We start from the raw sequence: 45,076 nt of genomic DNA, 5'->3' as shown, positions 1-45,076 counted from the left end.
GCGGGTGTAGTTTAATGGTAAAACCTCAGCCTTCCAAGCTGATGACGAGAGTTCGATTCTCTTCACCCGCTCCAACTATCGACATATACGCGAGAATCGACTCGCACACATAACCCGCATGGTGCACATCATGCAACGAGCAGGAAGTCTTCGGACTTCCTGCTTTTTGTTTACCACGATAACGCATACGTCGCTTGAATTCGGGAAAAGGTAGATAGATTCAAGAGGAGGGATGCGCCGTGATTCAAGTTCGCTTACAATCGTTCACCGTATATGAAAGTGCGCTCATGCGTACGACATCGACATTGATTCATACGGAGGAAAGCCTCATTTTAGTTGACCCGAACTGGCTGCCGGAAGAAGTCGCCATGATTCGCCGAGACATCGAGCTGACTCGCGACGGGAAAAAGCTATACGTCATCTATACGCACCATCATTACGACCATTTGATTGGTGCCTATGCATTTCCGGATGCAACCGTCATCGCCTCACGGGCGTTCGTCGAGACGAACTCGGACGAACAGCTTCAAGAAATCCAATCGTTTTATGAACAAAACTATATCGACCGACCGATTCAAAAGCCAAACGTCGACCTCATCATCGCCGAAGACGGTACGCTCGAGCTCGGTGCGACGCCAATCACGTTCTATTTGACGCCAGGTCACGACTCGACGCATCTGTCGCTCGTCGTCGAACCGCTGAAACTTCTCATCTGTGGAGACTACGGATCGAATATCGAGCCGCCGTTTATCGAACACGACGCCGAAGCGTACGTCAATTCGTTGCAGACGTTACAGACCGCCGTGTACGAGCATGAAATCCGCTGGCTCGTCCCGGGCCATGGCGACGTCTGCGACGACCGAAGCAAGATGATTGAACGACTGAGCGCTGCCGAGGAATATATTTTAGCGTTGCCCGAAGAGCGCGTATGGTCCCCACTTTGGCCAAGACACGCCTTCTTCGATCGTGTCCACGAACGGAACCGTAAACATGTCGAACAAAAGATGCAAGAACGCGAAGCCCGCCGACAAGATTATTAACAAAAAAATCGCAACGTCTCCCCAAGACGTTGCGATCCCCCCTATGTAGAACTATTTCTTTGTGACGCGTTCTGAACGGACCGTGAACATACGGTCAATCCCAAAAACCGTCGCGCCTGCGAGTGCAAGCATCCCTATCATGGCTGTTGAAAACATTGACCATACCCCCATTGTTCACAAATTCGTCATAATCACCCCGTGGTTTTATTATAGAAGAAACTTTTCTAAAAAGAAAGCGTTTTCTTCAAACTTTCTTCACATTTTCTCTGAATTCGTCCATTCTACGCTTTTGTGCAGACCGATGCAAATATGTGTAGGTTTTGTGGAATGTGGGAATACACTCTATAAGAATAAAAGAGACAGAAAGCTGTTCGTTGAGGAGGAAGAGGCATGATCAAGTATGGCACGTTGGTGCGAGTCGAAGGGAAATATGCCGTGTTACGTTGGAATAACGGCTCGAGCTTTATCCCTAGACGATTCTTGCCATCAGAAGCACGAGTTGGCGATACCATCATCCGAGACAATCACCACTATTATCTCGAAGAAGACATGACACCGAATTTTGACGCATTGATTAAACAACATTATAAAAAGTAACAAAAGCAGACCGGCCCGTCCCAGTCTGCTTTTGTCTGTTCAGTTCGTCTGGTCGTGCAACCAATCGAAGTCGACGGGACCGACTTGTTTCGCCGTCACGACACCGTCCGGGCCAATCACATACGTCGTCGGGAGCGCGACGACGCGATACGTCTTCTCGACAGTACCCGCTTCATCCAACAGGACCGGGAAACTGACGGGCACTTCTTTTAGAAACGCTTCAACGTCGGCTTGGCCGCGTCGTTCGTTTTTTGTGACGTTGATTCCGAGGACCGGGATCCCGGTCTCTTCACCGAACGTAATGAGTTCCGGCAGTTCCTCACGACACGGCGGGCACCACGTCGCCCAAAAGTTTAAGACGACCTGCTCGCCGACATAGTCAGAGAGCGAGACGGTTGCCCCGTCGACCGTGCCGAGCGTAAAGTCAGGCGCGCGTTGGCCAATCTCGAGCCCCCCTAGAACAGACGTGTCACCGTTGATGCTCATCGGTTCGGGCTGTTGACTCGCCTGATATTCGCCATACCCTTTATACGCCAGGCCGCCTATTAGCGCCAGCATAATCAGTCCTATGAATAGTTTATGAATTCTCATCATTTACCCCTTGTCGTCTTTGCGATGCATTCTCTACACTTAACTTATCATATCCATACAAAAGGAGCACACCACATGATATCTCTCCAAAATAAAAACGTACGCGTCACGCTGAAAGCACACGGCGCCGAGATGACGAGCTGGCAAGTAGACGGGACCGAACTTCTCTGGCAAGGCGACCCGACCTACTGGGGACGCCAAGCCCCAATCCTCTTCCCGTTCGTCGGCCGCTTGCTTGACGACTGCTACCGCTACGACGGATCGACTTACACGATGAGTCAACACGGGTTCGCGCGCGATGCACACTTCGATTTGATTGATTCATCTGATACGCACGCCCTCTTTGAACTACGAGACTCTGCCGAGACGCGGAACCATTATCCGTTCACCTTCACGCTTCAAATCGCATACCGTTTGATTGGTCAAGAGCTCTCCATCACCTATCGCGTTCATAACCCCGGCGACGTCATTCTCCCGTTTAGCATCGGCGGTCATCCCGCGTTCAACACCCCGTTCGCGGGTGGAACGTTCGAAGATTATACGATCGATTTCGGGACGTCGCGGACGCTCGACCGTCTCCTGCTCGAAGGGCCGTATTTGACCGGGGCATATCAACCGCTCGGGGATCGGCGCTACATTCCCCTCACCCACCAATTGTTCGACCAGGACGCCTTGATTTTCGAGAATGTCGATTATGCGGCACTACGTCACGAGCCTTCAGGCAGCGCCATCGTCATGGAATGCCCGGCGTTCACCCATTTCGGCATTTGGTCGCCACCGAAGTCAGATGCGCCATTCGTCTGCCTTGAGCCTTGGTTCGGGCACGCTGACTATACCGGTCACCGGAAAGACATCCGTCAGAAAGAGGACATGCAGCTCTTGCCTCCACGTGAGACGTTCGTGGGCACTTACACGCTCTATCTCGAGACATGAAAACAGGCTGACCGCGACGGGTCAGCCTGTTAGTTAATAACGGCTCTCTTGCTCCGCCTCATACTCTGAAGGCGGTTTTTTCATGACGATAGCCAAGACGATATAGATGAGGATCCCCGGTCCGCCGAACAGCGCCAGCGCAACGAAGATGATACGCATGAGTGTCACATCGACACCGAGATATTTCCCTAAGCCGGAACAGACCCCGGCAATCATTTGATCAGACGGGTCTTTATATAGTTTACGTTCCATCAAATCACATTCCTCCCTTTATCGTTGTGGCCGACGAAGCGTCGTCCGTCCTGCCGTCGCAGCCTCGCCGCGACTATCAAAGTCAAGCGCCTCATTGATTGGGGTACTGCCGGACATGATTTCAATTCGGCGGCCATACAAACCGCGATTGTCGAGCGAGGCAGCAATCACCGTGGCGACATCCGTCTCAGAAATCGTCGCACCGTTCGGGTCGTTCAAGTCTTCAGACGCTTCAATCGAGCCTTTACCGGCTCCATCGACAATGGTCACTGGGCAAATGATCGTATAGTTTAAACCGCTATGTTCGATATACTCATCGGCTGCGTTGTTGGCTGACAAAAAGTTAAACAGTTCTTTCGGGGCGGCGTCCGGTTGATCGGCACCGTATGCGCTGAGCAAGACGACGTGACGGACACGCTCTTTCTTCGCTGCGTCGATCGCTTTCATGGCGACATTTCGATCGAGCAGTTCGATTTCCTTACTCGACCCGTCGGCACCAGCCGTCGCGGCGATGATGACCGCGTCTTGTCCGGACGTCGCTTCGTGAATCTTCTTGTCGAGTTCTTTCTCGACATCGACAGTCAGCACGCGCGCACCCATCTTCTCGTACTCTGCTTGCAGTTCAGGATAACGAATTAAAGCGGTCACTTGGTGAGTTTTCGCCAAACTTTTCAAGACGCGTCTTCCGATCTTGCCGGTTGCTCCAATGACTAAGACTTTCATTCAAATTTCCCTCCTCAAAAGAGTAGTTCATTTGATTAAAATTCCTCTTTCGCCATGGAATCAAACCCGTTTCGCAAAATTATCTGACAGTTCCCCATAACGTTAAGTCGAGCGCGTCCCGAATCGCTTGTACACTCTCCTCGTTCGGCTGATAGTAGTAGACGTTATTGATATAGGCGTCCTGCCCTTCGACTTGCATCTTGTTGACGTCCGGTCGGAGGAGCATCGTCAAGCCGACGGATGCCATCTGGAGCGGGTTCATCTCGAGTCCCATCTCGTCTTTCATAAAGCGGTACGTCGCAGGAATCTTCGTCCATCCCGATGGACTCGCCAGCTTGTCGGCCACGGCCGTCATCACTTCCGTTTGGCGACTCGACCTCGCCCCGTCCGTATCGGATTTCCGGTGGCGTGCATAGGCGAGAGCCATGTCGCCATCCATCGAGTAGGAGACGCCTTCCGTGTACTCATACGTTTGGTTAAATCCTTTCTCGCTGAACGAATGGGTCGCCGTCACATTGACGCCACCGACCGTGTCAATCAACTCCATGAACGTCTCGAACGTGATGACGATTTGCCCGTCGACGGACGCCTCGGTCAACCCTTCGACCGCTCCGACCGTACACGTCGCGCCACCATAGGCGAAGGCATGGGTAATCTTATCCCCTTCACGGTCCGGTTCACACGGGATTGCCGTATACGTATCGCGTGGAATCGAGACGTTTTGCACCGTCCGCGAACGGGGGACGAATTCAATCAGTTGAAGCGAATCCGTCCGAGAACCCGAGAGCGATTCACCGACCCGGGCGTCGCTGCCCATGACGAGGAACGTGAACGGATTCGTCGCCATATAGCCGACAATTACCGTAACGAGCAATAAGAGAAGAGCCGCCTTCCCTTTCCAACCGCGGCGCTTCCGCTTTTCTTTCGGCGGCTGTTCACGCGGCGGCGGTGTGTCCCGTCTCGGTTCACGGCGTTTCGCTTCAGCCGAGTGCGCTTTTTGGTCCCGCGCTTCCCGTTTGCGTTTCGAGCCTTTCCCGAGCGGCAACCGCCATTTCGGTTTCGGCGTCCGCACCGTCTTCTTTCGATCACGCCCTTGTTGATTTTTGCCTTGCTGGCTCTGATTCGGCGAGTGTCGTTCGTCTTGGGTCAAGAACGGATGCTCTGACTCCTCGGTTCGGTTTTCCGACTCTACGGGCGAATCTTCGCCTTGGTCATGACTGTCATTATCTTTATGTTGTCGCTCAGCTTCAGCCTGTTCAAGCTCAAGCTCTCGCTTCCGTCGTTCGACGCGAGACAAACGTTGCTCTTCATTCATAGTGGATACCTCTACCTTTAGATTTTCTTCTATTATTGCGGACAAATCCGCTTCTGACAACGGGTGTCGGAAAAATCCGTCTTAAGCATGAGGCCGGAGGATTGTTTCAAATGAAAACCGGGAAAGGAATATTAATTGGTGTCTGCCCATTTCAGGCAGACGGTTCGACGTCCTCTTGAAAGGAGGGAGAGCAAATGCGCATCGGGAAGCTTCGAATGTTGTTAGAGCAGTACGGTGAGGCCACGTTGCGAGACATCATCGTTGAGATGTATCGCCATACCCCAAAGCACGTGATTGAAGAGAAAGATGTTGACTTCATGCTCAGTCAATTCACACGCTATAAAGAGCAAAAGTCATCTGATGAGCGTCATTCGCTCTCACAAACCATTATTCTCGCCGACCGTTTTGTCGAGCTCGCTTACGATCATTTATATGTGCTGCCGAATCAAGTCATGACCGAGCGTGATCAAAAGAACTGGTACATTCACGCGAAGAAAATCATTCGGGATTTGACATACTATGCCGAAGAAGACGCCGATGCCCGGACGATGTACGAAGAAATGTTCTTCCTCCTCTCGTCTTCCGCGGGTGAAGAGCCACTGTTCACGACGAGCGACCCGTTCCGTCTCCTGAAACTCTCCCAAACCGACATGTTGACCCAACTCATTTACTACTACCGCCTCGATGCACCGAATGCCGAAGTGTGGATTGATCGATCGCTTTACACCGCACTCCACGTTGCGAAAGACGTCGATTCGTCCCGCGTCGATTTGCTGTCGACGTTACTCGCCCATCCGTTCACCTCTACAGAGTGGTCGACGTTTCACCACCGCGTCGTCACCCTTTGCGACCGTATGTTGGCGAAAGCGGCTGACGACGAACACGCACTTGAAGACTATCAAGCCCTGAAAATGCTCGAGCTCGAGCTGCTCGTCGAGCGCGGTCACTTGTCGGAAGCAGAGCAAAAACTATTCGCCGAATATATCCCCTTCTTTTCACATCGTTCCGAACCGTTCAAAGTGTATATCGACTTGCTTGAAAGTCGCGGTCATCTCGATGAGACGAAGCGATTGCGGCGACTCGCCAAAGAGAAACGAATCCCGTTTTAGGGGTTCTTTTTTCATGCAACAAAAAAGGGGTCCGTCGACGTGAATCGACGGACCCGAATAACATGATATGAACGAGGGGTGTTCATCTGAAAAGGAGGAACGAAGTTGGTGCAGAACCTCTTTCCTACGTCTTTAGTATAAAAGAAAAATGGAAACGCTTACGCTCCACATATTGCATTTTTGTGAACGTTTTCACGTTATTCGATCGCGTTGATGATCCCGAGCCCGATGACGGACAGTAAGACGATCAAGATGAAGATAAACACCATCTCATTCGGCGAGCGAAACCCCTCGTATAGTTCGACGTCGTTCTCGATAATGACGTTCTCATGAACGACGACCGGTTCTGTTTCCGCAGATGACGCGAGTGGCGCGAACACCAAGCTAACTATGACGAAACAAGCAAATACATATCTCATTGCACACCTCTTCACGGATTCATATCCATAGTATAGCACGCCTCATAGCGAGAACGATGTAGATGGTTCTAAAGACAAATCTCACAGTTTCTTATGTTACCCATCATTTTACAATCGTGACGCTTGAAACAAAAAGTCAATTCATCCCCCATTCGGTCCTTTTGACTCATATCGATGTAGTGAAAATGACTCACCTACGTGTCTTCCTACGTTCAATTATTCATTATTTTTACATTATTACTTTTAGATGGTAGCGCTTACAATTTAAGTGTACTATACATCGAACAAGAAAGTAGGAGAGCACTTGAATTCGGAAATCATGTATTGTGAGTGGCCTAACTTATCGGCAAGGACTCGGTTTAGCGTCAAGGCGATGTACGCTCCCGGTCACGGTCCCGACTTTTTCAGCACCCCACCCCAGCATCACGTCTACGTCGCGTTAGACGGGAATACGCCGATTGCGGCACTAGCGACCGAGCGCCTCGATGACGGCACAGACCGTGTGATCCGCATCCGCCACGAAGCGTATCGAAATCGGTACGTCTTTCAAGGGTTGTTGAGTCGCCTCCTTAATCAACTGAGTAAAGAAACCACGCACGAGACGATGGTCTTATTGCAAGTCGTCCAAGACGAAGATCAAGATAAGCTAAACTTGTTCACTTCACATGGATTCGAGGCTTATCATACATCATTTAACTACGTTCTCCCGCTCATCCCATATGAAAAAGCCTCGTTCAGCGATTGGAAATTGTCAGTCGTTGACCCGAGTAACTATGCGACGTGGTTACGTCATCGAAACGAGCACGCGCTCGTCCTGTCAGATGTCTTTCCGTTGACAGAAGAGCGGTTGCGACGTTTTCTCGCACGAAACCACTATTGCTACACGCTACATCGAGCGGGCAAAGCCGTCGGAATCTTCCGAGCCCATTACAACCAAGACTATGTCAAGATTCATGAGATTCATCTCTTTGGGTCGGACGAGGTCGCACAAGATGCCATTCCGTTCCTGCAACGGGTATTTTGTCACCAGTTAAAACCTTCGATGCGTCTCCGTTTGACCGTCACATCGCTTCAACCCGAGTTACACTATGCCATCCTCAAACAGGAGATGGCGTCCAGGCAGTCGGCCTTTTATACGATGACGAACATCCTCCCTGCGCGTGCGACTCGATAAAATAAAAAAATGCCGGCCTCCGTTCTTTTCAATCGAAAAGAAACGGTTGACGGGCATTTTTCATTCCGCGGCAGTCGTCGATTCCATGGCCAACGGCGGCATCTCTTCAAACAAAGCGGTCCTCTGGCCGACGTCACGAGGGTCGAGCGCCTCGATGCGGTCGAATTGAATCTCCCGCTCGGCGACACTGAACCAATACGTGATGTGCGGCTCATCCGTGAAACGGAGGGCGTAGTTCGATCCGTTCAAATGAAAATCCACTTCCGTCGAAAGAATTTCAGCCGGACCAATCTTTTTATGAGTCGTCAGTCGTTCGAGCACGACCTGTTCTTCATTAATGCGGTAATCGACGAATGTTGCAAGTGAGAGTCCAAACATAAATGATACTAGCGCGAATGCACTAATCAAGCCAAGGGTGATTTTCCCGTTCATTTCGCCGTCCCTCCCTCTTTTAGTATATCGGATTATCCGAAAACGTTGTGAAGTGACAATTTGTTCAACTTTCGGCACACTAGACGGAGAAGGAGGAATAACTATGCAAATTGACCACACCGGGATTGCCGTCCGTGATTTAGACGAGGCGATCACGTTTTACACGACCGTCCTCCAAGGCGAGCTCGTTGACCGCTATACGAATACGGCCGTCGGCGTCGAGACGGAGATTGCCGTGATTCACGTCGGAGAAGATGTGATCGAGTTATTGTTGCCAACGAGTCCGACGAGTCCGATTGCCCGCTTTATGAAGGCACGGGGGAAAGGCGTTCACCATATCGCTTATCGAGTCGACGACTTGGAGCAATCGATCGACGCGCTCAAACGAGACGGCATCACGTTTCTAGAGGACACGTTACGGACGACAGCAAAAGGTCGGCGCCTCATTTATATGGACCCGCGCCATTCAGGCGGTATCATCGTCGAACTATGCGACTATCCAAAAATCAAGCAGTGAGGGATTCCCTCACTGCTTGATGATTGTTTGTTCTATGATGGCCTGATTCTTCGCCTTTAAACGCTCGTTATGGGAAGACACCATCGCCGCTTTCGTCGCTTCGGGATCAATGAACGTCTTCGCGCTGTTCACGGCGTTCGCCGCGTCTTGGAATGCTCCGGCGATCAAATGAACCTTTCCGTCATGCGTCAAAATATCTCCTGCCGCATACAGCCCTGGTACAGACGATTCGCTCCGCGCGTTGCCTGACACGTAGAAGCCATCCTTCATGTCGACATGAAGCTCGCTGTCCCCTAACAACGTCGCATCCTGTTCATAGCCGTGGTTGATCACGACTTCGTCCACTTCCACGTGTTCTTTATCCCCAGTGACGCAGTTCAGGAGCTCCACCGCATGAATCATCTGCCCGTCCCGTGAGATCAAGTCGTTGATGCGAGTCGACAGACGACAGTCGACGCGCCCGCAGCGCAACTTCTCCACTTGCGACTCATGTCCTTTCAACGCCTCTTTCCGATAAGTCAAAATGACGCGTTCAGCGATCGGCTCCAGCTCATTCGCCCAATCGATGGCGCTGTTCCCACCCCCAGAGATGAGAACGGTCTTTCCTTTGAAACGCATGAGCGATTTCACTGTGTAATGAAGGTTTGACACTTCGAAGCGCTCTGCCCCACTGATTTCAATCTTTTGTGGCTGGAGAATCCCGCTTCCGGTTGCGACGATGACCGTCTTCGAGACGTGACGGCCATGCGTGCCGTCTAGAATGAAGTGACCGTCATGGTCTTTCGTCATCGCCTCTACTTTTTCTCCTAAGACGACGGTCGGATCGAACGTGAGCCCTTGCTCGACGAGCTGGTCAATCAACTTCGCCCCAGTCGTCGGTGTCACACCCCCGACATCCCAAATCATCTTTTCCGGATAGACATGAATCTTGCCCCCGAGGTGTGGTTGAAATTCAATCAGTTTCGTCTTCATCCCACGAAGGCCACTGTAAAACGCGGCGTATAGTCCCGCTGGCCCACCACCGATAATCGTCACATCGAATACGTCTTGTCCCTTCATCCCACTCAACCATCCTTCCACCTGTCCACGCTGTCATTGATTATCATTCTCATTCACTATACCGCGTATCGTACGGAAGCACAATCCGTTTTCTCTCTAAATGAAGATTGACATAAACTGAAGCGCTTGCTATAGTGAGTACGACATTGAGAATCATTATCACATTTGACGCCCCCGAGAGGAGAATTTGCATGTCACGCATACATACAACAGACATCGAGGTCGGTTACGGCGACAAGACAATCGTCAAACAGCTCAGTTTAACGATTCCAGACCGTCAAATCACGACGATTATCGGACCGAACGGTTGCGGTAAGTCGACGTTGTTGAAGGCGATGACGCGAATCCTCTCTCCTTCGAACGGGTCGGTCCATTTAGACGGCGCCGATATCGCCAAGTGCAAGACGAAAGAGATCGCCAAAAAGATGGCAATCTTGCCGCAGACCCCCGAAGGTGCAAGCGGGTTGACGGTCGGTGAACTCGTCGCGTATGGCCGCTTCCCGTACCAGTCCGGATTCGGCCGATTGACGAAACGCGACCACGAAGTCATCGATTGGGCGCTCGACGTCACCGGTACGCTCGACTATAAAGACCGGAGCGTCGACGCCTTATCTGGCGGCCAACGCCAGCGGGTATGGATTGCGATGGCGCTCGCGCAGGAGACGGATTTGATTTTCTTGGACGAACCGACGACGTATCTCGACTTGGCCCATCAACTTGAAGTGCTCGAACTGCTCGAGACGTTGAACCGCGAGCAAGGCCGTACGATTGTCATGGTCCTCCACGATTTGAATCAAGCCGCTCGGTTCGCTGACCATATCGTGGCGATGAAAGATGGCGAAGTGCTCGCGACGGGTTCTGCCGAGGAAGTCATCTGTCCGCTCGTCTTACGCCAAGTGTTCCACATCGATGCCATCATCGGTCGCGACCCACGTACGGAGAAGCCGATGTGCCTGACGTACCATTTAATCAAAGAAGAAGCTCCTGTCGAGACTGCGGCACCACGTCCCGACTTGCTTCACGCTTGATTCCCTGCCTGTCCTCAGGCAGGGTCTTTTTGATCGGGTAGCGAACAAGTCGAAGAGAGCATATCCAACCCGCCCTTACGGTTTTTGGACAAACAGCCACGGGTATGAGTGAGAAGAGAGTGAAGGAGGAGTTGCTATGGATTGGCTCGACGGAATATTCGTCGTCACCTCGATAGCCTGGCTTTATGAGCTATGGCGTTACCGCAATCGTGACGACACGAAGGATGGACGGAGCGAACATATGAGTTTTTACGTCGTCTCGGCCGTCATGGTGATCGTGTTCGCAAGTTCGCTCGGTTACTCGATCTTGACGGATGCCCGTCAAATCGTCCCTTTGCGCTTGATCGGACTTGCATGTTACATAGCTGGTGTCGGCCTCCGGTATTGGGGGATCACCCATTTACGACATCAGTTCACGCGCCATGTCGTCGTCCGGCCCACGGATGAGATTGTCAGCACAGGCCCGTACCGGTTTTTGCGGCATCCGCTCTATACAGGACTATTGTTCATCACGTTCGGGTTCGCGCTTACCTTCAGTTTCGTCTGGTTCGCAGTACTCGGAACGATTGCGATGGGAGCAGCGCTATTATGGCGCATTCATATCGAAGAGAAGATGTTGACCGCACATTTCGGCGATGCTTACGCCGTATGGTCGAAGTCCCGGAAACGTCTGCTTCCGTTCATCTATTAAAAAGACGCGGCCTCGCCATAGCGAGAGCCGCGTCTTCTGTTCATACTGAAAATTTCCCGAGCAATCGGACAACCATGAAACCGGCCAAAAACGAGACGATGCTTAATCCCCACATAACAGTCGTCTCCGGAAGACCTGGGAAGACGACGGCGAGCGATCCGATGACGAGCCCGAGAATAACGGAGAACGTCATACCCGGGTAGTTCGCGAGCAGATGACGGATGACTTTACTGCTGACGATGAAGCCGACGGCGACACCGAGCCCGACAATTCCGATGACGATCACGTTCAAGTTCGACAAGGCGCTGATGACCGTCGGATAGACCCCAATCAACAACAAGACGAACGAACCACTAATACCAGGCAAGAGCATCGCCATACTGCCAAGCCAGCCCGAGAAGAAGAGGAGCAGCGCCGTCCCCATCGTTACGTCAGTGATGACCGCCGTATCCGCCGGTTTGATGACAGCCATACTCGCGACGAGAATCGTTCCGACAATCATCGCGACGATATGCACCGGTCGCATCTTCGCCCGTGACTTGAATTCAAACAACAAGAGCGGGATAATCCCTAAAATCAACCCGATGAAGAAGAACTGGGTCGGGGCATGATAGTTCAACAATAAAAACTCGATGACGCGGCTCAACCCTAAAATCGCGCCACCCATCCCAATGGCGAGCGGAATTAAGAAACCGATATGTTTTTTCCAGTGCCGGCTAAACACCCCGCTAATCGCCTCAATCAACCGGTCGTAAATTCCTAAAATGACCGCAATCGTCCCGCCGCTGACGCCAGGAATCAAATCACTCGTCCCCATCGCCATGCCACGTAATATATTTCTCCATTCCATAAAGTATAGGCTCCTTTATCCGCAAGTTCGTTTCAAGCATTTAGTATAGCGGACGGCGTCGACAAATGCATCGGTTTCAAGACTGAAAAAACGGACTTTCGTCCGTCTTCATAAATCGAGCACCATATAATCGAACCGTCCGCCTGAAATCTCAATCTCTTTTTGTTTATAAAAACCGAGTCGTTCATAAAGGCGCGCTGCCGCAGGATTGGTCTGGTCGACGTTCAACGTGACGACCGGGATGTGTTTTGAACGGGCGTGCTGAGTGACGGAGTTGATCAGCTTTGTCCCGATTCCACGTCCCCCGAACTGTGAATCGACCGCGACCGAGTCGATGTAAAACACGTCGCCTTCTGTCTCGACGTCGAGTTCCCCTGTTTCGCCAGCTTCCATCAGCCACTGTCGAATCGGTTCGTCTAATTTCCGTGCATCCATTCCTGCATACGCGATGATAATGCCCGCGATGGTCCCTTCACTCTCCGCGACCCAAATATTTTCATAGCTCAGACGGTTCGCGGGTCGGCCAATCCACATCGCGAGCCGCTCGAGTACTTGTTCTTTCTGCTTCGTTCCGGTCAACGAATAGGCGATGTCATGGATGGCCGCATAGACGAGCGGGGCCACGTTCGTCGCATCTGCCGGTTTAGCTTGTCGAATGTTCATATTATCTCCTCCACATACCACTTTATCATACAGTGAAAAAGAGTGGGTTTGTCAACGAGCGAACTGTGGGATGATACAAACAGAAGGGAGGAAGATCTATGAAAGCAATCATCACAGGAATGAACGGGACGGTCGCACCTGTCGTCGCCACGACACTCGAACGACACGGGATTGAACCGATTGCGTGGGACCGTTCAAAAGTCTCCATCGAAAAAGAATCAGATATGCGCGCCTTTATCGAATCGGTCCAGCCTGACTATTTTCTTCACATCGGGATGGGACCCGTCGAATCAGCGGCGAATCTCGCCCGACTGTGCGGGGAATACGATATCCCATTTTTGTTCACGAGCACCGTCTCCGTCTTCTCGGACAACGTGACAGGACCCATCACACCTGACACCCGGCCCGACGCCGAAGATGAATACGGATCGTATAAACGGGCGTGCGAGCAAGCGATCGCCCGAGCCAACCCTGGTGCTCAAATCGTTCGGCTCGGATGGCAAATCGGGGACCGCCCCGGCTCGAACAACATGATGGATTTTTTCGAGAAGGAAATGGAACAAAAAGGCGTCATCGTCGCCAGTACGCACTGGTATCCGTCTTGCTCGTTTTTACAAGATACGGCCGACGCGCTGTTCGACATCCTGACGAAACGAGGTCCCGGCATGTATCAATTGAACGGGAACACGAGCCACTCGCTCTATGATATCGCCTCCGCTCTCGCTGAACGACATGACAGGCCATGGCGCATCGAACGCGCGGATGAACCGAAGCGTGATAATCGCATGGTCGACACCAATTGCCGCATCGCACCAATTACAAATCGCTTGGCGCTTCACACAAAATGAACCACCCATCCCGGGTGGTTCATTTTCATGCGCGTCGTTCGATGTCGGTCAAGACGAGCCTGCTCTTCGGAAGGCTCGGCAAGTCGACAAGGCTGTAACTGAAGTCTTGCGGCGGGACGTCATAGCGATAGCGGTTCAAGAATACGTCAACCGTCTCTTTCATAATGGCGATGGTGACGTGCTCTCCGGCACAGCGATGTCCGAAATCGACGTCTCTCCCACCTTGTGGGATGAACGTGAACGGACTCTCTGTCCAATCGACGAACCGTTCTGGATTGAATTGGCCCGGTTCGTCCCAATGCGCTGGATCGTGATTCGTCCCGTACAAGTCGAGTAAGACGAGCGTCCCTGCTTCGAATCTGTACCCTTCCCACTCGAAATCGTGCTTGACCCGGGCTGCCGTCACCGGGAAGAACGGATAAAAGCGGCGAACTTCCTGAACGAACGCCGTCGCGTCGACTGTCCCGTTTGCCAGTTTCGTTCGCGCTTCATCAAATTGATGCAAGGCGAGCACCGTGAAGAGGACATAGATCGACACTGCGACGGTCGGTCGCAAAATATTGATCACTTCGACAGCCACGACGTCTGCCGGTAACAGTTCACCGGATTCGTCACGATGCCAAGCGAACTCATACAAAGCTGTCTTCTCGTTCGGCAACAAGCGCTTCGTCCGTACCTCCTCGACCATCGAGCTGATCCATGCCTCAGCCGAAGCTCGTGCTTTACGGCCAAGGATGTGCTTCGGTCCGAGTGCTGTGCCCGATTCGAACAAGAGACGCATCTCGTCGGTACGCTTGTCAACCTCTGACTCAGCGAATGGTACACCGGCCCATTCGCAGACGGCGCGCATGAGCACGCGTTGTGCCGTCTCATAAAGGACGGTCTCCCCATCGGCTTGATCGAGTTCCTTTTCCCATTCACGCCCGACGAGTCGCGTCAGGCGATCAACATTTTCTGGAAACATGAGCGACATGAACATCCGTTTCCGATGCGTATGGGCAGGACCGTCTAACGTCTGTACGCCGGTCTCACCGAACAGCGTCTTCAAGAGCCGTTTCGGGGCCGCATCTTGCCGGACGAAGCGGTCGGCATCGTAAAATAGAGCCGCTCCTTCCTCTCCGCCGAGACAAATCGCACGTTCCCCTAACAGCCGCGTCTCAAAGATATTCGATTGAAAGCTCGTCCGTCGATTCGGGACAAACTGATATCCCTCCCTTAAAAAATCGAGGCTGTGATCGAGACCTTGTTCTTTCGGTATCGGTTTCGTCATCTCCTTCATCCTTTCTTCGCTAGACTATAGAGGATGTTCCCTCCTCTGTCACGAACAAACCTAACACAGAAAGGAGTGGGGATATGCTTTCGTTCTTCTTGACGTTTCGCCGCATGTTCCGAGGAATTTGGCGCGGGCTGAAAGAGCCTGAATTCCAGGTGTTGTTCAGTCTCGCCTTCCTCACCATTTTGTCCGGCACGTTATTTTACGCCCGCTACGAAGAGTTACGATGGCTTGATTCGCTCTACTTCAGCGTCATCACGCTGACGACGATTGGCTATGGTGATTTCGTCCCGTCGACAGACCTCGGGAAAGCGTTCACGATTGGTTACGTCATTACGGGTACCGGCATCATGGTCGGGTTCGTCACCCAAGTGTTCAACCATTTACAACAAGCCCGACTCGAAGAAGTGAAAAAGAAAAGAACGCCACCTCCGGAATAAGCGAGGTGGCGTTTTGGCGTCATGACGCCTTTCGATTACGGTTCTCGAGCGCGAGTTGCTGGTTGAAACGCTTCGTCTCAGCGATGACGACCCCTGACAAGAACAAGAGGCCAATCAAGTTCGGAATGGCCATCAAGCCGTTGAACACGTCCGAGAGCGCCCATACCAAGTTCAAGTTCGTCGTCATCGCGCCAAGTCCTGCGACGAGGACGAAGGCGATGCGATACGGAATAATCGACTTTTGTCCAAACAAGTAGTGAATCGAGCGTTCCCCATAATACGACCACCCGAGTACGGTCGAATACGCAAACATAACGAGCCCAATCGTGACGACGTAACGGCCGAACGGCCCGAGGAACTGTTCAAACGTGGCCGCCGTCAAATCGACGCCTTCAAGCCCTGAACCGATCTGTCCGCCCATGACGAGGGTGATCCCCGTGATTGAACAGACGATGAGCGTGTCGAGGAAGACTTGCGTCATCGAGACGAGCGCTTGTCTACCCGGCATATCTGTTTTCGCAGCGGCTGCCGCGATCGGAGCCGAACCGAGACCGGCTTCGTTCGAGAACACGCCGCGGGCGACACCGTAACGGATCGCCGCACCGATGGCCCCACCACCGATCGCTTCGGCGCTGAACGTGCTGCTGAAGATGAGCGCAATCGCATCCGGGATGAGCGTGTAGTTCATGACCATGATGATGAGCCCACTACCGAGATAGAAGATGATCATGATCGGAACGAAATAACTGACGACGCGTCCAATCGATTTGACGCCGCCAAGGATGACGGCACCCGTGAACACCATCACCAAAATACCGGATACATAGAGCGGAACGTCAAACGTCGACTTGAGCGCGAGCGCAACCGAGTTCGTCTGGACCCCGTTCCCAATCCCAAACGCGGCAAGCGAGGCGAACGCCGCGAACAACACGGCGAGCCAGCGCTGCTTTAAACCGCGCTCCAAATAATACATCGGCCCACCAGCCATCTGTCCCCGCTCATCCGTCACTCGATATTTGACGGCGAGTACGGCTTCGGCATACTTTGTTGCCATCCCAAAGAACCCGGACAGCCACATCCAGACAATTGCGCCCGGTCCCCCGAGCACGACAGCCGTGGCGACACCGACGATATTCCCCGTACCGACGGTCGCCGCGAGGGCAGTCATGAGTGCTTGGAAGTGACTAATGTCCCCTCGTGACGTCTTGTCTTGGTTTTTCGAGAAGGCGAGCTTTAATGCGTAAGGCAGTTTTGTGATTTGAAGGCCACCTAACCGTACTGTCAAATAAACGCCTGTCCCCACAAGCAAAATCAACAGCGGTGGTCCCCACACAAAGTCTGAAATCGTACCGATCAGTTCACTGAACGATTGACTCATGCTGAAATCCCCTTTCCCCTTATGTAATTGTACTTCTCTATTTTTTCAGAATACTTGGAACATTGTCAAAAGTATTGTACTAAAACAAAAGTCCGTTCGTGAATCTGTACCTAAAACAGCGAGACGTCGATTAGACATCTCGCTGTGAAGGTGGCTTCTCTCGTTGTAATGGCGCGCTCCAGTCAAACTCGTCCGGCACATAGTCGAGTCCGCCTGAATGGAACGGTTGGCAACGTAACAAACGTCGCGCGGTCAAATAGCCGCCCTTGACCGCCCCGTGCTTTTCAATCGCTTCAATCCCATAATGAGAGCATGTCGGATAAAATCGGCACGTCGGTGGTTTCAATGGAGAGATGACACGCTGATACCCTTTTATGCCACGCACAAGAATTCGTTTCATAAAAATCGCCTCGCTCGAATAGATTAATGCCATCATAGCTCGTCGAATGAATTCTGTCACTTTCACTGTCCGATGTTGGACGTGAAGAAGCGGTTACATTATTTCCTTTCTTTTACAATTCGAGCATAGAAGGGGATATTCGGCTGAACATTTGTTATGATAAGCACCATGTACAAGACCGAATCTAACAGAAGAGGTGACGAAATATGAAATTATTAATGGTAGGAGCCGGTTCGATGAGCGAGGCGCTCGTCCGCGGTTGGATTGACGCCGGTCTTTCGCCGGAGACAATCACGATGACGAATCGAAGTGACCGGGATCGATTGGACCAACTGCACAACGAACTCGGCGTCCGAATCGTGGACGAAGAAGACGTGAACGCATACGATATCGTCGTACTCGCGATGCAACCAGATGGCGTGCTCCCATATGTACGTTCGAAGACGTGGACGAAGCCGCTCCTCATCTCTGTCGCGGCTCATATCGAGCCGGCAGAACTCGAGGCCGCTTCAGGACTTCCAGCTGTCTGTGCGATGCCGAACACCCCAGTCGCCTTCCGTGACGGGATGACGGGCCTTTGGTTCGGACCAGAGACAGACGAGTCTGTTCGCGCGACAGCGACCGCACTATTTGAACGCGTCGGCCGAACCGCCGTGACGGACGCGAAAACGATGTCCGCCTTCATGGCTGCCGCCGGCTGCAGCCCAGCGTTCTTCTATGAAATCGTCGGATCGATGACACCGGTCTTGACCGATGCCGGATTTGACGAGGCGACAGCCCGACAAATCGTCGCCCAAGCGATGAAAGGATCGGCCGAACTCCTGTTGCACGAGACGCGTCCGACTGACGCCTTAATCTCGGACGTGGCCGCGCCAGGAGGCCCGACCGACCGCGGTGTCGGCGTCTTGCGCGATCGTGACTTATCCGACGTCATGTCCGCTGCGCTCCGCGAAAGCGCGAAAGAAGACGTCGAACAACACCAATCATGACAAAAGGTCCGAAACGGTTGTATCACCGTTTCGGACCTTTTCTTATGAGAGCATATGTAAGATGGAAACGATGAGTGCCACGACCAATATACCCGGTAGGAGGTTGGCGACCCGGATGCGCGTGATACCCGCCAAGTTCAAGCCGATGGCCACAATCATGACCCCTCCAGTGGCCGTCATCTCAAGAATAAAGCTATCCATGAGCGATTCGGGCACAACTTTCATAATTTGAATCGCCAACAAGGCGATCGCACCTTGATACAGCAAGACCGGGACGGCCGAAAACATGACCCCGATCCCGAGCGAGGAAGCGAGGACGAGCGCGGTAAACCCGTCAATCAACCCTTTCGTATACAACACGTCGTGGTCGCCACGTAAGCCGCTGTCGAGCGCCCCGATGACAGCCATCGCCCCAATGACAAAAATGAGCGTCGCTGTAATGAAACCTTCGGCAATGCTCGACTTACTCTTTCCACCGATGCGCCGTTCCAATTGGTAGCCGACCTCATTCAATTTCTCGTCGAGTTTCCACCATTCCCCTAGCGCCGCCCCGGCGACAAGACTACCGATCACAATCAAGAAATTCTCGCTTTTTAGACCCATCTGCACACCGAGCACGACGACCGCAAGCCCGATCGCCGCCGTGACCGTCTCTTTCATCCGCTCGGGGATTCGATGGAACAAAAGGCCGAGCAACGTCCCGACGACGATGAGCGCCGCGTTGACGATGGTCCCTAACAACACCATCTCGTATCCCCCGTTTCTATATGTATTGAAAGCAATATACCAATCCGTTCCATTGGATGTCAATTGAAAAAAGAACAAAAAAAGAGCCACTTCTCGCAAGAAGTGGCTTCGCGGAAACCCATGTTCCGGTGGGTTTCGCATCGGGTTTGGCACCCAAGTGATTCTGACTGGGCTCGAACCAGCGACCTCTACCCTGTCAAGGTAGCGCTCTCCCAGCTGAGCTACAGAATCAGGTCGTGTCCTCTCTTAAGGACACTATTAATATATCAAGAAACTAATGCCTTGGCAACCGTTTTTTAAAAGTTTTTTTTAATTTTTTTAACGCGACATTTCCTGACGTTGAATGTGACGGCAAAGTCGTTCTAAATCACCAGCATATACCGATACGAGCATTCCCTCGTATTCCGTATCTCGATCCCAATGAAGTCCGTTCGCTTTCGCTACACGTTGTGATGGCACATTGTCCGGATGGATGAGCGAGATAATGTCTTTCTCCCCTTCCTCGAACGCATATTGCATGAGCCGAGCCGCCGCCTCGCGACCGTAACCCATATGCCAATGCTTCGGTGCGAGCCAATAGCCGACCTCAAGTTCGATTTTGCCGTCAAGCTCGTGTAACAACGTCCCGGCATGGCCAATCGGTTCGTCGCTCTCGAACGTCATCAATTTGAGTAACCCGGTCTGTCGTCCTGTCTTATAGCGCGAAAGCTGTCGCTCGAACCATTCAATCGTCTGCTCATCCGTGAACGGTTTTCCATCCGGGCTGATGAACCGCATCACCCGCGGGTCTTGTAGCAGCGATTTGACGAAATAAAAATCGGCAATCGTATATGGTTCAAGCCGTAAGCGCTCAGAGTGTAACTCGACATGCTTCATCGTTCCCGCCCCTTTCATTCACAGTCTTTACTCATTAATTCCCGTTATGAGGCAGGTTGAATCCTAGTTAAGCGATGACTTTCAATCCGACGACACTCCCGATGATGAGCGTCAAAAAGAAGATACGCCAGCGGTCGGTCGATTCATTCAAGTAAAGCATGCCGAGAATGACGCCTCCGGCCGCCCCAATCCCGACCCAAATCGAGTAGGCAAGTCCAAGCGGCAACGTCTCGAGCGAGCGGGATAACAAATAAAAACTGAGCGCGAACGTCACGATCGACAAGATTGACCATTTCAAAATTTGATAGCCTTTTGACTTCCCCATGAAAAAGACGGCAATCATCTCGGCCAGTCCCGCCCCAATTAAAAATGCCCAACTCATGCTGTCTCTCCTCCTGTCACTTGTTTCAACCCGATCACACCGATTAACAGTGTGCCGATAAAGACGAGCTTCATGCCGGTGAGCACCTCGTCAAACAAAATATTCCCGACGATGACCGTCCCGACAGCGCCGATCCCGGTAAAGACGGCATAGCCCGTCCCGGCCGGCAAGACGCGGAACGACAACGCCAATAAACCGAAGCTGACGATTAACAAGACGATTGTAACCAAGGTCGGGCCGAGCACAGTGAACCCGTTCGATAGTTTCATCGTCGTCGCCCACACGATCTCGAGCAGACCGGCGAGGACGAGCCACATCCATGCAAGTTGATCACGTTTCATGTCCATCCAATTCCTTTCTTAAAGATTTTGAAGGCAGCGCGTTGACGCTCGGAACGGTTCGTCTCGAACGTAAAGAGCGAGATGAGCGCGCCATCCAAAAAGCAATAATAAGCGTCATACACATCGTCAAGCGACTGCTCGGGCAACGCACCCTGCTCCATCGCCAGGCGGAACTGTTCTTTCTCAAACGCCTGCAGTTCAGTCTCCACGTCTCCGAGCGTTGACTCGATAAACGGTCTCAGCTCCGGTGGCGGGACGAGTAGCATCCGCTTCGTCAACATCCATGTCTCTTCTTCCCCAAAGAAACGGATCAGCGCTTGCACAATCGTCTCGATCCGTTCGAGCGGCGGGGCGTCGTAAGATTCGTCCCGTGCTACTTTCCAAACGTCATCGTACCGTGCTGCCATCGCTTCGACGACTTGCTTGAACAATTGCTCTTTTCCGTCAATATGGGCATAGAGTGACGCTTTTTTAATTCCCACGTCCTCGGCGAGTGCGGCGAGCGAGAGCCCCTCGTATCCCTCTAACGCAAAACGGCGCGTCGCCGCTTGCTCAATTCGTTGTTTCGTATTCATGTCTATTCGGCCTCCTAACTGCTCCCTCCACTCTACCTAACGAACGGTAGGTAGTCAAGTGCGAGGATTGAACTTCCGTCTAAACAACGTCACAATCAATTTAGATAAGTGGAAAGGAAGCGTGTATATGATTGAACAGTTCAGCTTTAACTTGCCGAGCGACCGAACCGGTCAAAAACGACTTGTATCCGTCTTTCGTCCTGATTTCGTGTCGAACGACGTCCTGTTGCCCGTCCTCTATATGCATGACGGACAAAACGTCTTCCACCATGATACGAGAGCGAGCTGGGGCATCGATCGATTCATCGAGACGTCCCGATTGCCGCTCATGGTCGTCGCCATCGCCAGCCCGCCGGATTGGCTCGACCGTTATGACGACTACTCTTTTTTTGAAGACGAGATGCTGGTTCGGCGCATCGGACCGGAGCTCGCGAAGACGAGGCCGACGCTCGGCGGAAAGGGGCGACGCTATACCGACTGGCTCATGAACGAGTTGAAACCATGGATTGATGCGCGCTATGCGACAGACGTGGACGATGTCGGCGTGATGGGCAGCTCGATGGGCGGCGTCATTTCACTCTATATGATGGCGACGTATCCTTCGATTCGCCGTGTCGGTTCGTTATCGACGGCGGCCTGGTCGAACCTGGACCCGCTCATCCGTGAACTGAAACAAGCGAATCTGTCGGCACGGCTTTACATGGATCTCGGGACGGACGAGACGAGCGGCCCGTTCACGCCCGAAGACTATTTGTATACGAACGCTAAATTGGTCGAAACGATCGCGAGAACCGGGATCATGTTCCGTTATGAAGTCGAACCAGAGGGCATCCATCACGAGTCGGCGTGGCGCCGGCGCTTACCGAACGCGCTCGCCTATTTGTACGACCATGACTAAAAAGGGAGGCAGCTTCTGCTGTCTCCCTTTTATCCACCCCCGTGATGTTCAGCCAAATAAAACGGCCCGACTTTCCGGACGAAATAGCTCTCGAGCCGACCTTGTGTCGCGCGCTCGACTGGCGGATTAATCAGTGTATAAATTTTCCCGTTCCGCTCTTCGAAATCTTTTTGCTCTAGTTCGTTACGGGCATCATCCTCTGTAATCGGCGACGTGAGTGCCGCAATGGGATGACCCATCAGACAGACATACGTCCGGAGGGCCGCTTGCGGCGTCGCGTGCAATGCAAGCAAGACGAGACAAGTCACGCCGATCGAGAGCAATCCTTTTTTCACGCTCATTTCCCCTTTACACATTCGTTCCTGAATCATTCGAGCCCCCTATGCCTTTTCCCTTCACACCAAAAGAGACGAACCCGCATCGGATTCGTCTCTCCCTTTCTTAGATGACCCAGTTGCCGGCACGCATGATGGCTTCACGTGAGCCGTCTTCGCGCTCCCCGTCGATATCCATCTCGGCCGACCCGATCATGAAGTCGACGTGTGTCATCGAATCGTTCGCCCCGTTCTCGGCGAGTTCTTCCGCTGACATCGACGGTCCGCCTTCAAGGCACGTCGAGTAGGCACGTCCGAGCGCCAAGTGGCATGAGGCGTTCTCATCGAACAACGTGTTGTAGAAGAGGAGGCCTGAGTTCGAGATTGGCGAATCGTCTGGAACGAGCGCGACTTCACCGATTCGGCGCGCCCCTTCGTCGAGGTTGAGCAACTCATCGAGTGCAGCCTGTCCCTGTTTCGCTTCCGCTCTCACGACTTTCCCACCTTCGAACCAAAGCGTGAACTCGTCAATCAAGTTTCCGCTGTAGCTGAGCGGTTTCGTGCTCGACACGTGCCCTTCGACCGCGTCTTTATCGGCAAGCGTGAACACTTCTTCGGTCGGCATGTTGGCGATGAAGTCGACGCCGTCCGTATTCGGTCCGCCGCCGCCAAGGAAGACGTGCTTCTTCGGAAGGCCGATCGTCAATTCCGTACCCGGCGCCTTATAATGCAGTTTCGCGTATTTCTTTTCCGTCAATAGCTTCGCACGTGTCCGAAGCGCTTGATCGTGTTCGTCCCACGCAGCGACGACGTCTGTTTCGTCCATGCGTGTCGCCGCGAAGATGGCACGCCAAAGTGCTGCGACCGCATCCTCACGGTCTGGGAACACTTTTTTCGCCCACGCGTCAGAAGCGCCGGCAATAATCGACCAGCTGACGTTATCGCTCATGACGTACTTCCGCCACTTCGCGAGTGCGACGCCGGCGGCACGGTTCGAATCCGCGATTCGAGACGAGTCGACGCCGTTCAATGCATCCGGGTCATCGCTGACGATTGACAAGAATGCCGTCTTCTCTTCTGCAAGCTGTTCAAAACGGGCTTTCATCCATTCTGGAAACTCTTTAAACGAGTCTTGTGGCGCGTTGAAGTAACGAATCTTTGTCGACTCCTCATCGCTCCAGTTGACGGATACTTGCTTGGCTCCAGCCGCGTACGCAGCTTTGACGACTTGACGGACGAGCGGCGCTTGGCTGATATCGGCGCGGACCTCAAGTTGTTGGCCCGGTTGGATGTTGACGCCTTTTTTGACGGCAAGTTCCGCATAGCGGGCGAACTCGGCCTCGGTCGGGATTGTATAAGTAGACATATGTACAGTTCCTCCTTTGTTCGTTCTCTCTTATTTTCTTAAATTTTCGGAAAAGTTGCAACCAAATCGCAAAAACGGGCATATTAGTAGATGTAGAAAGAAGGAGGAATTCATATGCCAGATTGGAAAACAACGTATGCACACTTTCTAGACACAGCGAAGACGGCGTACACAGCCAACGAACAGCGCGGAGATTTGCTCGTCCAAGGTGAACTCGCCCTCGCCAAAGTGACCGTCGATGTCGCATCCAATGACATCACGAACATCGAGCGTGAAGAAGAACTGACGCTATATTTCCAAATGAAACAGTTGCTCAATATATTGCGGGCAATCTATAACGATCAGTTCGATATGCAACCAGAAAAAGAAGACGCACTCGTCGCGGCCGTTCTCTATTTCGTCTCGCCGTTCGACGCCATCCCGGACGACGCACCGCTCGGTTTGTTCGACGATGCCCAAGTGATTGACTTCGTCCATGAACAACTCGCTAGCGATATCGACCGCTTTCATCACGAGATGTAAATCAGACTCTTGAAATTCAGCGTCGGTCGAAGTACGCTTGCTTGAGAACTTTATCAAAGGGGGCGTATGGCGCCTAGCCAACTTCTATGTATGCAAAATCAAGAAAACGAATCGCCGTCGAAACGGTCCTGTTCATTATCGCCGGGACGATTCTACAATCCATCTTCGTCGGTTTGCTCCTGAAGCCAAACGAAATCGGCTCGGGGGGAATCGTCGGAATCACACTCATTGTCAACGAACTATTCGGCACGCCGATCGGGCTAACTCAACTGTTGTTGAATATCCCGCTCTTCATCGTCGGAATCAAGTTTCTAGGAAAGCGATTTATTTTCATGACGGGAATCGTCGTCGTGTTGTCCTCGATTTTAATTGATGCGCTGCCGGTGCTCATTCCACCGACCCCGCTCGATGACCCACTCGTCGCTTCCGTCTTTAGTGGTATCGTTTCTGGCCTTGGGTTGGCGCTACTCTTATTCGCAGGCGCCTCGACAGGTGGACTCGACATTCTCGGAAAAGTCATCTATACGACGAATCGGAATCTCTCGCTCCCTAAAATCTTTTTGACGCAAGACATCATCGTGTACGTGCTCGTCTTCATTACGTTCGACATCAAGGCCGTCATGTATGCGCTCGTGCTCAGTTTCGTACGGTCGCGGACGCTATTGACGATTCACCGTTTCTTCTCGGCCCAAAAACAGTGCTTTATCATCTGTAAGAAGTCTGATGAAATCAACTTGGTGATCAAGCAGAACTTGAAGCGCGGTGTCACGATTATGGATGCGATCGGTGGATATTCGAACGACTCGAAGAAGATGCTTTACGTCGTCGTCCAGAACAACGAGATTCCAAAATTGCGCCAAATCGTGTCGGATATCGACTCGGAAGCGTTTATCACGGTGTCAGAAATCGATTCGGTCGTCGGTAACTTCAAAGAACATTCCTATACCCTTTAATCGACAACGCTTCGTTGTCGATTTTTTAGTGTAACAAACGTTGATTCGGTCCGATAATACGAGTGAGCCTAATAGAATATAGAAGGAGGTGCATGAGTTGTCTAGCCACTCCTTGCGCCAATCAGTTCCCGCCCTGCTCGTCGGGACGTTTTTTCTTGGACTGTTATTGATTGTTTTCAGTCCTTACGCGCTGCGCGAGACGAGCCTGTTCGTGTACTTGATCGTCGTCACGTGTATCGCGACTTTGTTTAGCGGTTACGCTGCCGTGACCCATCGTGGCATGCGACGTTATATCCACACCTTGATTACGGCCGGAAACGTCTGCTTCATCACGTACGTGACCGCCTTGCGTTATGAGGTACCTGTTTCGAGCGACTTGATGTTGTTTAGCCAAAACTTTTTTTATTTGATTATGGCACTCATCGTCATCACGCAGTCGATTGAGATTCGTACGTTGAAACTCCGCACGTTCGATGTATTCGCCTTATTCAGTTTTCTGTTCGTCGGCGCACTCCATCTCTACTTTTATGTTTCACAGGGAGACGTGTATCGCGACTATTTGAACGGATTTGAAGAACAGATGGTGCTCGTCAGCCTTTATATGGTGCTCGCCTTCCTGTATTTGAATCGCATCGTCACATCGGGCCAATCGTTTCGAATCCTGCTTCTCATCGGAATCCTCGGCTTCACGGTCGCCTCGATCGTCAATCAAGTCGTCGCCTTTGGTGGGATTGGACATGACCTCGTCCATGTCCTGCAAGTGAGCAGCATCTTCCTCATCTCGCTCAGCTTTTTGTTTGATGAGACAGACGAGGATGTCCTCATCCATGACTCGGTGTTCGATTACATCATCTACAGCACGGTCGTGATGTTGTTCATGCTCGCATCCGATCGTCTGCTCGGCACGTCCGTCCTCGATTCGATGATTGCGAACGCCGTGTTGCTGCTTCTCATCCGGCAGTTCGTCGTCGCGAAACAAAACGCGTTGATTAGCCATCGCCTACATACCGTCAACACCGACCTCGAGACCGCCGTGACGACGAAAGCGCACGAACTCGAAATCCGCGAACAACAGTATCGCTCGCTGTTCGCCTATCACGCCGAACCGATTTTCTTATTCGACTTAGACGGCGAGGTGCTGTCGGTCAACGAAGCCGGTAGTTCCGTTCTCGGTCACACTGCCGAAACGCTAATCGGGACGAATATTCTCGACGTGATTGAGCCGAAGGACCGTGGCGCTTACGCGACCGCCCTTCACGACTTGACGTCCGGGCGTCCGGAGACGCTTGAGGTCAACATCGTGACCGATGATGGCACGAAGCGGGTCTGGCAACTGATGAACATCCCGATGATTATCAACGGTGACGTCGAAGGAATCTATGCCATCGTCAAAGACATCACACAAATGATCGTCCAGCAGGAACAAATTTTATATCAAGCGAACCACGACAGCTTGACCGGATTGCACAACCGCTACGCCCTCCAAGAGCAGATTGAACAGCTCATCGAGGATGGGCGACCGTTCACATTGATGTTCTCTGACTTGGACGGTTTTAAAGAAATCAACGACCAATTCGGACATCACATGGGCGACCAGTTGTTACAACATATCGGCAAACGGCTCCGTCTCGCCTTGTTGCCGAACGAATATGCCGGCCGTCTCGGTGGAGATGAATTCATCGTCGTTGCCGAACACGATGATAATGAGATGTTGATCGAACGGCTTCGTCGGCTCGTCTACAGCCCCCCTTACTATTTGGGCGGGACGCTCGTCGAGATTCACGCCTCCATCGGGATCGTCCGTTACCCTGAACACGGGGCGACGCTGAAACACTTGCTGTCGAATGCCGATTTGGCGATGTACAAAGCAAAAGAGAAGGGACGGGATGAGACCGTCTTGTTTGCGCCAGAGCTACGCGAAGACAAAGAAGAACGCAAGCTGTTGATGGAAGGGCTCGACACTGCGCTCGAAAAAGGCGAAATCTCGCTTTATCTTCAGCCACAGGTCGATGCGGCATCGAAGCGAATCATCGGTGCCGAGGCGCTCATGCGCTGGCAACGTGACGGCGTCTTCATCCCGCCGAGCGAGTTCATCCCGATCGCGGAAGAGACGGGACACATCCAAGACCTCGGTCGATGGATGATTCACGAGACGTTCCAACTCATGTACGCGTTCGAACAAGGCGACATCGATTTGCCGAAGCTCTCGGTCAACTTGTCCGTGCGCCAACTATTCGATGAGCATTTGATTGACTATTTGACGACGCTCTTCAACCGTTTCCCGATTGAGCCGGGCCGCTTAAACTTCGAATTGACGGAGACAGTCGCGGCGCATCACTCAGAACGCGTCTTGAATCGTATCCTCGAATTGAAGGCGCTCGGGATCAAACTGTCCATCGACGATTTCGGGACCGGGTATAGCTCACTCGCCTACCTCGTCCGCTATCCGATTGACGAACTCAAGATTCCACGTGAGTTCACGATGCAACTCGAAGAGAATCGAGAGTATCAGACCGTCACCGCGACGATCGTCGCGATGGCGAGACAACTCGGGATGGCTCTCGTCGCCGAAGGGGTCGAAACCGAATATCAAGAGACGTTTTTGCGTCGCATCGGCTGCGACTCGATGCAAGGTTACCGCTACGCGAAACCGATGCCACTTGACGAGTTCGTCATCTTTTACATGAAACAACGACAATAACAAACGCCTCGGACCTGTTCTCGGTCCGAGGCGTTTTACGTTACTTCATCTCATACACTTTCACTTCACCCGGTTTCAAATCGACCCACAGGTCCCAGTTGTCATCGAAACTGTGCTCGGCATACGGCCATGAGTTCGGCGAATATACCATCTCAGCGAAGCGGCTCGCGTTCCAGTTCCGGCGACGCACACCGTCAAGGGCGACCTTGCCCTGTAACGGTTGATGCATACTTGTATTGGCGACGACGAGGAGCGTCTCGTTCGTGTCTGGACGCAACCAAGCCAGACCGATAAACGGCGCATCCATCTGCCCCATCGTCAGCGGCTCAAAGTGGCTCGGGTTGACGAGGACATCGAGCCAACGCCGACGGATGCCAGCCACTTGATGCATCAGTTCAATCATCTCGTCCCGTTCCGGATGATCCCAATGGAACTGATAGGCGTCAAAAAAGGCGAGCTTCCCGAAGTACGGGTCGGTCGGGAAGAGTTGATACGCTTCTTCCGGTCGACAGTCGAGGCCGGTGTTCATCGGTTGCGTCTCATACAGTTCGAGCCCCGAGTTCGTCATCGGTACCCCGTTCGGCATGAACCCGTTCAACACGGTGAGCAATCGGCTCGCTTGACGGCCGCCGTCACGGGTCGCGATGCGGCGTGTGTCCGCGGTCTCACCGGCGGCGAACACCGGGAGCGGCAAGAAACGCGAGTCATAAAAGAATTGGTGCGTGTCGTGCGTATCAAAGCGCGGCTCTTTATAGAACCCGTATCCGATAATCATGTTATAACCGGCGTCACGCGCCGCCCAAGCCCCCACTTCAATCAACTCTTCGGCGATGAAGCTGAAGTTCGAATCGAGCGCACGTGGTTCTGTCAAGATTCGTTGCGCCAAATCGACCGGTAACGCGTGCCCCATGTCGATGCGCGCACCGTCGATTCCATACTCCCGCTGATAATGCGGGATGATATCCGTCAGCATCGCCCAAAGTGGCTCATTGATTTGCTCGCCCCGGAACTGGTTCGACTTGATCGAATCGAACAAGATGTACGGCGCCAAGTTCGCGTCGTTCACGTACGGACCGGCAGCCGTCGGATGGTCGAGGAACAAGCGGAAGTACGTGACGTCAGACCATGGCGGCTGCGGGTCGTTGATGCAGTCCGAGAACGCCGGGGCGGTCGTCAATCCGAATTCCCGTTCGATGACGGCGAGCAAGTTCTCTTCCGGATGATCGAGTAAATAGCGTTTCACCTGCTCCCACTTCGCCGCATCGACCAAGTTTGGCGCCATCGAGAAGCGACGCAAATGTTGCCATACATCTTGCGAGCCGTAAATCATCGGCAAGAACGCGTATTCCGGCTTCACGTTCTCACCGATTCCCGGTACGTGCGGCGGATGATAATGGTCGAGCTCGGCGACCGGAATCCAATAGAACCATTCCGGGTTCTTTAGAATCAATCGGTTATCGCGCGCGCACGTGCGGGGAATGACATCGATGACGACACGGATGCCGACCATGTGACACGCTTCGACGAACGCCGCAAACTCTTCTTCGACGGTCAAGCCGTCCCCGGTGAGCGTCTCTTTCAATTCCTCGTCAATCGCAAAAAAGTCTTGGACGGCGTACGGTGAACCGAACTCGCCCTTTTTATTCTTGTGGCTGTGTTGCGAGATTGGCAACAAGAACAACGTGTCAATGCCCATATAGAGGAGATGCGGCAACAAGGCGAGCGTCTTCACGAACGTCCCCGTATCCTTCATTCCTTGTGAATTGTTCATCTCGACATAGCCCGACCCGTCATGGTCCCAAGACGTCGACGTCCGCACTTGCATCGAGTAGACCGAAGCCCGCTTGATCCAGTCGCCGCCTGTCTCTAGATAAGCGTCCGCCTTGGCGACAGATTCGGTATAGTCACGGCCGTCGACTGCATGCGGAAGAATGCCTTTCTCGATCGTCTCGATTAAGAAATCGTATGGGTTGACCCGTTCGACACCATCACGGACCGGCTCCGACAAAAAGCGCATTCGATTCCACAAAGACGGGATTTCATAGTGTAAATCGGTCCGTTTGTCTTTTAACACTTGGTGTAACTTTTTTAACGACGAGTTCTCTGGCATAGTTATTCTCCTTATGATTGAAATCGTACCTCATCCCAATTGTAAACGATAACAAGGTACACCATCCTATGTATTTAAACGTTTACCCGTTTTTTCCTTTTCCAAAAAAATAATTTATGCCGAACGCTTGAAATTGTTGTACGATTGTCATCAGAAGGGAGGGAAGCACCATGTCTCAGCGGAAATGGTTGGCGTTATTCGGTGCATTGGCAATCTTGCTCGTCCTCGTCATCGCCAGCTTCATCGTCCAGTTGCGCAATACGAACGAGCGAATCGAGGCCATCCACGGGCCTCGACTCGATTCCTATCAAGCCATCGAAGAAATCATGTATTACAACATCGAACGGGCCAACGCGATTCGTGGGCTTCTCGCCTATGACGACCGACGCTTCCTCGAAGCGTACTACAGCATGTCCCAACGCGCGAAAGAGTTGAAGGCCTCCATCGCAGGCGACCCAGAAACACCGAGTTCCCTTCTCGATTTATTGTATCGGGACGGCATTTGGGAACAAGAGGCGGACCGTGTGCTCGTCATCTATGAGACCGGCGACCTTGCGGAAGCGACCGCCGTCGCCGAGACGATGACCGATCAACGCCAGACGATTTTAGAGGACTTGCGTTCGTTGAAGAAGATGCAGTATAACGACATTCGTAAGCAGTTGACAGCGACTCAGCGTGAAATCGACATCGCGACTCAAGCACTCATCTCGGTTGCCATCCTGCTCATCGCCATCCTCGTCATTCTCATCTTTTTGATGGCCAAGACGAAAAAGCGGATCGATCGAGACTGATCGGTCCGCTCGCCTCAACCTCGGTTGGGGTCTTTTTTTGTACTTCGAATCAAACGTGTCGCATTCGCAATCGCAATCAAAGCGACTCCTACGTCCGCGAAGACCGCTTCCCACATGGAGGCGATTCCCCAAACGCCTAGGATAAGAAAGAGTGCTTTCATGAAGAAAGCGAAGACGATATTTTGCCAAACGATTTGTTTCGTACGTCTCCCTAGCTCGATTGCCGTGAGGAGGTCGTGCGGTTCGTCATTCATCAACACGACGTCGGCAGCCCCGACCGCTGCGTCGCTCCCAATTCCTCCCATGACGAGACCGACGTCCGCTCGAGCCAGTGCCGCGGCATCGTTCATGCCGTCCCCGACAAACGCAACCTTCCCGTCTTTTACGAGTCGTTCGACCGCTTCAACTTTTTCATGGGGCAAGAGCTCGCTCGTCACTTCATCGAGGCCAAGTTCCGCACCGACCGCCTCGGCGACGACGGCCCGGTCACCGGTCAACATGACCGTCCGGTATCCGCCGCGTTTCAAGGCAAGAATCGTCTCGCGTGCATCTCGTTTGAGTGCATCCATCAGTTCAATCCGTCCTAACCATTCGTCATTTTTGACGATGTGCACGTGCGTTCCGACCCGAGCCCCCTGGACACGATGGCCTAACTTCTCCATGTAGCGGGCACTGCCGACGTAGATGCGGTCTTCCCCGTCCACCGCCATCAGGCCATAACCCGGCTCTTCATGGACATCGGCAAAAGAAGTCCCTTCCCCAGCAAGTTCGACGATGGCCGTCGCGAGCGGGTGTGTCGAAGCACGCTCGACACGCGCGGCAATCTGAACGAGTTCGTCCGTCGACAGCTGTCCGTTCGTCTCGATGGACGTGACGTTAAACTGCCCCGTCGTGAGCGTTCCCGTCTTATCGAATACAATCGTATCCACTTCAGCGAGCGCGTCTAAGTACTGGCCCCCTTTTACCAAGATGCCTCGTCTCGACCCAGCCCCGATGCCGCCGAAATATCCGAGCGGAATCGAGATGACGAGCGCACACGGGCAACTGATGACAAGGAAAATCAACGCGCGATATACCCATTCCTCTAATGTTCCGCCAAAGAGCGGCGGGACGAACGCGACGATGGCGGCCAGACCGACGACGACGGGTGTATAGATTTTTGCGAGACGGGTGATCATTTGTTCGGTCTTCGCCTTCTTCGCGCTCGCCTCTTCGACGAGAGCGATCATCTTTTGAAGGGTCGATTCCGTCGACCGACGTTCGACGATGACTTCCAACCGTCCATCCAAATTCAACATGCCGGCGAGAACGGGCTCACCCGCCTCCACCGATTTCGGAAGCGACTCACCGGTGAGAGAGGCCGTGTTGAGCGAACTTGCGCCCGTGGCGACGCGCCCGTCCATCGGGACGAGCTCGCCCGGTAAGACGACGAGCCTCGATCCAATCGCCACTTCTTCTGGCCGGCGTATAGCTTCTTGATCGGCTTCAAGCACCCGCGCCATCGTCGGTTTCATCGTCAACAACGACTGGATGGAACGACGGGAAGCTCGGACGGCCCGACCTTGAACGTATTCTCCGAGCTGATAGAACAGCATGACGGCTACCGCCTCCGGATACTCGTTGATCGCAAAGGCGCCGAACGTCGCAATCGTCATTAAAAACTTCTCGTCGAACCACTCTCGATGCCAGGTGTTTCGAATCGCAGCGTACACAACGTCATATCCGACGATCACATACGCTATGGCATAAAAGAAGAGTGAGTCAGACCAGATCCCGACACCAAACAAGGCGAGCGCCGTCCCAAAGCGCCACAAAAGATGATTGACGTGATCGCCCGTTGCTTCCTTTCGAGCAAAGTGGGCCCCTGGTTCAATCTGTGCCATCTCTTGTTCAATCGATTGCAGTTCCGCGTCATGGTCATTCGGTTCATTCCATTCGATCATCATGCGACTCGCCGCAAAATCGATTTGACACGATGCCACACTCGATCGGCCTTCGACACGTCGTTCGATTTTAGCCGCGCAGTTTGTACACGTTACACCTTCAATCGGCAAGATATCTCGATTCGCCATCTCGCATTCCTCCTGTTACATTCAAACATTCATTTGAATATAGTATAACGCCGTTACTCGACGCCTGCAACCAAAAAAAACTTCCGCCATGGAGCGGAAGTTCCAGATTGTAGAAAAAGTCACGTTTCAGGCGAATTGAAACGTGACTTTTTCGTTTTCGGGCCTTGAGGCGTTCTGCCCGAGACCCTGTTCAGGCGAGCTAGGCTTTCTTCCATGCCAAGCCTGCCATCTTCTTGAGATTGAGAGCGGCAAAGGGTAGCATCGCCTCCATGACGGGTTCTCCACCTCTCATTATAAAAAAGGGGCGAGGGTACGAAATGAGGGATGGATGCGTGGACCGACCAAGGGCACGGCGAGACTTCTAGGGGAATAGCAAGCAAAGGGAGACCCAGCAGCGTTAAGCGATGCGGCTCCTTGCTTGCCCCCAGAAAAGTGAGCTGTGCCCGGTCGGACAAATAAAAAAACTGCAGACAATGTTTTGTCTACAGCCTGAAACTTCCGCAATGAAGCGGAAGTTCGTTAAGGTTCAGTCGGATGCCGTTCAGCGCTGTGCGCCATCGCAATCTCGACAAGTGAGCGGACATGGTCGTCATCGAGCGAATAATAGACGACTTTTCCGTCTTTCCGATACTTGACGAGCCCTTGGTCGAGGAGCGTCCGCAAGTGATGGGACGCCGTCGCGTTCGAATGCCCGATCACGGCCGCCACGTCACACACGCATAACTCCTGTTCGAGCGTCAACACATACAACACCTTCATTCGTGTCGAATCGGCAAACGCCTTAAATAATCGACTCACGCGCGTCGCATCAAATTGGTCAAGTCGCGTTTGCAGTTCGGCTACTTGTTCCTGTTGAATCGCAATCGTCTCGCATTGGGGTGCCTTCATCGATGTCACCTCGTTTCTCGTTACCTATAGTTTAGCAAATCGAGTTCACAAAATCTGTTATATATTATTATTGACTTAATACCCTCTGTTATAATACAATCAAAACAACCAAATACGAATCCACGACCTTGAAGGAGGCATTTCATCATGAACGAATGGGCAAGCCGTCTCGAATCATCGGTTGAATTTTATCGGAAGTTACCGGACAAGACATGTCAAGAGTGTGGGCAACATATGGACGAACAGTGTGAGTCTTATGAGAGCACATGCTCCTCATGTGCTGAAAAGCTTCAACTCGCAGAATAAACAAGAGGCTGGGACATAACTAGCCGGTTTTAGAGCTTTTCAATAAAAAGAGGGGTCCGGTCACCGATTTTCGGTGGCCGGACCCCTTCTTTGCACTTCCCCCGATGCCATTGGCGATGAACTTCCGTAGGTTCACCGCCATGAGGGCGAAGCCGAGCTCGCGTTTCACGCGCTGTTTTCCTCTAACGGAGAAGCGGGTGAAACCCAAATTGGCCTTCAGATATCCAAAAACTGGTTCCACGTCCGTCTTGCGGCGGGCGTAGAGGGCACCGGTTTTCTCATCCGAAAGCAGCGTTCTCGTCATATGCTTTTGTTCTTCCCAGGCCCCGTTCACGCTGACCTGGCGGTGTCTCCCCGGTTCGGCCTTCGTGCACAGCTCCCGGAACGGGCAGCCGTCGCAGCTCTCGCACTCGTACACACGGAAGTCGCGGGTGAAGCCGTTCCGGTCGGTCCTGTGGGACTCATGGCTGAACGGGAGACGTCTCCCGTCCGGGCATGTGAACGTGTCGGTCTCGTCATCGTACGCCCAGTTCGCGATGTTGAACGGGTCCTCGCGCCATTTCTTCTTCCGTTCCTTCCGGTACATCGTATGCGGGATCAAGGGGAGGCGCCCCCGGCGCTCGAGTATGTCCGTGTAGTTCTGCTGGCTCCCGTATCCCGCGTCGGCGACGATGTGGGCGGGCAGGTCGAAGAACGTTTCGATTTCATCGAGGAACGGGATCAACGTCTTCATGTCGGTCGGGTTCGGATAGACGTCATAGGCGAGCGTGTACTGACCTTCGGTTGCGATCTGGACGTTGTAGCCCGGCTTGAGTTGGCCGTTCTTCATGTAATCCTCTTTCATCCGCATGAACGTCGCGTCCCTGTCGGTCTTCGAGTAACTGTTCCGTGTACCGAAGGTGGCCATGTGCCCCTCGTATCGGCGTTTCCGGGCGGCGAAGTCGGCGGCCTGTTTGTGGAGACGACGGGGCACCTTCCGTTCCGCACGCAATCGTTTCCGTTCGGCGACGTCGGTGGTCGAGGCGATCTCCTCGTCGATGGCCTCGATCTTTTCTTCAAGTCGCGCGGCGACCTGTTCGAGTTCTTGGACCGAGAGCGCGTCCGGGCTCTCCCGTTCGATCTCGGGGATGACCTGGTCGGCCATCAGTTCGTCGTACAGTTGGTTCGACTTCTCGACGAGCGCGGCGCTGTATCGCTCGACCGCCCTCCGCCAGACGAACGTATAACGGTTGGCGTTCGCCTCGATCTTCGTGCCGTCGATGAAGATCGCCTCCTCGTCGATCTCGCCGGTCTCGACGAGATGGCATCTGAAGGCGACGAACGCGGCCTTCAGGATCGGGGCGACAGCCGGGTGAACACGGAAGCGGTTGATCGTCCGATAACTCGGCTCGTGGCCCTGGGCGAGCCACATCATCCGAAGACTGTCCTTGAGTAGGCCTTCGATCTTTCGGCCCGAGAATGCGGACTGCGTGTAGGCGCAGAGGACGATCTTCATCATCATGCGCGGATGATAGGCCGGGCAGCCCGTCGTTCGCCAGAACGGCTCGAAGGCCTCGTCGGGGATCTGTTCGACAAGGTCGTGGACAGCGAAGGCGATATCGTTTTCCTGGAGACGGACTTCTAAATCTAGGGGCAAAACCAATTGGTTCATGGTATACTCTTTGTACATGGGGGCACCTCCAAAGTTATGGTTTGGTCACTTTAACTTTATCAGAGGTCGCCCCTATCTGTTTAGTCCGAAATGCGTGCACGAACCCATAAAAATGACAAGAGGCCACCTGGAGCGAACAAGTCGCTCCAGGTGGCCTCTTTGTTATAAATCTACTGAGGTTATGTCCCAGCCTCTTGTGCGTTACCCGAGATGATAGCCGGCGTAAGCGGCAAGAATCCCGAGGATGTATGTGGCGAATAAATACAGGCCGAACTGAACCCAGTCTTTCGTCACGAAGCGCATCACTTCGAGCTTGAACGTCGAGAACGTCGTGAACGAACCGAGAAAGCCGACCCCGACTCCAAGCAGCACCGTCTCGTTCATCGACGCGTTGAACAGATAGCCAAGAAAGAACGAACCCGTCACGTTCACGAACAGCGTCGCCCAAGGGAAAACCGAGGCCGTCCATCGCTTCACAAGTTGACCGATGCCAAACCGGGCCATCGCCCCAAAGAACGCACCGACCATGACAGCCAAAATCGTCATGACGCTCCCCCCTTACGATGTTCAAACCGACGAAAACGTCGGTTGCCCAACCTATAGCCTAACCATGAGCTCAACAAGCCGAGGACGACACTGAGCGTGACGTAAACCATCGCACCGACGAGGTTTCTCGCCTCAATCATGACGATCGTCTCGACACTGAACGTCGAAAACGTTGTAAACGACCCGATGAATCCCGTCCCGAGCGCCGTCACGACCATCGGTGAGAGACGTCCTGTCCGAAATAAAAAGTGCGTGAGCCAACCGAGCACAAAACTTCCAATCAAATTGACCGCGAGCGTCTCAAACGGAAACGACCCGCCATAAACGTTATGCACGCCAACGCCAATCTCATAGCGAAGCAACGCCCCGAGCGCACCGGCCAGTCCAACGTATACATACAGCATCGCTGTTCCTCCCTAATGAAAACACCTGCCGTTATTTGCGGCAGGTGTCTGATTGCTTCTTAAATTATAACAAAATGGGCCTGCTTATGAAATAGCCGCTGGAGCGAATACGGCCGAAATGGCCTCGAACGCTTCGTCGAGCTCTTCCTTCGTGATCACGAGCGGAGGCGCGAGGCGAATGACCGTCTCGTGTGTCTCTTTACATAACAGCCCACGCTCTTTCAGTGCCTCACAGTACGGACGGGCCGCCTCGGTCAATTCGATCCCGATAAACAGTCCGCGTCCGCGCACTTCTTTAATCAACGGGTTGTCGATTGACTTCAAGCGGTCCATGAAGTACGTGCCGAGTTCGAGCGAACGCTCTGGAAGTTTCTCTTCTTCGAGCACTTCAAGCGATGCAATCGAGACGGCCGCTGCGAGTGGGTTTCCACCGAACGTCGAACCGTGTGACCCTGGGCTGAACACGCTGAGCACGTCTTCATTGGCCGCGACACACGAAACCGGGAATACGCCGCCTCCTAACGCTTTTCCAAGGATGAACATATCTGGCTCGACACCTTCCCACTCGATGGCGAACCATTTTCCAGAACGACCGAGGCCAGATTGAATCTCATCGGCGACGAACAAGACGTTCTGCTCACGGCACAGCTCGCTCGCACGCTTCAAATAGCCTTCCGGCGGGATGATGATACCGGCTTCTCCTTGAATCGGTTCGACGATGAACGCCGCTGTGTTTTCCGTCAACGCCGCTTCAAACGCTTCGATGTCACCGTATGGGACGACTTTGAATCCTGGCAAGAGCGGGCCGAACCCACGCTGATATTCGGCCTCTGTCGACATCGATACAGCCGCCATCGTCCGTCCGTGGAAGTTTCCGGAGCAGACGATAATCTCTGCCTGCCCTGGAATCTGTTTCACTTCATACGCCCAGCGCCGCGCCGCTTTGACGGCTGTCTCGACCGCCTCAGCGCCCGTGTTCATCGGTAACACCATCTGTTTATTTGTAAGCGTTACCACTTTTTCATAAAAACGGCCGAGTTGGTCATTGTAAAACGCCCGTGACGTCAACGTGATTTTGTCTGCTTGATCTTTAAGTGCTTGAATGATTTTCGGATGACAATGCCCCTGGTTGACAGCCGAATAAGCGCTCAACATATCCATGTAACGGTTCCCCTCTGGATCCGTCACCCAAATCCCTTTCGCCTCCGAGATGACGATTGGGAGCGGATGATAGTTGTGCGCCCCGAACTTCTCTGTCAATTCAATCACATCTTGTGTCTTTGACATTTGATTTCCCCCTTGTTCTAAAAAGTCGTTCTTACTCTTTCAGTATATGATGACCGTCTTTCTTTTGACAACGGCGAACTTGCCCATTCCTCGGGTTGGGAAAATAAGGTACACTGAACGTAGACTATGATTCATTTGATGAGGATGGGAGGAATTCGTGTGGCTTCTTTACGTGACTTGCCGATTGATGCGTTCATCGATGCGCTGTCAATCCCGTGCTGTTATATCGATCTCGGCGGCGACGTCCTACTTTGGAACGAACATGCGACAGCGCTGTTCGGATGGGAACGGGACGAGGTGCTCCACCAAGCGTTGCCTGTCGTCGAACAGTTAGACAGTGCGCTCGAAACGTGGGCACCCCTGCTCCTCCAATATCCGTTCTCGACGACGGCGATGACGCCGTTCCAACATAAAGACGGGTCGCTCGTCTATGCGACCGCTTATTTGCAATCATTCGCCATCGCCGGCTATACCGGCTACTTCCTTGCCTTTTTACCGAAAGGGTTCGGCCCGCTCATCAGTACCGAACAGTTCAACTTGTTGCATCACTTCCAGGCGATGATTGAACAGACGACGTATTACTTATCCGCCGATGCCGACGGGAGAATCACGGCCGTCAATCCGATGCTCTGTGAATTGATCGGTGAATCGGAGCACCACTTAATCGGTCGGGACTGGTTCGACCTCGTCCACCCGATGCATGCGAAACAACCTATCGCCGAAACGGTTCGATCGGCCCTTCTGTCTGATCGAATTTGGAACGGCGAGATGCCGATTCAATCGAAACGGCATACGACGAACGTCTGCTGGCTCAATTTGACCGTCGTCCCGATTTTAAGTGAACAGGGCGAGGTGCTCCAATATACGGCGTTCGGCTTCGACGTCTCCGACAAGAAACGGCTTGAACGTGAAGTCGAGTATTTAGCGTATCATAACGACTTGACCGGCCTACTGAACAAGAAAGGCTGGTTGCGCGAATATCGCGACATTCTTCAGCTCGCTGATCAATCCGAAGGAATCGTCCATATCGCCCTGTTCGATATTGATCGCTTTAAAATCATCAATGAATCGTTCGGCTCTCGTGTCGGAAACGAGTTGTTGCTTCAAATCAAAGAGCGCGCGTGCCGCCATCTCCCAGACACGAGCGTCATGTTCCATCCATCTGGCGGTTTGTTCGGCGTGTTGTTCTTAGAGGAATCGAAAGAAGATGTGTTCCGATTGTTGCGCCAACTGCAATATGAGTTGCAACGACCGTTTCGCATCTATCATCATTCTATTATGTTGTCGATTTCCATCGGTTGTGTCTTCTATCCGTCAGCGACAAATTCGCTCGAAGAACTGTACGCTCGGGCGGAAAGCGCCTTGTTCAAAGGCAAGCGAATCGGGGTCGGGACGATCCAATTCGTCACGAAAGACATGGACGACGCGTTCTCACGTCAAATCCATATTGAAAAAGCACTCTATCAAGCGCTTGAAGAAAAACATTTCTATCTAGAGTATCAACCGAAGTATGAGTTGAAGACGGATCGACTCATCGGATTCGAGGCATTGCTGCGCTGGCATCACGACGAGCTCGGCCAAATCCCGCCGTCCGAGTTCATCCCGCTCGCCGAAGAGATGGCGCTCATCGTTCCGATCAACAACTGGGTCATCTTAGAAGCGGCGAAACAGTTGAAGGTGTGGCAACCGCTCGTCGACCATTCGTTGTCGATGGCCGTCAACATCTCGCCGAACCAATTCCGAAGCGAGAGCTTCATCAATACGCTTCGAAACATTAAACAACAGCTGCATTTGAATCCGACGGACATGATTCTCGAAATCACAGAAAGTCTCGTCATGCAGCAGACCGAGGAGATTATCGCTCGGATGAATCAAATTAAACGTCTCGACTACCGCCTGTCGATTGATGACTTCGGTACAGGCTTCTCCTCGCTCCAATACTTGAAATCGTTCCCAGTCGACGAACTGAAGATCGATAAAGTTTTTTTAGACGATTGGCTCGCTTCAAAATCACATCTGCTTGATGTCATCGTCCACCTCGGTAAGAGCTTGAACCTTCACGTCGTTGCAGAAGGCGTCGAGGATGAAGAGATGCTCGACCATTTGCGAACGACCGACTGCGACTCGTTCCAGGGGTTCTTATACGCCAAACCGATGCCGCCTGAACGCGTCATCGAACTGTTGACGCACCAGAAGAACGAAAAAAATCACTGACCAACGCGGTCAGTGATTTTTAGTTATAGCGCAATCGTCGCCGTCACCAGCCCATACACGCCATACGTGGCGGCGAGGAGAATCAGGACGGCAATCGCATATTGCATCCGGCTGAGAAACGGACGTCCCTGCTCCCGTTCCGCCACCATGAACACGAAGATCCCTGGTGCGTATAAAATCATCGCGATGAGGACGTACTCGATGCCAGACGCATAGAGCAACCAAGCGGCGTACAGCGAGGCGATGCCCGACACGACGAGCATGCGGCGCGCGTGCATGCGCCGTGCTTCTTTCCATCCAAATAGCGCCGAGAACAAGTAAGGGACGAGCGCCGCGATTCCGGCGATGCTCGACAGTACCAAATACGTCTGTTCGGAGAAAAGCGCGATGACCGTCACGATTTGAGTGAACAGTTGCGTGATGAACAGCGCGTTCACAGGCGTCTCATTTCGATTCAATCGATTGAACACGCGCGGGAACACCCCGTCCCGGCTCGCCACATAAGAGATTTCGGTCGCTAAAATCGTCCAACCGAGTAGGGCACCCCCAAGTGAAACGAGTAGGCCGATGTTGATGAACGTCGCGCCAATCGGACCGACGACCGCCTCGAGCACGTACGCCATCGACGGTTCCGGGAGCGCCGCTAGCTGTTCTTGCGTCATCACCCCGAATGAGAAAATCGAAATCATCATATAGATGAGAAGCGTCCCGACGAGTCCGATGACCGTCGCCCGTCCGACATCGCGCTTATGGCGCGCACGAGACGAGAGGACGACCGCCCCTTCAATCCCGACGAACGCCCAAAGTGTGACGAGCATCGTTGATTTGACTTGAGGAAACACGTGCGACCAGCTGAAGCCATCGCTTCCCCAAAAATCGATTTGGAACGTCTCAATTCGAAACGCGAACAAAATCAAGATGATGAAGAGGAAGAGCGGCACGAGCTTGGCGATCGTCGTGACGATATTCAGGAGCGCGGCCTCGCGCATCCCCCTCCGAATCAACCAAAACAATCCCCAGATGAGGAGTGCGCTCATCAGCAACCGAAACGTTCGATGCTCAGCCGAAAAGATGGGGAAGAAGTAGCTGAGCGTGCTGAAGATGAGGGTGATGTTCGCGACCGTGCCGATCCAGGCGGACATCCAGTAGCCCCAACCGCTGTTGAATCCGATGAAGCGACCGAATCCCTCCTTCGCATACGCATAAATCCCACCGTCGAGTTCCGGACGCATATTCGCTAAAAATTGAAAGACGAACGCCAGCATGATCATGCCGAGCCCGGTAATCGACCACCCAATCAAAACGGATCCGACCCCTGCCCCTTGCGCCATCGCACCTGGTAAATTAAACGCCCCGCCGCCAATCATCGTACCAACGACCATTGCTGCGAGACCGAAAAAGCCGATTCCGGCTGTCTGTGCCTTCATTCAAAACGACCTCCACTTGCTTTGACGTCTGACGAATAACTATACATGCATAACGTATAATCATCCGACGATTTTTCCATTCTACTGAATAAAAGGGTCGTTTGATAGGTATTTCACTAATGTTTATATTTTCGAATAATTAAGAAAAATAAATTGCGTATTCATAATAATTGTAGTTTAATAAACACTATATTCGAAACAATCAGAATTTTCGGGAGGAATCACAATGCGCAACAAGAAATGGTTAGCTTTATCGGGAGTCGCATTACTCGCCACAGCAGCTTGCGGAGGCGGCGAAGAATCATCAAGCTCTTCTGAAGGTTCTTCATCAGGCGACGCGAAAAAAGAAATCACACTCGTTTCGGCGACGGACTTGCCACAGCTTGATCCGACGCTGACGACGGATTCAACGTCAATCATCGTAACGAACAACGTCTTCGAGGGACTGTATCGACTCGATGAGAACAACCAACCGACACCAGGGATCGCAGAAGATGTCGACGTGTCAGAGGACGGCCTTACATACACATTCAAATTACGTGACGCCAACTGGTCTGACGGCTCACCAATTACGGCCGACGATTTCGTTTACTCATGGAAACGCGCCTTGAACCCTGAGACGGGTGCCGAGTACGCCTACATCTTGCAAGACTTGAAAAACGCCAACAGCATCCTCGCAGGAGAAGCCGACGTCGACGACCTCGGTGTCAAAGCACTCGACGAGAAGACGCTCGAAGTCACACTCGAAGCACCGGCTCCATACTTCCTCGGGTTGACTGGCTTCCCGACGTATATGCCACAAAAACAAGAATTCGTCGAAGAACAAGGCGAAGCGTTCGCGACTTCTGTCGACAAGACACTCTATAACGGTCCTTACGTGCTCGAGAGCTGGCAAGACAATACGGGCTGGGTATATAAGAAAAACCCGGACTATTGGGATGCAGACAACGTGAAGATGGAGACGATCAACGTCAAAGTCGTGAAAGATGTCTCGACAGGCGTCAACTTGTTCGAATCAGAGGAGGCGGACTATACGCTCCTCTCATCTGAATTCGTACCGCAATTCCAAGACAGCGACGAGTTCAAGACGCGTGCTGACGCACGCATCAACTTCTTGCGCTTCAACCAAAAGAACGAGGCGCTCCAAAACGTCAACATCCGCGAGGCGCTCGCAAAAGGGTTCGACAAACAAGGCGTCACCGACGTCATCTTGACGGACGGTTCACAGCCAGCGAACTTCATCGTCGCGAAAGACTTCACGTACACGTCTGACGGTGCCGACTTCCGCGAGAAGTATCCGGACCTCCTCAGCTACAACGTCGACGAGGCGAAAGCAGCATGGGAGAAAGGCTTGGCTGAACTCGGTGTCGAGACAATCGAACTTGAGTTTCTCTCACGTGACGAAGAAGCGTTCAAGAAAGTGAACGAGTTCATCAAAGGTGAGCTCGAGAAGAACTTGCCAGGACTTACACTCAACATTAAGCAACAACCGTTCAAAAACTTCCTCGAACTTGAAGGCGCGGGCGACTATGACGTTTCTGCTGCCGGCTGGGGCCCTGACTATCAAGATCCGATGACGTATCTCGACATGTGGGTCACCGACGGTCCGTTCAACCGGATGGCCTACTCGAACGAAGAGTACGACAAGCTCGTTCAAGAAGCGAAGAAAGAAGCCGATGAGATGAAGCGTTGGGAGACGATGCAAGAAGCGGAACGCGTCTTGCTTGAAGAAGACTTCGCCATCGCACCGATTTACCAAAAAGGTGAGGCGTACCTCGAGCGTACGAACATCGAGAACATGTACCGTCACCCGTTCGGAGCTGACGCTAGCTTCAAATGGTTGGACGTCAACTAATCGACAACCCTTTCCGCGCACGCGGAAAGGGTTTTTTGAATGCGGAGAGAAAAAAGCAGGCATGCCCCGAAATGGGACATGCCTGCTTTGACGATTACGCTTCGCGCTCGGCCCGGATTTCTGCCGGGACACGTCCGCGTTTCGAGATGATTTGAGCGACGACGAGCATGACGACGAACGCCGCGAATGCTACGAAGAAACCGATCCACATCGATGTCGTGATCCCGAGTACCAAGTACCCGATCGCAGAGACACCAGCCGCAATCGATGCGTACGGGAGCTGCGTCAACACGTGATCGATATGGTGCGAACCGGCACCCGTCGAACTGAGAATCGTTGTGTCCGAGATCGGTGAACAGTGGTCACCGAACACGGCACCTGCTAAGACGGCTGCGAGCGTCGGGAGCAAGAGCTCCGGTTCGACCGCCATGATCAAGTCCGCCCCGATCGGGAGCATGAGACCGAACGTCCCCCAGCTCGTCCCGGTCGAGAACGCCATGAGTCCGGCGATCGCGAACAAGATGAGCGGCAAGTACGAGGCTGCGATGCGATCCGTGACGAAGCTCGCCAAGTAGTCCCCTGTTCTCATGTCACCGATGACCGCGATGATTGTCCAAGCGAATAAGAGGATGAGGACTGCCGGCCACATCGCCCGAATTCCGGCCCATGTCGCGCGTCCATAGTCACCAGCCGGAATCTTACGGCCGATTAAAAGCAAGAACGTGACAATCAAACTGATGACGGCTCCGGCCACGAGTGAACGCGTGACGTCAGTCGACTCGAACGCACCGAGGAGCGAGAACGCTTGACCGTCTGCCGCGAGCGCCTGACCGCCCGTATAGAGCATGGCCGACACGGTCGCGACGATCAACACGAGGATCGGTACGATCAAGTCACGAACTTTCCCGTTGTCGTGTTCTTTAATGTCTTCACTCATGCCCATCGGAGCACCTTTTGATACGTCATATAGCTCGCCTTGAAGCGCGCGGAGCTCATGCGTACGCATCGGCCCGATCGCGAGACCTGTGAAGGCGACATAGCCTGTCAAGAGCAATGCGAAGATGGCATAGAAGTTCATCGGAATCATTTGAATGAATGCCGAGAGCGACGAATAGCTGTCAATCGAGTA

General features: G+C 52.9%; 47 protein-coding genes and 2 tRNA genes (1 of these 49 running past the window's edge). 20 read left to right on the top strand and 29 right to left on the bottom strand.

Annotation, left to right across the window (positions count from 1 at the left end):
- The 3 genes from RT52_RS00660 (at nt 1) to RT52_RS00650 (ending at nt 1,637) form a co-directional block, all read left to right on the top strand.
- A tRNA-Gly gene (locus RT52_RS00660) sits at nt 1-74 on the top strand.
- 165 nt (nt 75-239) lie between these two features.
- Nucleotides 240-1,040 carry an MBL fold metallo-hydrolase gene (locus RT52_RS00655; protein WP_034808606.1) on the top strand — a complete coding sequence of 267 codons (801 nt, stop codon included), beginning with the start codon at nt 240-242 and terminating at the stop codon, nt 1,038-1,040.
- Nucleotides 1,041-1,430: 390 nt separating this feature from the next.
- Nucleotides 1,431-1,637: a DUF3006 domain-containing protein gene (locus tag RT52_RS00650; protein ID WP_016508383.1), complete on the top strand. Its 207-nt coding sequence runs from the start codon at nt 1,431-1,433 to the stop codon at nt 1,635-1,637.
- A gap of 39 nt (nt 1,638-1,676) precedes the next feature.
- On the opposite strand, the gene RT52_RS00645 is transcribed toward RT52_RS00650, so the two are convergent.
- Entirely contained in the window at nt 1,677-2,195 is a 519-nt protein-coding gene (locus RT52_RS00645) for a TlpA family protein disulfide reductase (RefSeq protein WP_235193460.1), read from the bottom strand.
- A gap of 108 nt (nt 2,196-2,303) precedes the next feature.
- On the opposite strand from RT52_RS00645, the gene RT52_RS00640 reads away from it, so the two are divergent.
- Entirely contained in the window at nt 2,304-3,161 is an 858-nt protein-coding gene (locus RT52_RS00640; protein ID WP_034814421.1) for an aldose 1-epimerase family protein, read from the top strand.
- A 33-nt stretch (nt 3,162-3,194) separates the two neighbouring features.
- Here the strand turns inward: RT52_RS00640 and RT52_RS00635 are convergent, their stop codons facing one another.
- From RT52_RS00635 to RT52_RS00625, 3 genes are all read right to left on the bottom strand, one after another.
- Nucleotides 3,195-3,413 carry a PspC domain-containing protein gene (locus RT52_RS00635; protein WP_034806882.1) on the bottom strand — a complete coding sequence of 73 codons (219 nt, stop codon included), beginning with the start codon at nt 3,411-3,413 and terminating at the stop codon, nt 3,195-3,197.
- Nucleotides 3,414-3,431: 18 nt separating this feature from the next.
- Nucleotides 3,432-4,136, bottom strand: coding sequence for an SDR family oxidoreductase (locus tag RT52_RS00630; RefSeq protein WP_034814419.1), 705 nt, complete (start codon nt 4,134-4,136; stop codon nt 3,432-3,434).
- Between the two features lie 79 nt (nt 4,137-4,215).
- On the bottom strand, nt 4,216-5,451 hold the full coding sequence (locus RT52_RS00625; RefSeq protein ID WP_034814417.1) for an LCP family protein: 1,236 nt from the start codon (nt 5,449-5,451) through the stop codon (nt 4,216-4,218).
- A gap of 194 nt (nt 5,452-5,645) precedes the next feature.
- On the opposite strand from RT52_RS00625, the gene RT52_RS00620 reads away from it, so the two are divergent.
- Nucleotides 5,646-6,560, top strand: coding sequence for a hypothetical protein (locus tag RT52_RS00620; RefSeq protein ID WP_034814415.1), 915 nt, complete (start codon nt 5,646-5,648; stop codon nt 6,558-6,560).
- A gap of 197 nt (nt 6,561-6,757) precedes the next feature.
- Here RT52_RS00620 and RT52_RS00615 read toward each other — a convergent pair whose 3' ends face one another.
- Nucleotides 6,758-6,979 (bottom strand): hypothetical protein, encoded by a 222-nt coding sequence (locus RT52_RS00615; RefSeq protein ID WP_034806888.1) that lies wholly within the window; start codon nt 6,977-6,979, stop codon nt 6,758-6,760.
- 304 nt (nt 6,980-7,283) lie between these two features.
- Between RT52_RS00615 and RT52_RS00610 the strand changes: the two genes are divergently transcribed.
- Complete coding sequence (locus tag RT52_RS00610) at nt 7,284-8,153, top strand: GNAT family N-acetyltransferase (RefSeq protein ID WP_034806890.1); 870 nt, start codon at nt 7,284-7,286, stop codon at nt 8,151-8,153.
- 60 nt (nt 8,154-8,213) lie between these two features.
- On the opposite strand, the gene RT52_RS00605 is transcribed toward RT52_RS00610, so the two are convergent.
- Nucleotides 8,214-8,585, bottom strand: a complete 372-nt coding sequence (locus RT52_RS00605; RefSeq protein ID WP_034806892.1) for a hypothetical protein — start codon at nt 8,583-8,585, stop codon at nt 8,214-8,216.
- A 103-nt stretch (nt 8,586-8,688) separates the two neighbouring features.
- Here RT52_RS00605 and RT52_RS00600 point away from each other — a divergent pair, with 103 nt between their 5' ends.
- Entirely contained in the window at nt 8,689-9,102 is a 414-nt protein-coding gene (locus tag RT52_RS00600; protein WP_034814411.1) for a VOC family protein, read from the top strand.
- Nucleotides 9,103-9,111: 9 nt separating this feature from the next.
- Here RT52_RS00600 and RT52_RS00595 read toward each other — a convergent pair whose 3' ends face one another.
- A complete protein-coding gene (locus RT52_RS00595; protein WP_034814409.1) occupies nt 9,112-10,161 on the bottom strand; it encodes an NAD(P)/FAD-dependent oxidoreductase in 1,050 nt (349 codons plus the stop codon).
- A 191-nt stretch (nt 10,162-10,352) separates the two neighbouring features.
- Here RT52_RS00595 and RT52_RS00590 point away from each other — a divergent pair, with 191 nt between their 5' ends.
- Both RT52_RS00590 and RT52_RS00585 read left to right on the top strand, forming a co-directional pair.
- Nucleotides 10,353-11,189, top strand: a complete 837-nt coding sequence (locus tag RT52_RS00590) for an ABC transporter ATP-binding protein (protein WP_034806898.1) — start codon at nt 10,353-10,355, stop codon at nt 11,187-11,189.
- A gap of 136 nt (nt 11,190-11,325) precedes the next feature.
- Nucleotides 11,326-11,880 (top strand): methyltransferase family protein, encoded by a 555-nt coding sequence (locus RT52_RS00585; protein WP_034814407.1) that lies wholly within the window; start codon nt 11,326-11,328, stop codon nt 11,878-11,880.
- Nucleotides 11,881-11,920: 40 nt separating this feature from the next.
- Here the strand turns inward: RT52_RS00585 and RT52_RS00580 are convergent, their stop codons facing one another.
- Together RT52_RS00580 and RT52_RS00575 are read right to left on the bottom strand one after the other, a co-directional pair.
- Nucleotides 11,921-12,730, bottom strand: coding sequence for a DUF368 domain-containing protein (locus tag RT52_RS00580; protein ID WP_034814405.1), 810 nt, complete (start codon nt 12,728-12,730; stop codon nt 11,921-11,923).
- A 108-nt stretch (nt 12,731-12,838) separates the two neighbouring features.
- A complete protein-coding gene (locus RT52_RS00575) occupies nt 12,839-13,393 on the bottom strand; it encodes a GNAT family N-acetyltransferase (RefSeq protein WP_034814403.1) in 555 nt (184 codons plus the stop codon).
- A gap of 98 nt (nt 13,394-13,491) precedes the next feature.
- On the opposite strand from RT52_RS00575, the gene RT52_RS00570 reads away from it, so the two are divergent.
- On the top strand, nt 13,492-14,241 hold the full coding sequence (locus RT52_RS00570) for a sugar nucleotide-binding protein (RefSeq protein ID WP_034806906.1): 750 nt from the start codon (nt 13,492-13,494) through the stop codon (nt 14,239-14,241).
- A 25-nt stretch (nt 14,242-14,266) separates the two neighbouring features.
- Here the strand turns inward: RT52_RS00570 and RT52_RS00565 are convergent, their stop codons facing one another.
- Entirely contained in the window at nt 14,267-15,511 is a 1,245-nt protein-coding gene (locus tag RT52_RS00565) for a cytochrome P450 (protein WP_034814435.1), read from the bottom strand.
- An 83-nt stretch (nt 15,512-15,594) separates the two neighbouring features.
- On the opposite strand from RT52_RS00565, the gene RT52_RS00560 reads away from it, so the two are divergent.
- Entirely contained in the window at nt 15,595-15,954 is a 360-nt protein-coding gene (locus RT52_RS00560; protein ID WP_034806908.1) for a potassium channel family protein, read from the top strand.
- Between the two features lie 19 nt (nt 15,955-15,973).
- Here RT52_RS00560 and RT52_RS00555 read toward each other — a convergent pair whose 3' ends face one another.
- The gene (locus tag RT52_RS00555; protein WP_034806910.1) at nt 15,974-17,332 is read right to left on the bottom strand and encodes an alanine/glycine:cation symporter family protein; all 1,359 of its coding nucleotides are present in this window, start codon (nt 17,330-17,332) and stop codon (nt 15,974-15,976) included.
- Between the two features lie 130 nt (nt 17,333-17,462).
- Entirely contained in the window at nt 17,463-17,732 is a 270-nt protein-coding gene (yidD, locus tag RT52_RS00550; protein ID WP_034814433.1) for a membrane protein insertion efficiency factor YidD, read from the bottom strand.
- Between the two features lie 206 nt (nt 17,733-17,938).
- Between yidD and RT52_RS00545 the strand changes: the two genes are divergently transcribed.
- Entirely contained in the window at nt 17,939-18,721 is a 783-nt protein-coding gene (locus tag RT52_RS00545) for a pyrroline-5-carboxylate reductase family protein (RefSeq protein WP_034814401.1), read from the top strand.
- Nucleotides 18,722-18,763: 42 nt separating this feature from the next.
- Here RT52_RS00545 and RT52_RS00540 read toward each other — a convergent pair whose 3' ends face one another.
- The 6 genes from RT52_RS00540 to RT52_RS00515 all read right to left on the bottom strand — a co-directional run bounded on the left by RT52_RS00540 (nt 18,764) and on the right by RT52_RS00515 (nt 21,642).
- Nucleotides 18,764-19,468, bottom strand: a complete 705-nt coding sequence (locus RT52_RS00540) for a DUF554 domain-containing protein (RefSeq protein WP_034806915.1) — start codon at nt 19,466-19,468, stop codon at nt 18,764-18,766.
- Between the two features lie 158 nt (nt 19,469-19,626).
- Nucleotides 19,627-19,699, bottom strand: a tRNA-Val gene (locus tag RT52_RS00535).
- Between the two features lie 87 nt (nt 19,700-19,786).
- The gene (locus RT52_RS00530; RefSeq protein ID WP_034806917.1) at nt 19,787-20,344 is read right to left on the bottom strand and encodes a GNAT family N-acetyltransferase; all 558 of its coding nucleotides are present in this window, start codon (nt 20,342-20,344) and stop codon (nt 19,787-19,789) included.
- Nucleotides 20,345-20,411: 67 nt separating this feature from the next.
- The gene (locus RT52_RS00525) at nt 20,412-20,726 is read right to left on the bottom strand and encodes a DMT family transporter (RefSeq protein ID WP_024371711.1); all 315 of its coding nucleotides are present in this window, start codon (nt 20,724-20,726) and stop codon (nt 20,412-20,414) included.
- Entirely contained in the window at nt 20,723-21,073 is a 351-nt protein-coding gene (locus tag RT52_RS00520) for a DMT family transporter (protein WP_081825844.1), read from the bottom strand. The genes RT52_RS00525 and RT52_RS00520 overlap by 4 nt, the downstream gene beginning before the upstream one ends.
- The gene (locus RT52_RS00515; protein WP_034806919.1) at nt 21,064-21,642 is read right to left on the bottom strand and encodes a TetR/AcrR family transcriptional regulator; all 579 of its coding nucleotides are present in this window, start codon (nt 21,640-21,642) and stop codon (nt 21,064-21,066) included. The genes RT52_RS00520 and RT52_RS00515 overlap by 10 nt, the downstream gene beginning before the upstream one ends.
- 127 nt (nt 21,643-21,769) lie before the next feature.
- On the opposite strand from RT52_RS00515, the gene RT52_RS00510 reads away from it, so the two are divergent.
- The gene (locus RT52_RS00510) at nt 21,770-22,540 is read left to right on the top strand and encodes an alpha/beta hydrolase (RefSeq protein ID WP_051690223.1); all 771 of its coding nucleotides are present in this window, start codon (nt 21,770-21,772) and stop codon (nt 22,538-22,540) included.
- A 29-nt stretch (nt 22,541-22,569) separates the two neighbouring features.
- Here RT52_RS00510 and RT52_RS00505 read toward each other — a convergent pair whose 3' ends face one another.
- Both RT52_RS00505 and RT52_RS00500 read right to left on the bottom strand, forming a co-directional pair.
- Nucleotides 22,570-22,911, bottom strand: a complete 342-nt coding sequence (locus RT52_RS00505) for a hypothetical protein (protein WP_034814399.1) — start codon at nt 22,909-22,911, stop codon at nt 22,570-22,572.
- Nucleotides 22,912-22,981: 70 nt separating this feature from the next.
- A complete protein-coding gene (locus tag RT52_RS00500) occupies nt 22,982-24,220 on the bottom strand; it encodes an aminopeptidase (RefSeq protein WP_034807562.1) in 1,239 nt (412 codons plus the stop codon).
- Between the two features lie 114 nt (nt 24,221-24,334).
- Here RT52_RS00500 and RT52_RS00495 point away from each other — a divergent pair, with 114 nt between their 5' ends.
- From RT52_RS00495 to RT52_RS00485, 3 genes are all read left to right on the top strand, one after another.
- The gene (locus RT52_RS00495; protein WP_034814397.1) at nt 24,335-24,742 is read left to right on the top strand and encodes a YkvA family protein; all 408 of its coding nucleotides are present in this window, start codon (nt 24,335-24,337) and stop codon (nt 24,740-24,742) included.
- A gap of 86 nt (nt 24,743-24,828) precedes the next feature.
- A complete protein-coding gene (locus RT52_RS00490) occupies nt 24,829-25,695 on the top strand; it encodes a YitT family protein (RefSeq protein WP_051690222.1) in 867 nt (288 codons plus the stop codon).
- 97 nt (nt 25,696-25,792) lie between these two features.
- Nucleotides 25,793-28,396 (top strand): putative bifunctional diguanylate cyclase/phosphodiesterase, encoded by a 2,604-nt coding sequence (locus tag RT52_RS00485; protein ID WP_034814395.1) that lies wholly within the window; start codon nt 25,793-25,795, stop codon nt 28,394-28,396.
- Nucleotides 28,397-28,436: 40 nt separating this feature from the next.
- On the opposite strand, the gene RT52_RS00480 is transcribed toward RT52_RS00485, so the two are convergent.
- Nucleotides 28,437-30,506 (bottom strand): alpha-amylase family protein, encoded by a 2,070-nt coding sequence (locus tag RT52_RS00480; protein ID WP_034807556.1) that lies wholly within the window; start codon nt 30,504-30,506, stop codon nt 28,437-28,439.
- A gap of 170 nt (nt 30,507-30,676) precedes the next feature.
- Between RT52_RS00480 and RT52_RS00475 the strand changes: the two genes are divergently transcribed.
- Nucleotides 30,677-31,297 (top strand): hypothetical protein, encoded by a 621-nt coding sequence (locus RT52_RS00475; RefSeq protein WP_034807553.1) that lies wholly within the window; start codon nt 30,677-30,679, stop codon nt 31,295-31,297.
- A 14-nt stretch (nt 31,298-31,311) separates the two neighbouring features.
- On the opposite strand, the gene RT52_RS00470 is transcribed toward RT52_RS00475, so the two are convergent.
- On the bottom strand, nt 31,312-33,369 hold the full coding sequence (locus tag RT52_RS00470) for a heavy metal translocating P-type ATPase (protein WP_034807550.1): 2,058 nt from the start codon (nt 33,367-33,369) through the stop codon (nt 31,312-31,314).
- Between the two features lie 519 nt (nt 33,370-33,888).
- Nucleotides 33,889-34,257: an ArsR/SmtB family transcription factor gene (locus tag RT52_RS00465; protein WP_034814393.1), complete on the bottom strand. Its 369-nt coding sequence runs from the start codon at nt 34,255-34,257 to the stop codon at nt 33,889-33,891.
- A gap of 147 nt (nt 34,258-34,404) precedes the next feature.
- On the opposite strand from RT52_RS00465, the gene yhfH reads away from it, so the two are divergent.
- Complete coding sequence (gene yhfH / locus RT52_RS16100) at nt 34,405-34,563, top strand: protein YhfH (RefSeq protein ID WP_081825919.1); 159 nt, start codon at nt 34,405-34,407, stop codon at nt 34,561-34,563.
- Nucleotides 34,564-34,582: 19 nt separating this feature from the next.
- Here the strand turns inward: yhfH and RT52_RS00460 are convergent, their stop codons facing one another.
- From RT52_RS00460 to RT52_RS00445, 4 genes are all read right to left on the bottom strand, one after another.
- A complete protein-coding gene (locus RT52_RS00460) occupies nt 34,583-36,232 on the bottom strand; it encodes an IS1182 family transposase (RefSeq protein WP_081852620.1) in 1,650 nt (549 codons plus the stop codon).
- A gap of 183 nt (nt 36,233-36,415) precedes the next feature.
- Nucleotides 36,416-36,760 (bottom strand): fluoride efflux transporter FluC, encoded by a 345-nt coding sequence (locus RT52_RS00455; RefSeq protein WP_034814391.1) that lies wholly within the window; start codon nt 36,758-36,760, stop codon nt 36,416-36,418.
- Nucleotides 36,757-37,164: a fluoride efflux transporter CrcB gene (gene crcB, locus RT52_RS00450; protein ID WP_034809934.1), complete on the bottom strand. Its 408-nt coding sequence runs from the start codon at nt 37,162-37,164 to the stop codon at nt 36,757-36,759. Before crcB ends, RT52_RS00455 begins: the two co-directional genes overlap by 4 nt.
- An 84-nt stretch (nt 37,165-37,248) precedes the next feature.
- Entirely contained in the window at nt 37,249-38,451 is a 1,203-nt protein-coding gene (locus RT52_RS00445; RefSeq protein WP_034814389.1) for an ornithine--oxo-acid transaminase, read from the bottom strand.
- A 159-nt stretch (nt 38,452-38,610) separates the two neighbouring features.
- On the opposite strand from RT52_RS00445, the gene RT52_RS00440 reads away from it, so the two are divergent.
- Nucleotides 38,611-40,665: a putative bifunctional diguanylate cyclase/phosphodiesterase gene (locus RT52_RS00440; protein ID WP_245175437.1), complete on the top strand. Its 2,055-nt coding sequence runs from the start codon at nt 38,611-38,613 to the stop codon at nt 40,663-40,665.
- Between the two features lie 23 nt (nt 40,666-40,688).
- Here RT52_RS00440 and RT52_RS00435 read toward each other — a convergent pair whose 3' ends face one another.
- Nucleotides 40,689-42,092 carry a basic amino acid/polyamine antiporter gene (locus tag RT52_RS00435; protein WP_034814387.1) on the bottom strand — a complete coding sequence of 468 codons (1,404 nt, stop codon included), beginning with the start codon at nt 42,090-42,092 and terminating at the stop codon, nt 40,689-40,691.
- A 226-nt stretch (nt 42,093-42,318) separates the two neighbouring features.
- Here RT52_RS00435 and RT52_RS00430 point away from each other — a divergent pair, with 226 nt between their 5' ends.
- The gene (locus RT52_RS00430; protein WP_034814385.1) at nt 42,319-43,947 is read left to right on the top strand and encodes a peptide ABC transporter substrate-binding protein; all 1,629 of its coding nucleotides are present in this window, start codon (nt 42,319-42,321) and stop codon (nt 43,945-43,947) included.
- Between the two features lie 94 nt (nt 43,948-44,041).
- On the opposite strand, the gene RT52_RS00425 is transcribed toward RT52_RS00430, so the two are convergent.
- Nucleotides 44,042-45,076, bottom strand: the 3' portion of a protein-coding gene (locus RT52_RS00425; RefSeq protein ID WP_034814383.1) for a Na+/H+ antiporter NhaC family protein. The gene runs 558 nt beyond the window's last position; 1,035 of the gene's 1,593 nt are visible here — the last part of the coding sequence; its start codon lies beyond the right edge, outside the window; the stop codon is at nt 44,042-44,044.

The sequence above is a fragment of the Exiguobacterium alkaliphilum 12/1 genome, assembly GCF_000714435.1.
Classification (GTDB): Bacteria; Bacillota; Bacilli; order Exiguobacteriales; family Exiguobacteriaceae; genus Exiguobacterium; species Exiguobacterium alkaliphilum.
Note: the sequence above shows the minus strand (reverse complement) of the source record. Positions and strands in the feature narration are given on the sequence as shown.

What these genes read in the sequence shown, in the direction of transcription:
- RT52_RS00575 (WP_034814403.1), bottom strand. Translation starts at nt 13,393, where the DNA reads ATGAACATTCGACAAGCTAAACCGGCAGATGCGACGAACGTGGCCCCG.
- RT52_RS00615 (WP_034806888.1), bottom strand. Translation starts at nt 6,979, where the DNA reads ATGAGATATGTATTTGCTTGTTTCGTCATAGTTAGCTTGGTGTTCGCG.
- RT52_RS00640 (WP_034814421.1), top strand. Translation starts at nt 2,304, where the DNA reads ATGATATCTCTCCAAAATAAAAACGTACGCGTCACGCTGAAAGCACAC.
- RT52_RS00600 (WP_034814411.1), top strand. Translation starts at nt 8,689, where the DNA reads ATGCAAATTGACCACACCGGGATTGCCGTCCGTGATTTAGACGAGGCG.
- RT52_RS00475 (WP_034807553.1), top strand. Translation starts at nt 30,677, where the DNA reads ATGTCTCAGCGGAAATGGTTGGCGTTATTCGGTGCATTGGCAATCTTG.
- RT52_RS00585 (WP_034814407.1), top strand. Translation starts at nt 11,326, where the DNA reads ATGGATTGGCTCGACGGAATATTCGTCGTCACCTCGATAGCCTGGCTT.
- RT52_RS00470 (WP_034807550.1), bottom strand. Translation starts at nt 33,369, where the DNA reads ATGGCGAATCGAGATATCTTGCCGATTGAAGGTGTAACGTGTACAAAC.
- RT52_RS00460 (WP_081852620.1), bottom strand. Translation starts at nt 36,232, where the DNA reads ATGTACAAAGAGTATACCATGAACCAATTGGTTTTGCCCCTAGATTTA.
- crcB (WP_034809934.1), bottom strand. Translation starts at nt 37,164, where the DNA reads ATGCTGTATGTATACGTTGGACTGGCCGGTGCGCTCGGGGCGTTGCTT.
- RT52_RS00465 (WP_034814393.1), bottom strand. Translation starts at nt 34,257, where the DNA reads ATGAAGGCACCCCAATGCGAGACGATTGCGATTCAACAGGAACAAGTA.
- RT52_RS00445 (WP_034814389.1), bottom strand. Translation starts at nt 38,451, where the DNA reads ATGTCAAAGACACAAGATGTGATTGAATTGACAGAGAAGTTCGGGGCG.
- RT52_RS00530 (WP_034806917.1), bottom strand. Translation starts at nt 20,344, where the DNA reads ATGAAGCATGTCGAGTTACACTCTGAGCGCTTACGGCTTGAACCATAT.
- RT52_RS00635 (WP_034806882.1), bottom strand. Translation starts at nt 3,413, where the DNA reads ATGGAACGTAAACTATATAAAGACCCGTCTGATCAAATGATTGCCGGG.
- yhfH (WP_081825919.1), top strand. Translation starts at nt 34,405, where the DNA reads ATGAACGAATGGGCAAGCCGTCTCGAATCATCGGTTGAATTTTATCGG.
- RT52_RS00545 (WP_034814401.1), top strand. Translation starts at nt 17,939, where the DNA reads ATGAAATTATTAATGGTAGGAGCCGGTTCGATGAGCGAGGCGCTCGTC.
- RT52_RS00630 (WP_034814419.1), bottom strand. Translation starts at nt 4,136, where the DNA reads ATGAAAGTCTTAGTCATTGGAGCAACCGGCAAGATCGGAAGACGCGTC.
- RT52_RS00555 (WP_034806910.1), bottom strand. Translation starts at nt 17,332, where the DNA reads ATGAGTCAATCGTTCAGTGAACTGATCGGTACGATTTCAGACTTTGTG.
- RT52_RS00620 (WP_034814415.1), top strand. Translation starts at nt 5,646, where the DNA reads ATGCGCATCGGGAAGCTTCGAATGTTGTTAGAGCAGTACGGTGAGGCC.
- RT52_RS00560 (WP_034806908.1), top strand. Translation starts at nt 15,595, where the DNA reads ATGCTTTCGTTCTTCTTGACGTTTCGCCGCATGTTCCGAGGAATTTGG.
- RT52_RS00490 (WP_051690222.1), top strand. Translation starts at nt 24,829, where the DNA reads ATGTATGCAAAATCAAGAAAACGAATCGCCGTCGAAACGGTCCTGTTC.
- RT52_RS00510 (WP_051690223.1), top strand. Translation starts at nt 21,770, where the DNA reads ATGATTGAACAGTTCAGCTTTAACTTGCCGAGCGACCGAACCGGTCAA.
- RT52_RS00480 (WP_034807556.1), bottom strand. Translation starts at nt 30,506, where the DNA reads ATGCCAGAGAACTCGTCGTTAAAAAAGTTACACCAAGTGTTAAAAGAC.
- RT52_RS00540 (WP_034806915.1), bottom strand. Translation starts at nt 19,468, where the DNA reads ATGGTGTTGTTAGGGACCATCGTCAACGCGGCGCTCATCGTCGTCGGG.
- RT52_RS00430 (WP_034814385.1), top strand. Translation starts at nt 42,319, where the DNA reads ATGCGCAACAAGAAATGGTTAGCTTTATCGGGAGTCGCATTACTCGCC.
- RT52_RS00570 (WP_034806906.1), top strand. Translation starts at nt 13,492, where the DNA reads ATGAAAGCAATCATCACAGGAATGAACGGGACGGTCGCACCTGTCGTC.
- RT52_RS00595 (WP_034814409.1), bottom strand. Translation starts at nt 10,161, where the DNA reads ATGAAGGGACAAGACGTATTCGATGTGACGATTATCGGTGGTGGGCCA.
- RT52_RS00565 (WP_034814435.1), bottom strand. Translation starts at nt 15,511, where the DNA reads ATGACGAAACCGATACCGAAAGAACAAGGTCTCGATCACAGCCTCGAT.
- yidD (WP_034814433.1), bottom strand. Translation starts at nt 17,732, where the DNA reads ATGAAACGAATTCTTGTGCGTGGCATAAAAGGGTATCAGCGTGTCATC.
- RT52_RS00515 (WP_034806919.1), bottom strand. Translation starts at nt 21,642, where the DNA reads ATGAATACGAAACAACGAATTGAGCAAGCGGCGACGCGCCGTTTTGCG.
- RT52_RS00435 (WP_034814387.1), bottom strand. Translation starts at nt 42,092, where the DNA reads ATGAAGGCACAGACAGCCGGAATCGGCTTTTTCGGTCTCGCAGCAATG.
- RT52_RS00500 (WP_034807562.1), bottom strand. Translation starts at nt 24,220, where the DNA reads ATGTCTACTTATACAATCCCGACCGAGGCCGAGTTCGCCCGCTATGCG.
- RT52_RS00650 (WP_016508383.1), top strand. Translation starts at nt 1,431, where the DNA reads ATGATCAAGTATGGCACGTTGGTGCGAGTCGAAGGGAAATATGCCGTG.
- RT52_RS00625 (WP_034814417.1), bottom strand. Translation starts at nt 5,451, where the DNA reads ATGAATGAAGAGCAACGTTTGTCTCGCGTCGAACGACGGAAGCGAGAG.
- RT52_RS00495 (WP_034814397.1), top strand. Translation starts at nt 24,335, where the DNA reads ATGCCAGATTGGAAAACAACGTATGCACACTTTCTAGACACAGCGAAG.
- RT52_RS00525 (WP_024371711.1), bottom strand. Translation starts at nt 20,726, where the DNA reads ATGAGTTGGGCATTTTTAATTGGGGCGGGACTGGCCGAGATGATTGCC.
- RT52_RS00645 (WP_235193460.1), bottom strand. Translation starts at nt 2,195, where the DNA reads ATGCTGGCGCTAATAGGCGGCCTGGCGTATAAAGGGTATGGCGAATAT.
- RT52_RS00605 (WP_034806892.1), bottom strand. Translation starts at nt 8,585, where the DNA reads ATGAACGGGAAAATCACCCTTGGCTTGATTAGTGCATTCGCGCTAGTA.
- RT52_RS00590 (WP_034806898.1), top strand. Translation starts at nt 10,353, where the DNA reads ATGTCACGCATACATACAACAGACATCGAGGTCGGTTACGGCGACAAG.
- RT52_RS00505 (WP_034814399.1), bottom strand. Translation starts at nt 22,911, where the DNA reads ATGATTCAGGAACGAATGTGTAAAGGGGAAATGAGCGTGAAAAAAGGA.
- RT52_RS00580 (WP_034814405.1), bottom strand. Translation starts at nt 12,730, where the DNA reads ATGGAATGGAGAAATATATTACGTGGCATGGCGATGGGGACGAGTGAT.
- RT52_RS00520 (WP_081825844.1), bottom strand. Translation starts at nt 21,073, where the DNA reads ATGGACATGAAACGTGATCAACTTGCATGGATGTGGCTCGTCCTCGCC.
- RT52_RS00455 (WP_034814391.1), bottom strand. Translation starts at nt 36,760, where the DNA reads ATGACGATTTTGGCTGTCATGGTCGGTGCGTTCTTTGGGGCGATGGCC.